The sequence below is a fragment of the Algibacillus agarilyticus genome, assembly GCF_003286125.1.
Taxonomy (GTDB): domain Bacteria; phylum Pseudomonadota; class Gammaproteobacteria; order Enterobacterales; family Alteromonadaceae; genus Algibacillus; species Algibacillus agarilyticus.
In genome coordinates, this window is the sequence record NZ_QMED01000010.1 from 115,343 (window position 1) to 163,778 (window position 48,436).

Annotated in this window: 39 protein-coding genes and 1 pseudogene (1 of these 40 only partly in view); 9 read left to right on the plus strand and 31 right to left on the minus strand. The window is 40.4% G+C overall.

From position 1 onward, the window contains the following. Positions 1–1,566: the final stretch of a beta strand repeat-containing protein gene (locus DPX34_RS10100; RefSeq protein ID WP_111978302.1), read on the plus strand. It extends 1,959 nt beyond the left edge of the window; the window shows 1,566 of its 3,525 coding nt (coding positions 1,960–3,525); its start codon lies off the left edge, out of view; its stop codon occupies positions 1,564–1,566. 110 nt (positions 1,567–1,676) lie between these two features. Here the strand turns inward: DPX34_RS10100 and tldD are convergent, their stop codons facing one another. From tldD to pilM, 25 genes are all read right to left on the minus strand, one after another. Further along, positions 1,677–3,116: a metalloprotease TldD gene (gene tldD / locus DPX34_RS10105; RefSeq protein WP_111978303.1), complete on the minus strand. Its 1,440-nt coding sequence runs from the start codon at positions 3,114–3,116 to the stop codon at positions 1,677–1,679. Next, positions 3,113–3,970 carry a carbon-nitrogen hydrolase family protein gene (locus tag DPX34_RS10110; protein ID WP_111978304.1) on the minus strand — a complete coding sequence of 286 codons (858 nt, stop codon included), beginning with the start codon at positions 3,968–3,970 and terminating at the stop codon, positions 3,113–3,115. The genes tldD and DPX34_RS10110 overlap by 4 nt, the downstream gene beginning before the upstream one ends. After that, positions 3,967–7,962 carry a YhdP family protein gene (locus DPX34_RS10115; protein ID WP_111978305.1) on the minus strand — a complete coding sequence of 1,332 codons (3,996 nt, stop codon included), beginning with the start codon at positions 7,960–7,962 and terminating at the stop codon, positions 3,967–3,969. Before DPX34_RS10115 ends, DPX34_RS10110 begins: the two co-directional genes overlap by 4 nt. A gap of 4 nt (positions 7,963–7,966) precedes the next feature. Then, a complete protein-coding gene (rng, locus tag DPX34_RS10120; protein WP_111978306.1) occupies positions 7,967–9,439 on the minus strand; it encodes a ribonuclease G in 1,473 nt (490 codons plus the stop codon). A gap of 7 nt (positions 9,440–9,446) precedes the next feature. Further along, a complete protein-coding gene (locus DPX34_RS10125; protein ID WP_111978307.1) occupies positions 9,447–10,034 on the minus strand; it encodes a Maf family protein in 588 nt (195 codons plus the stop codon). Continuing rightward, complete coding sequence (gene mreD, locus DPX34_RS10130) at positions 10,031–10,507, minus strand: rod shape-determining protein MreD (RefSeq protein WP_111978308.1); 477 nt, start codon at positions 10,505–10,507, stop codon at positions 10,031–10,033. The genes DPX34_RS10125 and mreD overlap by 4 nt, the downstream gene beginning before the upstream one ends. Continuing rightward, complete coding sequence (gene mreC / locus DPX34_RS10135; RefSeq protein ID WP_111978309.1) at positions 10,507–11,391, minus strand: rod shape-determining protein MreC; 885 nt, start codon at positions 11,389–11,391, stop codon at positions 10,507–10,509. The genes mreD and mreC overlap by 1 nt, the downstream gene beginning before the upstream one ends. Positions 11,392–11,509: 118 nt before the next feature. Beyond that, a complete protein-coding gene (locus tag DPX34_RS10140) occupies positions 11,510–12,553 on the minus strand; it encodes a rod shape-determining protein (RefSeq protein WP_111978310.1) in 1,044 nt (347 codons plus the stop codon). A gap of 184 nt (positions 12,554–12,737) precedes the next feature. Further along, complete coding sequence (locus tag DPX34_RS10145) at positions 12,738–16,214, minus strand: DUF8613 domain-containing protein (RefSeq protein WP_111978311.1); 3,477 nt, start codon at positions 16,212–16,214, stop codon at positions 12,738–12,740. Next, positions 16,207–16,722, minus strand: coding sequence for a hypothetical protein (locus tag DPX34_RS10150; protein WP_111978312.1), 516 nt, complete (start codon positions 16,720–16,722; stop codon positions 16,207–16,209). The genes DPX34_RS10145 and DPX34_RS10150 overlap by 8 nt, the downstream gene beginning before the upstream one ends. Further along, complete coding sequence (locus DPX34_RS10155; protein ID WP_111978313.1) at positions 16,712–17,560, minus strand: PilW family protein; 849 nt, start codon at positions 17,558–17,560, stop codon at positions 16,712–16,714. Before DPX34_RS10155 ends, DPX34_RS10150 begins: the two co-directional genes overlap by 11 nt. 13 nt (positions 17,561–17,573) lie before the next feature. Beyond that, the gene (locus DPX34_RS10160; RefSeq protein ID WP_111978314.1) at positions 17,574–18,170 is read right to left on the minus strand and encodes a type IV pilus modification PilV family protein; all 597 of its coding nucleotides are present in this window, start codon (positions 18,168–18,170) and stop codon (positions 17,574–17,576) included. Continuing rightward, the gene (locus tag DPX34_RS10165; RefSeq protein WP_157964686.1) at positions 18,167–18,736 is read right to left on the minus strand and encodes a prepilin-type N-terminal cleavage/methylation domain-containing protein; all 570 of its coding nucleotides are present in this window, start codon (positions 18,734–18,736) and stop codon (positions 18,167–18,169) included. The genes DPX34_RS10160 and DPX34_RS10165 overlap by 4 nt, the downstream gene beginning before the upstream one ends. 52 nt (positions 18,737–18,788) lie before the next feature. Beyond that, a complete protein-coding gene (locus DPX34_RS22290) occupies positions 18,789–19,337 on the minus strand; it encodes a type II secretion system protein (protein ID WP_111978316.1) in 549 nt (182 codons plus the stop codon). A 36-nt stretch (positions 19,338–19,373) separates the two neighbouring features. Then, positions 19,374–19,973 carry a prepilin-type N-terminal cleavage/methylation domain-containing protein gene (locus DPX34_RS10175; protein ID WP_111978317.1) on the minus strand — a complete coding sequence of 200 codons (600 nt, stop codon included), beginning with the start codon at positions 19,971–19,973 and terminating at the stop codon, positions 19,374–19,376. Between the two features lie 85 nt (positions 19,974–20,058). Then, positions 20,059–20,487, minus strand: a complete 429-nt coding sequence (locus tag DPX34_RS10180; protein ID WP_232824705.1) for a hypothetical protein — start codon at positions 20,485–20,487, stop codon at positions 20,059–20,061. A gap of 61 nt (positions 20,488–20,548) precedes the next feature. Next, positions 20,549–21,784 carry a type II secretion system F family protein gene (locus tag DPX34_RS10185; RefSeq protein WP_111978319.1) on the minus strand — a complete coding sequence of 412 codons (1,236 nt, stop codon included), beginning with the start codon at positions 21,782–21,784 and terminating at the stop codon, positions 20,549–20,551. Next, the gene (locus DPX34_RS10190; RefSeq protein WP_111978320.1) at positions 21,784–23,532 is read right to left on the minus strand and encodes a GspE/PulE family protein; all 1,749 of its coding nucleotides are present in this window, start codon (positions 23,530–23,532) and stop codon (positions 21,784–21,786) included. Before DPX34_RS10190 ends, DPX34_RS10185 begins: the two co-directional genes overlap by 1 nt. Before the next feature lie 4 nt (positions 23,533–23,536). Continuing rightward, complete coding sequence (locus tag DPX34_RS10195) at positions 23,537–24,769, minus strand: tetratricopeptide repeat protein (protein ID WP_111978321.1); 1,233 nt, start codon at positions 24,767–24,769, stop codon at positions 23,537–23,539. After that, positions 24,766–25,671 (minus strand): ExeA family protein, encoded by a 906-nt coding sequence (locus DPX34_RS10200; RefSeq protein WP_111978322.1) that lies wholly within the window; start codon positions 25,669–25,671, stop codon positions 24,766–24,768. The genes DPX34_RS10195 and DPX34_RS10200 overlap by 4 nt, the downstream gene beginning before the upstream one ends. A gap of 7 nt (positions 25,672–25,678) precedes the next feature. Further along, entirely contained in the window at positions 25,679–27,358 is a 1,680-nt protein-coding gene (gene mshL / locus DPX34_RS10205) for a pilus (MSHA type) biogenesis protein MshL (protein ID WP_111978323.1), read from the minus strand. Then, complete coding sequence (locus tag DPX34_RS10210; protein WP_111978324.1) at positions 27,348–27,695, minus strand: hypothetical protein; 348 nt, start codon at positions 27,693–27,695, stop codon at positions 27,348–27,350. The genes mshL and DPX34_RS10210 overlap by 11 nt, the downstream gene beginning before the upstream one ends. After that, positions 27,692–28,342 (minus strand): type 4a pilus biogenesis protein PilO, encoded by a 651-nt coding sequence (locus tag DPX34_RS10215; protein WP_111978325.1) that lies wholly within the window; start codon positions 28,340–28,342, stop codon positions 27,692–27,694. Before DPX34_RS10215 ends, DPX34_RS10210 begins: the two co-directional genes overlap by 4 nt. After that, on the minus strand, positions 28,339–28,962 hold the full coding sequence (locus tag DPX34_RS10220; RefSeq protein ID WP_111978326.1) for a PilN domain-containing protein: 624 nt from the start codon (positions 28,960–28,962) through the stop codon (positions 28,339–28,341). The genes DPX34_RS10215 and DPX34_RS10220 overlap by 4 nt, the downstream gene beginning before the upstream one ends. After that, complete coding sequence (gene pilM / locus DPX34_RS10225) at positions 28,946–29,896, minus strand: type IV pilus biogenesis protein PilM (protein WP_111978327.1); 951 nt, start codon at positions 29,894–29,896, stop codon at positions 28,946–28,948. The genes DPX34_RS10220 and pilM overlap by 17 nt, the downstream gene beginning before the upstream one ends. Positions 29,897–30,306: 410 nt before the next feature. On the opposite strand from pilM, the gene DPX34_RS10230 reads away from it, so the two are divergent. Then, entirely contained in the window at positions 30,307–31,290 is a 984-nt protein-coding gene (locus DPX34_RS10230) for a 1-aminocyclopropane-1-carboxylate deaminase/D-cysteine desulfhydrase (protein ID WP_157964687.1), read from the plus strand. Between the two features lie 9 nt (positions 31,291–31,299). Here DPX34_RS10230 and DPX34_RS10235 read toward each other — a convergent pair whose 3' ends face one another. Further along, positions 31,300–33,186 (minus strand): EAL domain-containing protein, encoded by a 1,887-nt coding sequence (locus DPX34_RS10235; RefSeq protein ID WP_111978329.1) that lies wholly within the window; start codon positions 33,184–33,186, stop codon positions 31,300–31,302. A 399-nt stretch (positions 33,187–33,585) separates the two neighbouring features. Between DPX34_RS10235 and DPX34_RS10240 the strand changes: the two genes are divergently transcribed. Beyond that, positions 33,586–34,485, plus strand: coding sequence for a substrate-binding periplasmic protein (locus DPX34_RS10240; protein ID WP_111978330.1), 900 nt, complete (start codon positions 33,586–33,588; stop codon positions 34,483–34,485). A 214-nt stretch (positions 34,486–34,699) separates the two neighbouring features. Here the strand turns inward: DPX34_RS10240 and DPX34_RS10245 are convergent, their stop codons facing one another. Further along, a complete protein-coding gene (locus DPX34_RS10245; protein ID WP_111978331.1) occupies positions 34,700–35,611 on the minus strand; it encodes a transporter substrate-binding domain-containing protein in 912 nt (303 codons plus the stop codon). A 236-nt stretch (positions 35,612–35,847) separates the two neighbouring features. Between DPX34_RS10245 and DPX34_RS10250 the strand changes: the two genes are divergently transcribed. Continuing rightward, complete coding sequence (locus DPX34_RS10250; protein WP_111978332.1) at positions 35,848–37,602, plus strand: tetratricopeptide repeat protein; 1,755 nt, start codon at positions 35,848–35,850, stop codon at positions 37,600–37,602. Positions 37,603–37,621: 19 nt separating this feature from the next. Here DPX34_RS10250 and DPX34_RS10255 read toward each other — a convergent pair whose 3' ends face one another. Then, on the minus strand, positions 37,622–38,497 hold the full coding sequence (locus DPX34_RS10255; RefSeq protein WP_111978333.1) for a LysR family transcriptional regulator: 876 nt from the start codon (positions 38,495–38,497) through the stop codon (positions 37,622–37,624). A gap of 124 nt (positions 38,498–38,621) precedes the next feature. Here DPX34_RS10255 and DPX34_RS10260 point away from each other — a divergent pair, with 124 nt between their 5' ends. Then, positions 38,622–39,602 (plus strand): aldo/keto reductase, encoded by a 981-nt coding sequence (locus DPX34_RS10260; RefSeq protein WP_111978334.1) that lies wholly within the window; start codon positions 38,622–38,624, stop codon positions 39,600–39,602. Here DPX34_RS10260 and DPX34_RS10265 read toward each other — a convergent pair. After that, positions 39,595–40,086 (minus strand): phosphatase domain-containing putative toxin, encoded by a 492-nt coding sequence (locus tag DPX34_RS10265; protein WP_111978335.1) that lies wholly within the window; start codon positions 40,084–40,086, stop codon positions 39,595–39,597. The two genes, DPX34_RS10260 and DPX34_RS10265, sit on opposite strands and share 8 nt — an antisense overlap. Positions 40,087–40,256: 170 nt before the next feature. Here DPX34_RS10265 and DPX34_RS10270 point away from each other — a divergent pair, with 170 nt between their 5' ends. After that, positions 40,257–41,174: a hypothetical protein gene (locus DPX34_RS10270; protein ID WP_111978336.1), complete on the plus strand. Its 918-nt coding sequence runs from the start codon at positions 40,257–40,259 to the stop codon at positions 41,172–41,174. Between the two features lie 78 nt (positions 41,175–41,252). On the opposite strand, the gene DPX34_RS10275 is transcribed toward DPX34_RS10270, so the two are convergent. After that, the gene (locus tag DPX34_RS10275; protein WP_111978337.1) at positions 41,253–43,190 is read right to left on the minus strand and encodes a di-heme-cytochrome C peroxidase; all 1,938 of its coding nucleotides are present in this window, start codon (positions 43,188–43,190) and stop codon (positions 41,253–41,255) included. 243 nt (positions 43,191–43,433) lie between these two features. On the opposite strand from DPX34_RS10275, the gene DPX34_RS10280 reads away from it, so the two are divergent. The 3 genes from DPX34_RS10280 to DPX34_RS10290 all read left to right on the plus strand — a co-directional run bounded on the left by DPX34_RS10280 (position 43,434) and on the right by DPX34_RS10290 (position 47,676). Continuing rightward, positions 43,434–43,844: a hypothetical protein gene (locus DPX34_RS10280; RefSeq protein WP_111978338.1), complete on the plus strand. Its 411-nt coding sequence runs from the start codon at positions 43,434–43,436 to the stop codon at positions 43,842–43,844. A gap of 131 nt (positions 43,845–43,975) precedes the next feature. After that, on the plus strand, positions 43,976–46,126 hold the full coding sequence (locus DPX34_RS10285) for a TonB-dependent receptor (RefSeq protein ID WP_232824706.1): 2,151 nt from the start codon (positions 43,976–43,978) through the stop codon (positions 46,124–46,126). Further along, positions 46,114–47,676, plus strand: a complete 1,563-nt coding sequence (locus DPX34_RS10290; protein WP_111978339.1) for a PepSY domain-containing protein — start codon at positions 46,114–46,116, stop codon at positions 47,674–47,676. Before DPX34_RS10285 ends, DPX34_RS10290 begins: the two co-directional genes overlap by 13 nt. Positions 47,677–47,822: 146 nt before the next feature. Here DPX34_RS10290 and DPX34_RS10295 read toward each other — a convergent pair. Beyond that, positions 47,823–48,436 (minus strand): annotated as a pseudogene (locus DPX34_RS10295) (hypothetical protein); the annotation flags it as partial.

Sequence of the window (48,436 nt, forward strand, 5' to 3'; positions counted from 1 at the left end):
GCAATTACAACAGTAGCAGGCCGAGCCACGTCTACGTTTGAAAATACATCGTGTTCAAGTACCGTAGCAAGCACAGATACAATAAGCGCTTCGGTAACGATTAATAACAACCTAGTTACCATAACACGAGATATCAACTTACTCTCTACAGAGCTCGGTTCGCTCAGCTTTATTTCCGCTAACCCCACCCAATTAGTCATGGCAGAATCCGGCGGAGCCGGTCAAAGTGAAACGGCGACATTAACGTTTCAAGCGTTAGATTCGCAAGGCAATCCCATCCCACAATTGGATGTGAATTTTTCACTCACCACTAGCTTAGGCGGTTTATCTATTTTTCCGGTTACATCCGTCACTAACTCACAAGGCCTAGTGACTACACAAGTGTCAGCGGGAGCCATTCCAACGTCAGTGGTTGTCGAGGCATCAGCAACTCTTAATAATGTTGAAGTAAAATCGCAATCGTCTGAATTAACCGTTTCTACAGGCCTGCCAGATCAAGATAGCTTTGTATTAGTATCAGATGTAACTAACAGCGAAACATTTAACTATATCGATGAATTAGTCACCTTAACCGCTTATTTAGCCGATACAAACGAAAGCGCAGCGATCGATGGCACAACCGTTGTATTTAAAGCAGAAGGCGGAGCGTTACTGCAAGATAGATGTTCAACAATCAATGGTAGCTGTTCGGTGACATGGCGTGGTGGCTCGCCAATACCTGAAAATCATCGAGTAACGATTTTAGCAACGGCTATCGGACATGAAAGCTTTGCCGATATTAATTCGAATGGCTTATATGATGAAACCGATGGTGAACCTTTTGACGATGGCGCGGGTGCGGGCTTTTTACGCCAAGGTAACGGCATACAAGATGATGCCGGTAAAGACTATAACGATGATGGCACCGTCGAACCCGCTTATACCGATCGAAATGCTAACGGTGTATTTGATGGCCCCGGCTTTATTGACCTACCCGAAGCGTGGTTGGATGCCAATGAAGATGGTATTAAAAATAGCAATGAAGAATATAATGACTTCAACGCAGATAATACGTTTAACTTACCTAACGGCTTATTTAATGGCCCGCAATGTACCGATAACACGATTTGCCAAGCCGCACCCAATAATCGTATAGAGCTTAGAGCCAGCACGGTTTTAATCTCGTCTAGCTCTTTTGCCCTGTACACGCTAACACGAACCGATACAGGTGAAGTGCTGGCAGATCAAGACGGGGTATACATTAATACGATTTCGCTAGCGGCAGGGCAAAGCGCCAGCTTTAGATTAAACTTCACCGATACAGGCCAACAAATTTTACCTGCAGGCACAACATTAACTTTCTCAAGCAACGTAGGCGAAATAAGTAATACAGGTCGAGTAATACAGAATAGTAGTGGCGCTGTTGATGCGAATCTAAATTGGGTTGGTGGTAATGATACATTTGTATTAACGAACAACTTAACAGCGGAAGACACGCCTTCAACCGGCAGCTTACAAATAAATATGACAACACCAAAAGGCAACGAGCCGATAGATTTAGGCATTGCGGTTAATTTATCCAATTAATTTGATTTATACCTGAACTGGTAAGCAATTCGAGAACAATAAAAAAGGCGATTTATCTCACAATAAATCGCCTTTTTTAATTCAGTCTATTTTGGTTGTGGGTGATTAACTTATCGTGTTCCACCAACAACGAGCTCATCGACTTTTAATGTTGGCTGCCCAACACCAACCGGTACACTTTGGCCATCTTTACCGCAAACCCCGACCCCTCGGTCAAGCGCTAAATCGTCACCCACCATCGATACTTTACTCATTGCATCAGGGCCGTTACCAATTAAAGTCGCACCTTTAACCGGAGTTGTGATTTTTCCGTTTTCAATCAAATAAGCTTCCGATGTTGAAAAAACAAATTTACCCGACGTAATATCAACTTGACCGCCACCAAAATTAGGTGCATAAATGCCTTTTTCTACCGACGCGATAATATCTTTTGGATCACTCTGCCCTGCAAGCATATATGTGTTGGTCATTCTTGGCATGGGTAAATGCGCATAGCTTTCTCTGCGACCGTTACCGGTAGGTTTAACACCCATCAAACGCGCGTTTTGCTTATCTTGCATGTAGCCTTTTAAGATCCCGTTTTCAATTAATACATTGTATTGGCCTGGTACACCTTCATCATCAATATTAATTGATCCTCGGCAGTTAGCTAACGTACCATCGTCAACAATAGTACATAAACTGGAAGCCACTTGTTGCCCCATTTTTTCAGAGTAAGCCGATGATCCTTTACGGTTGAAATCACCTTCTAAACCATGCCCTACCGCTTCATGTAATAAAACGCCAGGCCATCCAGCGCCTAATACAACAGGCATAGTGCCAGCAGGCGCTTCAATAGCATCAAGGTTAACTAATGCTTGGCGAACGGCTTCTTGCGCATAAATTTTATAACGCTCAACACCATTTTCTAATTCAAAGAAAAAGCTGTAATCGGTGCGCGCACCACCACCGGCACTTCCTCGTTCACGTTTACCATTATGCTCAACCAGCACTGAACAGTTTAAACGTACTAGTGGTCTTTCATCTACCGCATAAGTACCATCGCTGGCACAAATTATAATTTCTTCATATACGCCCGTAATACTCACAATCACTTGCTTAACACGCGAGTCTTGCGCTCGAGCAATGGCTTCTACTTCATTTAACAAATGAACTTTTTGCTCAGGAGAAAGTTGATTCAAAGGGTTTAATAATGCATGAGCTTTACCGGGTACAGTTGATGTGAAAGCTTTAACTTTAAAATCATCTTGATTACGGGTAATACTGCGAGCGGCCTCTGCAGCCGCTTTTAAAGCGCTTAAGTTGATATCATCTGAGTAAGCAAAACCTGATTTTTCACCATCGACCGCACGAACACCCACACCACGCTCGATATTAAAATTACCTTCTTTAACAATGCCATCTTCTAACACCCAGCTATCATGCTGGCTTGTTTGAAAATATAAATCGGCATAATCAAGCTTACGCTGATGCATGTAGGCTAATGTTTCTTCTAACGCACCTTTATCTAGCCCGCTATCATTTAAAATATTCTTCTCAACTGCACTCATATATTTGATGATACCTTTATTTTTCTATGTTGCTTATTAGGCATTTTAGCACGTATTGCGGTTAAACTCGTTAAATCCACTAAGGTTTGTACGATGCACGGCTCTTCTGTCGCTTGCGCAAGCCGTTTGCCCCAACCATCAACAATTAAACTGTGGCCCCACGTTTTACGGCCGTTACGATGTGTGCCGGTTTGTCCTGCCGCCACCATAAAACATTGATTTTCAATAGCTCGAGCTTGGATTAATGGTTGCCAATGGGCTTCACCGGTTAAAAAAGTAAACGCGCTGGGTAAACAAATAATATCAGCACCTTGATTTTGCATTACTCGAAACAATTCCGGAAACCGAACATCGTAACAAACAGCTAAGCCAATTTTGGCAAAAGGCGTTTCAAGCACAACGATATCTTGTCCGGCTTGTGTGTATTTACTTTCTAAATAATGTTGCGTGTTATCCGCGACTTCAACATCAAATAAATGAATTTTATTATACTGAGCGACACACCGACCTTGCGGATTAAAAACTAAACACGCAGCATAAAATTTATTATTGCTAGCTTTTATCGAGCCTGCTTTTATCGGGTCTGCTTTTATCGGGATAGTACCGCTGACTAACCAAAGACCAAACTCTTGCGCTAAATTAGCTAAAAAGGTTTGGATAGGCCCTTGCCCCAGAGTTTCAGCCTGCTCAAGCTGAGCAGCTTCAATACCACCAAAGATAGCCCAGCATTCTGGCAATACAACAAGTCGATGTTCAGCTTCTTTCAACTGTTGGCATAAAGCATAAACAGCTGAAAAATTAGCCTGCAGGTCTGGTGACGAATTTAATTGCAACGCCGCTAATAATACCGTCATGAACGGGTTCCTGTTCCTTTGCTTTCTACTGTTTGCTCTAACGGTTGTACCGGTGTATTTTGTTGTGGCTCAACCATGGGTATTACCGGACCCGTTCTAGGTTGAGTTGCTTTATCAGGTTGCTTGCCTTTTGATTGACCTTTTTTAGGTTTATTACTCAGTTGCACTTCTTTACTGCTACGGCCAACTTCTTGCACAATTGGCTTATCAAAGGTGCCGTTTACATCAAATTCAATTTTAGAAACCACTTGCGCACTCTCTAACACTTTGTCTAATGCCAGTGCAGCCACCCCCGTAACAGGGTTAACCATCCACGCGACTAATATTGGTAAACTCGACGTTAATTTAGGGCTAAAGGATATCCGATAATTTAGTGTTTGCTTTGCCAAATCTGAAGAACCGACAATATCCATATTGCCGGCGACACCATTCATGTGAGCATCATCCGTTTTGCTGATCCCGTTTTTAACCGATACCGTGCCTTTCATATCGTTAAAAAATAACCCTTTGCTGAAAACATCACGAAAGTCTAAACGTAATTTACGAACTAATGAGTCCATGCTAAGTAATGAAAAAAGACGAGCGCCTTGATCCGATACTTCTGTAAAATAACCTTCGCCAAGTGACCACTTAACATTACCATTTAATAAACCATGGCTATATAAATGCGGTGCATTTTGCCAAGCAAGATCAAAGTTCAATTGCAGGTTGCTATCTCTTACAGGGGATGCATATTCAAATTGTCGTAACCAACTGCCAACATCATTGCTTTTAACATCACCTTTTAACTGGGTTTTATGTTGTTGATTAACTAACTGCCAATAGCCAGTTGCACTTATTTGATTGCCACTTTGCTTTAAATCAAGCGAGTTAATCAAAATACGATCACTTGCTCGGGTTAAGCGAGCGCGTATTTCACCCAATGGTTTGTCATTCAACTCACAACGTAAGCAAGTAATTTGTAGCGGCGGTAAATTAGCAAAAATACGCTCTGCTTGATTTTTTTCTGTTTTTTCTAACCAACTAATGGCTTCGGCGGTGAGCTCTAAATCCTGTTTATTTTGTTTGGGTAACTTATAATTAAAATATTCTGCGTTAATTTCAACGCCTCGCCCAAACCAATCTTCATCTATTTTGATATCACCTCTAAACTCACGCGCATTAACTCGTGTTAACCATAATGAATCAGTCGCTTGTACATCAAAAAAGGTATCATGCCATTCCATATTCGCAATTTTAACTTGTGCAAGGTCACCGCGGATACGTTGAGGTTTGCCCAGTATAGGCACACTATCACTCGTCGATTTACCCAAGTCGCTGACCAACCCGTTAACAAAGGTAATATAGTCATCCAATACAATATCGGGTAAATGCACGGCAATATTAAAGCCTTGCCCCGGCACACCTAATTGCTGCTCACCAAGTACTAAATAAGCACGGCTAAATGATGCGGTTTCATGCGGTAAAACGCCATCAAAACTAATTAAATCACTCATGTGACCATGAATTAAGCTACTTTCGATATCACCATTAGCAGTGAGCGTTAAACGTTGAACTTCGCCCACTTGTTTGTGATAAGGACGAGGTAAGTCCAATGCTAAAGCAGCAAGGTCAACATCGGCAGAAAAATCATAGGTGAAGCCTTGAGCGGGGAAATTAAGTTGCAGCAAGCCTTGCCAGTTTATTTCGCCTTCCATCGTTGAGGCTAAATAAGGTAATGACCAAGAATCAAAGAGTACAGGAGCTTCCCACAGGCCTTGTAAATCAATCGCGACTTTATAAGCATCCTTTTCTTGCGAAGCGTTAACACTCGCTTGCATCGGCGCATTGGCAAATTCAAACGTCACATTTTCAGCAGATAATTTATCCATATCAAAATGTAACTCACCACTCACTTGATTAAGCTCAAAACCTGTCGGGTTAATGTTAACTTGATTGTTAGCTAATAAAATCGAGCCTTTTGCATGTGTTTCATCTGCGTTATTTAGAGGCACCGTTAAATTTAAATTAGCTAAAATGTCGCCTTTCACACTCAGTTCAGTTAAGGCTTTTCCGACTGTTTTGGCCAACATACTTTGCTGAATAACGTCAGTGGCGGCAAGGCCTGAACCTTTCACGTTAGCGTTTAAATATAAGGTCGCATCCTTATTATAAACATTATCTATTTTAGCTGAGAGCTGTTGTAACGAGAGGTCTAATAAATTAGCTTTTTGGCTGTTAAACAATAAGTTTTGATTTATAAAATCGAGGTTAAGCGCTAATTCCGTGGCAGTAGGCCAGTCTGCTTGAAACTGAAAAGCCGCTTCTTCTACGCTTATATGCGCATGAAAAAGGCCTTGTTTATTATCAAACGGAAAATCGTTAAATCGACCTTGCCATACAACCTGTGCAAAATCGGCATAACCTTGTTTAAAAGCCGACAAAACATAATCATAAACAAATTGCCCCATGGCTTTACGAGGTAAAAATTTTTCTAAGTTTAATGCTTCAACTTTATCCACCTCAGTGAATAATTGCATTTGAACTTCACCCTGTTCATCAGATGAAACAAATGCGCTAGCGTTAAACGTATTACCCGCTGTTTTAACTTGCGTATCGTAAATACTCACAGACCATGCATCTTGTAAGCTAACGTTTAAGTTTAAGTTAGCTTGCTCAATCTCAAAGGGCTTATCAAATAACTCAGGTAAACCTAATTCACCCTGTTGGGTATAAATATGTGCCGCGATCAATGATTGGTTAAACGCAATATCAGCTTGCCAATGGTTTAATTCCGGTAACGGAGAAACGGCTTGCCAGCCAACGTTATCTAATTGTAAAAAACCGCGCCAGCCTTGTTTATTTTTATGTAAGCTCAGTTGGTGTATTTCGGTATTAGGGTTTAATTGTTCAGCCAAGTTATGAACAAGCGGGTCAACTTTAAAAAGCTTAGTAAACGCTAACAGCGGCTTAATATTAAATGAATCAATCTTAACTAAAGACGATTTAAGGTTATGCTTAACATTCAAATTAACCGTCGTTTTAGGATTAGCGTTATGCTGGATGGTTAATTCTTTTAATTGCCACGTGTCAATTGTGTCTGAAAAGTTAGCGGTTAAAATAGCGTCCGATAGGTGTAAAACTTGCGGGTTAACTTGAGATTCACTTTTCCAGCTGACATGACTCGGTTGCAAACGAGCAAGCATTTGGGTAGGAATACCGGCCGAAATATCTAACCAAGCTTCAAATGGAACCTGACTACTCAGCTCCACGATATCGTCACGTAAATCAAAATCGTAAAAATTAGCTAAGTTTAAACCTTGCGAATTAACGTACATCTGTCCAGACAAACCCGCTTTCTGATCATGTAAATCCAGAATGAATTTAATACTTTGATTATCAAGCGCAGAGATCGAGAACTCACCAACCCCTTGATGATGTTCACCTCGGTTGTACCAAGAGAGCTGATCAATGTTAATTATTCTTTTTTCAGCTTTACCATTAGCTAAAATCAAACGACTCTCTTGCACATCAAAACGTTTAAAATGTTTTAAAAATAGAGGTTTAAGGGTTTCAAGTAAATTTTTATCGCTCTGTTGGTCTGGCGATTTTACCTTCAATTTTTTTAAATCTATTTCTGCATTTATTCCTTCAAGCACAAAATTATTGGCCACTAGCTCATGCGAAACGATACTGCGCCAAAAATCGACTTCAATTTTCAACGCTTCGATTTGTAATTGTAAAGGCGTATTATGATCATCATCTTCAAACGAAACCATTTTTAGCGTTAAGCTTGGCCCCATACCCTGCCAACCCGCATCAATAGCGCCAAACTTAATTGGGATATTAAACTCGTCTGAGATCACATGACTAATGTCATGCCTGAAGTCATTTAAATAAGGTAAGGCTAACCGTAATGCACTTAATAACACCGCGCACAGCACCATAACAATGGCAACAAACAACCACAGTTTACGTAATATACGACTCGCCCAATGCACAGATGTACTCATTAAATTACATCATCACCACGTCAAACTGCTCTTGCCCGTACATCCCTTCTGCTTGCACTTTAATTTGTTTCGCGATGAATAATTCTAGTTCACCTAATGCGTGTGATTCTTCTGACAATATATAATCAGCCACTTGTTGGTTAGCATAAACGACAAACTTATCGGCATCGTATGCACGGTTAACACGAACAATTTCACGCATGATTTCATAACATATGGTTTCAACGGTTTTTAACGTGCCACGGCCATCGCAACTTGGGCAATTTGAACACAGTATATGTTCTAAGCTTTCACGGGTTCTTTTACGTGTCATTTCGACTAACCCTAATGCCGAAAACCCATTGATATTATATTTTGCATGATCACGTGCTAATGCCATTTCAAGGCTATGTAATACACGGCGTCGATGATCAGCGTCCATCATATCGATAAAATCAATAATAATAATCCCGCCTAAATTACGCAGGCGCAATTGTCGTGCTAAAGCTTGGGTCGCTTCAATATTGGTATTAAATATGGTTTCTTCTAAATTACGGTGCCCAACAAACGCGCCAGTATTAATATCAATTGTTGTCATCGCTTCGGTTTGATCAATGATCAAGTAACCGCCCGATTTCAATTCAACTTTGCGCTCTAACGCTCGTTGTATATCATTCTCAACATTAAAAATATCAAAAATAGGCCGCTCACCCGGATAATATTCCATTTTATTACGCAACTCTGGAATAAATTCATCGATAAATTCCAGTAATTGCTCAAACGTTAATTTTGAATCAACCCGAATACGCTCTAATTCGGTATTAATTAAATCGCGTAATATTCGACAAGCAATCGTTAAATCTTGATATAAACAGCTGTGTTTTTTACCACGCTTTTTCCGCTCTTGTATTTTTTTCCACACTCGGCGTAAAAATTTCGCATCCTGCCGCAGCTCACCTTCATCCGCGCCTTCAGCTGCTGTTCTCACAATAAAACTGGCGTCTTCATCGCAGTATTCAGATGTAATATCTTTTAAGCGATCTCGTTCTTCAGGGCTATCAATACGCTGTGATACACCTACATGATTAGCGCCGGGCATAAAAACAAGGTAGCGAGAAGGGATCGTTATTTCAGTCGTTAAACGTGCGCCTTTAGTGCCAAGTGGATCTTTAACCACTTGCACCATGATACTTTGGCCATCTTTGACTAATTCGGTAATATCACGGACAGGTTGTGGAGACGTTATTGCATCTTCATCTTTTAACGTTTGATTAATTGTGATGTCTGATGCATGTAAAAAAGCGGCTTTTTCTAAACCAATATCAACAAAAGCCGCTTGCATACCCGGTAATACCCGACTAACCATGCCTAAATAGATATTGCCAACTAAGCCTTTTTTAGCCTGACGTTCAATATGCACTTCTTGCAAGCTGCCATTTTCAACTAAGGCGACACGAGTCTCGCTAGGGGTTACATTTATTAGTATTTCTGCACTCACGAGGATCTCACTTATTTTTCTCAAGCCGTTGTTGAGCTTGCATAATTAATTGTTGAGTATGATATAAAGGCAATCCCACAACCGCAGAATAGTTACCTTTAATTTGTGTCACATACTGCCCCGCTATACCTTGTATACCATAAGAGCCGGCTTTATCTTGAGGCTCTCCGGTTTGCCAGTATTTTTCAATATCATCAGCGGTTAACGGACAAAAAGAGACCTCAGTGATCACATTTTCGCACAAGGTAAACGATGAACTACAAATAGCAACGGCTGTCATAACTAAATGGGTCTGCCCAGACAATATTTCAAGCATACGCTTGGCATCAGGATAATCAATGGGCTTGCCAAAAATTTCACCATTAGGGCTTACTACAATAGTATCAGAGCCAACAACAAGCGCGTTTCCATGTGCAACCTTAGGCAAAATAGCCAGTGCTTTTTCAGTTGCTAACCGGGTCACTAAAGTTTCGGGTAATTCACCCGGCTGCACCGTTTCATCAATATCAGCACTTAAAACAGTAAATTCATGGCCTAACTGCTGTAATAACGCTTTGCGGCGCGGAGATTGCGATGCTAAATAAAGTGAAGTCATATAATTTTAAACGCTCGACGCATTTTGCGTAATAATAAAAAGGCCCACGGCCACATCACCATCGTTGTGATAGCGGGCCACATTAAGCTAGGTTCAAAAAAGCTATCGGTTAAAAAATGAATAAGCCAATACTCAGCTAAGTGATAAAATGCGCATAACATACCAACAATGATCGCTTGCTGCCAAACAGAAAAATTTCGAATTAATAAAAAATTAGCGGCGGCAATGTAAGCAATAATACTAAAGATTAAACCATTAATACCCAGAACCGAACCCAGCAATAGATCAAGTAACAAACCAACCAAGCAACCCGTTAATACACCGACACGATGTGGTAATGCGATACACCAATAAATAAGCGCCATTAAAGGCCAGTCAGGTCGAAAAGCAGAAAGAAAAGCCGGCATAGGGAAAATAGCCAACACCAAAGAAAAAAGTAAAGTCAGATAAATCAGAGCAATTCGCTTTGACATTATAATAAGGCCTCCGCTTTTTCGACCAAAGAATCAACAGCTTCATAAATTGGTTTTTGCTCAACATTATCTGGCCACAACAACAGTAAATAACGAATACGATCTAAATTCGCGATCGGCTTAGCCACCACTTTCGCAAAGGGTAAACTGGTATTCGAAACCACATGCTCGACTTTAGCAACCGGGTAACCTTCAGGAAAACGGCCACCGAGTCCAGACGACACCAATATATCGTTTTGCTTTATATCAGCACTATGCGGAACATGATTTAATTCTAATTGATGAAAGAAGCCGGTACCACTGGCAATAGAGCGTACAGAATTACGTGCGATACGCACTGGAATAGCATGGGTAATATCAGAAATAAGCAGCACACGACTGGTTGTAGTTGCTACGCTAACGACTTGCCCAACAATGCCTTTATCATCCAGAACCGGCTGCCCAGCATAAACACCGTTCAATGTGCCACGATTAATAACCACTTGCTGACTTGAGCGATTACTTTCTACCGCCATCACTTCGGCCACCATTTTGGCAGAAACTTCACGAGCGGGCGATTTGAGTAATCCTCGTAGCCGAACATTTTCTCGTTCAACAAAATGCATACGCTGCAATTTTTCACTTAAAATTAAATGTTGCTCAGTTAAACGCGCATTATCAGCAATGAGCTGCTGACGAAAAGCTAAAGAGGTCGTCATCCAATCTAATGTATTTTGTGGCACATTTGCCGCATACTGCAAAGGGCTAACCAATGAATTCAACATGCTTCTCACTTGCTTAAAACCATCAAGCTTATGATCAACAAACATTAAAACAACCGAAAAAAGAATAGCTAAAACAGCTCGAGTTTGAATGGATGGGCCTTGGCCAAATAAAGGGATCATATTAGCGATACATGCCCATAATTATCATTGTGATGCCTGCATTTTCAATTGGTATGAATTACAACAAAGCCGGGCGAGCCCGGCTTAAACAGATAAACTAATTTTGCTCTATTGATAATTAATCATAAGAGAAAAGATCACCACCGTGAACATCAATCATTTCGATGGCTTCTCCGCCCCCACGAGCAACACAGGTTAATGGATCTTCAGCAATCACCACAGGGATCCCTGTTTCTTCCATTAACAAACGGTCGAGGTCTTTTAATAAAGCACCACCGCCCGTTAATACCATACCGCGCTCACTGATATCCGATGCGAGTTCAGGTGGACATTTTTCAAGTGCAACCATAACCGCACTCACAATACCTTGTAATGGTTCTTGTAATGCTTCTAAAATTTCGTTGCTGTTTAAGGTAAAGCTACGCGGAACCCCCTCTGCAACATTTCGACCACGAACTTCGATTTCTCGCACTTCATCACCAGGGTAAGCCGAGCCAATTTCGTGCTTGATACGCTCAGCGGTTGCTTCACCAATTGAACTACCAAAGTTACGACGAATATACGAGATTATCGCTTCATCAAATTTGTCGCCACCGATTCTCACCGAAGACGCATAAACCACACCATTAAGTGAAATAACCGCAACTTCGGTTGTACCACCACCGATATCAATAACCATTGAGCCTGTTGCTTCTGATACCGGCATACCCGCACCAATTGCAGCAGCCATGGGCTCTTCAATTAGATAAACTTCGCGCGCACCGGCACCCATTGCAGATTCTCTGATCGCGCGTTTTTCAACTTGCGTTGCGCCACAAGGCACACATATCAAAACGCGAGGGCTCGGACGTAAAATATTATTGTTATGAACTTGCTTTATAAAATGCTGTAGCATTTTCTCCGTCACATAAAAGTCAGCAATAACGCCATCTTTCATCGGACGGATCGCCTTAATATTACCCGGTGTACGCCCTAACATAAGTTTAGCGGCGGAGCCCACAGCTGCAACCGATTTTTGCCCACCAGCTCGTTCTTGACGAATAGCTACCACAGAAGGTTCGTTTAATACGATCCCTTGGTCTTTTACATAAATGAGAGTATTCGCGGTACCTAAATCGATAGATAGGTCATTTGAAAACATGCCGCGTAATTTCTTGAACATGGAGGGCGATTCCCTAGTGCTAAATAAGAGGATTAAAAAATTTTGCGTAACTTTACCAACCTGCTAAAAAATCAGCAAGTCCAGACTTACATTTGTGTAAAATAATCGCAATCATGACGCATTAAACCGGTAAAATTAAGCGATAAGTTAAACTTGCTGGCTTAACTTCGCCTAAATCTAAAAATTAGTTACTCACTTCTCGCCAAGAAATAACCCGGTCATTTCCTCGACTATTACCAAAAGCCACTTCTGTCGGATTAGGCCCCGAAAGCACATTGCTATTCCAAGCCGATTGCATCCAAATAGGCAGCACCGCATCATCCCAATTAATGATGAGCTTGCCACCTGCTGTCGCGTCAGAAGCCTGGTTAAAAACTAAATTAAATAAACCATCATCCACAGGCTCTAACACGCCAAACAACCCCGTTAGCGTCACAACACTCGAAACGCCTTGGCTTGACGTTACGGTTATTGTTGCAGGATCTTCGTTACCACTTTTTGTCGGTGTGGTGGTAAAACTGTCTAAAGCGAGTGAGCTCGCTGTATCATCGGTAGCAACAACCCAAGCAATACCACTCCAATATTGCATGCTCGCTCTAATATTAGCTTCACCGCCAATTCTATCCGCTGCATTTTGCACATATAAACGACCATAGCGTTGCTCTAAACCTACTGCACTGAGTGTATAAAGTGCATTATTTGAACGGCTGTCACTATCAACAAAGCCATTGGCGGCAATCGTAATGTCGATAGATGAGTCTGTTGGTGCCATGAGCGTAGCCGATTTAGCATAGGTAAAGGTATCAGATGAATTGAGTGTATATAAATATTGGCCATTGACCGGGCTGCCGCTACTCACCTCTTGTGCAAAAGTGCCATTTGAATGGCTCGATGTTAAGCCGGAAATAACGGCATCCGAACTGGTTACGCTTACGCTACTAAATCCAGCAGGCGCATAATTATTCATGAGTTGATCATCACTATTATAGGCTTTTATTCTAATCGTGGGAGGCAACGCTGCTGCAAAGTTAGCACTTTCAGCATCTGCGCCGTCATAGCCAAATTGCTTGCCAATGTAGTTAAACGTTAAATCATGATATTCAAATTCAACGGCATCTAAACCAACCTGATCAAGGGTTAAATAATCGGCAACAAATGGGCCAATGCTCAGTTTATTAGCCCAGTTTAATGCCAAACTTTGGCCGAAATAATTGCTATCACTCACCGCTAAATCAAAATAGCCATATTCATTGTAACTGGCATTGGCATATGTCTTAGCCGCTTGATTAGTATCATGATCATCTTGATTAGCCGTCACCGTTACGATTTGACCCGATGCATAAGTAAACGTGCTATTAACATTGCCAGTAACACGTTGAGTGGTAAAATCAAGCGCCCCTGGTTGGTAGTTATCTGTAACCGTTACATTATCTGCACAATAACCATCAATATTAAACGTAAATGGGTCACTGGCAACAAAAATATTGTCACCATCATTGTCACTAAACGAAGCCACTTTAATGTAACTCGGTATCGCCGTATACAACCCTGAACCGCTCGAAATCACATTATTAGGATCGCTAGCCACAATGCTTAAACGACCGGCATTGTTATAAGTAAAGCTCACATTGTTGTCACTGCCCAAAGCCATTGACAGACTTGCTGTACCACTCGATGAGATCGTCGAATTAGCAGTGCCATTGCTTACAGAGAGTGAGGTCGGAGACGAAATGTTACTCGGTGTATGATAACTAAAAGAAAAGTTAACGTTGTTTGCACCGGTTATTTCTTTACAGCTATTACTGGCTGAATCGTATACAAATGCTTCTAACGTTGCGGTGGTTTGAGAACAAGAAGTCGCCGTTATATTGGCCAAACTAAACGCAGACGTGCCCGTAAATTCAATTTGGCAAGGGCTTAAAACATTGCCAGAAAGATCTTCACAAGTAAAAGAGCTACTCGGTGATAAATTACTTAATGCATATTCTGCCGTGACTAAATCTTGTTCATTTACCGTTACCGTTTTGCTGCCGGTAAACCCGTTAGTATCTAAAGTAGTTTGAGTGGCAGACACGGTTTTACTTAAGGTAGCCGACACGGCCTCTGCCGTATATAACGTGCTACAGTCAGTATTTTCACACGCTCTTACGGTAATCGTTTGATCGGCGCAAACCGAAGATGAGGTAACCGGCAATATAATCTCATAATGGTCTACAGCGGCAGTAACACCTGAATTAGACGAACCCGGCGTATCACCACAATCTTGATCCCAGTTATTGCTATCAGCACTGCCATCAGGTCGAGTACAAACCCCCGATTGACTGCCACCAGGCGGATCGGTAATCGTCACATCGTTTGGGTTTTCATCTTCACAGCTTTGCCATGTCGCCGAATAGCTCCCTTGTTCGTAACGTAGGTAATGCACCATTTCATCACTATCATCAAATAAAATGACTTCTTGTGTGTTGTTATGCAAGGCTAAATCAGAATCGATGAATAAATTTTGACCTTGCACCAGAAATGGAGAACTGCCTTGAGTCGCCGTTAAAACATCACCAGATAACGATTTAGCAATAACGATAAAGTCGCCAGTATTAAATGTTTGATTGGCACAACCACTCGCTGAACTACATACAAAATCTACATCCGTACTACTACCATTGCCGTCACCATCAAGTGTCCAATTCGCTAAACTTAAATTGCTGCCATTGGTCACATATAGCTCAATCCAATCATCATCTTTGTTGATCTCGTTAATAATAACATCACTCACAACATCACTTACCGGACAAGAGGGGGTAACCGATGCAGTACAAACATCCGAAGTTGTCGCTGAAGAACTGTTACCTGATACCGAGATCGAAGTCGAATCCGTCATTTCTAAAGTATCAGCAGATAGATTACCTGTTATGCTCGATGAGCCATTTAAGGTGACTCGTCCCTTGCCAAAAACAATACCGGTTAAGCTAGCGGTGTCAGTTAATTGAATATCATAATAACTAGAACTATCATCAGCATAAATCACAATATCTTCAGCACTTCCGCCTAAGTTTATGCTGCTACTACCATAAATAAAAAGCCCTCGATTAATATGCAACCGAACACTACCGGTCCCTTTACTTTTATCAACAACGATCTTTGAACCATTATTTAGCTGTAACCGCTCAATGAAATAATCGCCTGGATACATCGAAAGAGTCGCACCACTATTTAATGTTATTTGTTTAAAGCGGTATTCATCGTTAGCGGTTTTAAAATCAAAAGTCGGTGCATTCCAATTTGAAAAATAACCAAAATCATTGCTTTTATAACCTCTAGTCTGGCCAAATGTAATGCTGCTCCCTGTTTGGGGGTAATCATTTTCACTGCTTACATTATAGGTAGGAAAAGTGATAGAAGAGGACGACGAGCCCGTTACGTTACAAGCCTGCGTAACACAACTACTTGAATTAACTTGATTTAATGAAGAAAAATCAATGTTAGGGTTATTTCCATGATTAATAATTTGTGACGAACCGTACATAGTCAAACTACCAGAGGCTGAACCACTAGCTACCCCACCAGAAAAAACGTCATCACATGTAGGTAACGCCCGAGCAACAAATGAAGGCAAACTTAATAGGCACAGAAAAAAATAATACATAACTTTTATTCTATTCATAAGTTAACGCCTTTGCCTCTACTTCAATTTTACGTGACGTTTGCCATTCACCAACATCGCAAGTGCCAATGCTTTCAACGCGATAATAACGCACATTTTCAACGGTTGCGCTAGCGTTCACATCAACCACCAAATCAAAACAACTCGCGGTAAAAGAACAATTAGCCATGCCTAAGTTAGTGCTAGTGGGCAATGTAAAACTATATGGGCTCGTAATATCGGCGCAGGCCAGTGTATTAACCGATGCTGTATCGGTTGCACTCGCATCAATTGGAAACAGCTGAGCTAGCATATAATCCACTCCGGTAGTCGCAGCCAGTAACGCACGAGTACCGTACACCTCAACCGCAACCGACTCATTGGTTGCACTTAACATTTTAACTAAAGACGATGCCAACACCGACATTACCACAATAATAAATAACGCTAGCACCAACGCGCTACCACCTTGTTTAACATGGCTATTTACATTTAGTTCAGATTGAATAGGCTTGAGTTTAGCTTGCATTTTTCACCCTTACCTGATGGTATATTTCCATTGGCTCAGCGCCGCTTTCACGTGAAAAAAGCATTAACATTTGTACGGTCGTCAAATCATCATCGGCAAAACTAAATATAAGATCTGAACTTAAATTAGTGACCCTTTCAACCATCACTTCATTTGTAATGACATTTGCACTATCAAGTGCATTTAACTGACTTTGCGTTGGTTGAGTCGCAAAAAGTGTTGTGTATTCTATCCGCGATACATTATCGGCAGCCAAATTAGCGCAATAGCTAATTTGATTATTAACCATATAATAACGATTCGCTTTGCTAACATTAAAAGCCGCTGATGCAGCATAAGTCACCGTGTTAGTTAAGGTTATATCAACTTGGTCGATAGTTGACGACGTGGTTAAAACATAACTCGTTACATTTTCACGCACATCATTGTCTACATCATAAAGTAAGGCGGTAGATTGCGGCTGTATCACGACATCATGGTTGCTCGCAAAACCATAATCGTTATCCGTCACGCCATTTATAACGGTAGGCGAAAGGCCATCACCTAAATCGTAATAACTGCCTGACGCTAAAATAGGAATAAACTCTACACATAAACCATCAGCAGAAATACGCACACTATTAGGTAATGCATTGCGTAATTCACGGGTTATTCGCTCTACAATAAACCGAGTTTCTTCTAACATGCGCTGCCTATCTGCGCCATCTACATAAGCTAAAGTACCCCACGACATAAAACTGGTCGCGCCAATCAAAGTCACGCTCATTAATAAAATAACCGCAACCAACTCGATTAAGGTAAAAGCTTTAACTTTATGTATACACCGACTTTTATACATTAGCCATTCAACACTAGTAATTAAAACGATAGTTAGAAAACACAAATGCCTCAGCATTTGGCGTGGTTACAGTAACGGTGATCAACTTAGCTAATTCAACGGCCGTTGTTGTTGTGCCATCCATATTGCCGTCATAACCCACGATCACCTCAACGGTAAAACCTTGGTATATGGCTAAATTAGAGCCTTGACCATTTAAAATGGCTGAGCCGCTTTGTGATAGGCAATGGTAATCGTCGACATCGTCATAATCATTCCGTGAGGCTTCTTCGGTAGCCGATGTCAGTACCCCCGGCGTGACACAAGCCGGTATAGTTGTGCAATTATTGGCACCTAATCCGGTTTCACCACAACGTGCATTGCCAAATATCACCGTGCTTTGTTCATCAAATGACTTAGCCGATATTTCTTCTAACAAACCGTGTGCTAATTCAGCGGCTCTAACTTGTAATACCGGCTCAACACTACGAATGGTTAACGGCGATAGCACATTAACTACAATAGAAAGCGAAACCGATAATACAATAAAGCCAATCACCATTTCTAACAGCGTAAAGCCTTTTTGTTTAACATTAAGTCTTGAATTAGATTTGATTAAAAGGCTAATCATGTGCAAGCCCCTTTATGAATATAGCCTTGGCTTTCGATGCATACATAAAGGGTTTCGCTACCACTAATCGTCACAAGAACATCGGTTACACCACATTGAGCACCTTCACTGGTAACAGGGCAACCTAATAAATTAAAATAAATACGGTTATTAAAACTGCTGGTAATTGAAAAACTAACGGATGAACTAACAACTTCACTCGCCGATATACCATAATGCGAAACATCAAAATCAGCTGCTATGGCCGAATATTCAGTCGGTAAAGCCGTGCTCGTGCAATCTTCATTATTTGTATTATCAAATGTCACGCCAAAACGACTTGAAGTAAATAACACGCGGTGGCATGTTTCAGTGGTATTTTGCATCGCTTTGGTTTGTTGAAGGCGCAACAAACCTACCAGTTGCTGTAGAAAAAGATGTTCATCAACCCCCTGTTTATCAAAAAATCGAGGAATAATAGACACCGAAATAACACTTATTAATAATATAACAATAATAAGTTCAATTAGGGTGAAACCATTACGGTGTAAACGCAGGTGCATATTTTTGATAATTTGAATGTCCATAAACAAAAAAACCCTCATAAAAGAGGGTCTTCATTATAAAACAAGTAAGTTATTAACAACCTGTTGTAACAGCACCACTCACACTCGCAGTAGCAGCAGTTGAACCGGTCGCAGCAACAAAGTATGCATGGCAAGTCGAAGCAGTTGGTGTGGCATCGACGTCTTTCTTGCCTTTAGGGTAAATAATAACGCCTGTAGTGCCACCGGCTGTGTATACACCCGCGCTAGTAACGCCACCAACAATAACACAGAAGTCGGATGCACAAGCGGTTGTTGTAGTACCTGCAGTTACATTGCCATCTAATAACTTCAACCACTCAGCAGTTGTCGCCGCAGGGTAACCATAAACCGCATTATATGTTTCACCATCAGCTGTAACACTTGCCGTTGCTTCTTTATGTGTTCCAGCAATAATTAATTTTGCATGAATCATATCAGAAGAAGATTTGACAGAAGCTTCCACTGCTTCAACAGTTGCTCTTGTCGCATCACCTGACATATCTAAAAATTTAGGTGCAGCCGTCACCGCTAAAATACCTAAAATAACAATAACGATAACCAATTCGATTAACGTAAAACCTTTTTGTTGTGTGTTGTTCATATTACTAACCTCAAAAAATAAAATAAAAGCAAAAATCTAATTATTACTAAAAACAGAAACTTGACCTGAAAGTGGAATATATTCAAAACCATTGCCTACTGTTGTCGCAGTAGGAGCCGTATTCTGTGTTTTAACTGTTTGCACTAAATAATACAAGCATGTATTGGGTGTGCCGGTATCAACTGTGACGTAGTAGTCATTTTCTTCAAAATCGGTCGCCGCAAAATCGATTGTTGTTTGCGGCGAACTTTGCAACACGCGATTAAATACAGCTTCGCAGTCCGTCGCCGTCATATTGTTAGCGCCCGAATTAGTATCCGCGTTATCGCCATCGTCATCATCGCCCGCACCGGTTGGATAACCCGAGGTTTGGTCAACACCAATCGCAATGGTATCTAACTTAACCGTGACCAATGTGCCTTTAGGTCGGCCATCTAATTCCCACTGTGCACGCACTAAACCAACGCCAGTTGCAACACCACCGGCAACCCCTTCAACCGTGGCATCTTCAGCATCTGCGGTCACACTTAACATTCTAGGTAAGGCGGTAACCGCTAATAAACCTAAAATAATGATCACAATAACAAGTTCAATTAATGAAAAACCTGTTTGTTTTATAAAGCTTTTTTTATTCATAAAGACTCTTTTCATCCTTCATTAATTTAAGTATAGATGAGTCTATCAACTAATATCAATTTAATTCATACTACATCAATAAAATTCATATATCACGATATAAATGTGTTTGCCCTGTTTGTATAAAATACTGAAATTTCACCCTTGTTTCAGATCCTATTGAATACTCACACCTATCTTGTTTATTATTAATTTTATAAGCCACATCAATCGATTTTTTTAACGACATGAGCGGCAAACCCAATAACGCTTGCCACAACACCTGACAACCCGCTGCATCATGACTTTGCAATATTGGCCAGCCCAATGTATTTAATTGCAGCATTTTTCCTGAATCAAAGCCATTAATTTGACCTATCGATATCTGCTTAGGTTTACCAAGCAACAACCATTCCAAGTGCACTAACTGTATTGCCTCAATAAAATGATGCGTTTGTACAACAAAGTTAGTCTTCACAAAATCTTTTTCTGTTGTTTCATAGTATCGAAACCAAACCCCAATCAAAATAAGCATAATGATAAAGCTCAATTGTGCAACAAATACGCCACGCCCTTTCATAAACTACAAATCGTCATTATTTATAGGCATTCATCATATCCCACATCGGGGTAAATATACCTAACGCCAACACCAAAACCATAACGGCAACAATACTGATCAGTATAGGCTCAATCTTAGAGGTCAGCGATTTTAAATCGTAATCAACTTCGCGCTCATAATATTCAGCAACTTCGGTTAACATTACATCAATTTGGCCGGTCTCTTCACCTACGGCCACCATTTGCAATACTAAGGGCGTAAATAATTTACTCGCGTTTGATGTTCTTAATAAGCTATCTCCACGCTCAATACCTTTACGCATATCCGTAATTTTTTTGGACATATAAGCATTATCAACCGCTTCAGCAACCAAGCCTAAACCTTGCGTGATAGGTACACCTGATTTAAGCATTAAACCAAATGAACGTGCATAACGAGATAACGTTGAGCGCTCAATAATACTACCGACAGCCGGTATGCGCATTTTGATTCTGTCCCAATTATGACGTCCAATCGGTGTATTAACATAACTACGAACAGCAAAAACAGAGCCAACAGCCCCCGCTAACATAAGCCACCAATATTGCATAAAGAAGTTGGACGAATTAATTAATATTTTAGTCATCAAAGGTAAATCAGCACCCAACTTGGTAAACATTTGCGCAAAAGTAGGCACAACCACCATATTCATAATAACGAGCGCAACCAATATGGCGGCTAATACAAATATAGGGTAGCGCATCGCAGACGAAATACTCTTGCGTGTTGCTTGCTCGCGCTCAAAATAAAAAGCCAGCTGTAAAAAAGTGGTTTCTAGTTGCCCAGTGTTTTCACCCACATTGATCAAACTCACAAACAACTTAGAGAAAATGTGCGGATGCATGGCCAAACCAGAAGATAACGTACGGCCTTTTTCTAATTCACTTACAATTTCTAATAACGCCACACGCAAACGCAAAGCTGTCGTTGTTTCTGCCAGCCCCGTAATAGCCCTAATAATAGGGATACCCGCTTTGGTTAAAGCATACATCTGGCGCGAAAACATCACTAAATCATCAAGTGAAACTTTAGGGGTTAAAAAATTAACGTTAGTGGCAATTTGACCTGCGGCTTTTTCATCTTTACTGGTTTTATTTTTTGCTAATGCAATTTGAATCGGGGTGATTTGGCGGCGCATTAAGATATCGGCAGCTTGCGATTCAGATCCAGCTTCAACCTTACCCTGCACTAATCCGGCTTCACCTTTTCCTTTGTATTGATACAACGGCATTAAGCAGACTCAACCTGAGCTGCGGCTTTATCGAGATCAGCCATGTTTTCAACTAACTTTAAGACTTCTTCTACCGATGTCTGCCCTTGCCTTGCATAATCTAATGCGGCAGCGGCTAAAGGCTTGTAATAAGGGCTCGCTTTGGCGTGCATGGCAAAGGCTTCGGTATCATCCCGTTTTAACGCATTCATCATGGCTTCATCAAGCTCTAATAACTCAAACACCCCAATTCGACCTTTGTAGCCAATATAATTACAACTTTGGCAGCCCTTACCTTGTTTAAATTCGATATCAGCTAGCTTTTCTTTAGCTAACCCCGTTAGCCAAATTTTCTCGTGTGGTTCAGGTTGATAAGGTATTTGGCAGTTAACACATAATTTACGGATCAAGCGTTGAGCTATAATCGCTCTTAATGAGCTTGCCACTAAGTAACCAGGCGCATTCATATCAATTAATCGAATTGCACTGCTAATCGCATCGTTCGTATGTAACGTAGATAGTACTAAATGACCGGTTAATGCACCGCGTAAACCGATTTCAACCGTTTCTTGATCGCGCATTTCCCCCACCATGATGATATCAGGGTCTTGACGTAATGCCGTGCGTAGTACACTAGAAAAGGTTAAATCGATTTTTGCATTGATTTGCACTTGATTAATACGCGGTAAACGATATTCAACCGGATCTTCACAGGTAATAATTTTTTTGGACGATTGGTTCATTTCACTTAATGCACCATACAAAGAGGTCGTTTTACCCGACCCTGTCGGGCCTGTCACTAAAACCATACCATGCGGCCGACGAATCACATTTCTAAAGCGCTCGAGTATTTCAGTTGGCATACCCGTTTGGTCAAGCGTTAATACACCACCAGATTGATCTAACAATCGCATAACCACAGATTCACCATATTGAATAGGCATGGTTGAAAGCCTAACATCAATACTTTTATTGCGAACTTTAATATTGCAGCGACCATCTTGTGGTAGGCGCTTTTCAGAAATATCGAGCCCAGACATCAACTTTAAGCGTAAAACTAATGCAGAGGCAATGCGTGATTCATTTAGTATATTTTCTTGTAAAACACCGTCTACCCGCATGCGGATACGGAGCTTTCGTTCATCAGGCTCAATATGTATATCAGAGGCACGCGCTTGAACAGCATCTTCAAATATCGTATTCAGTAATTTGGCAACGGTGGCTTCTTCTTCATCTCCGTCATCAAATGTTAAAGCACCTAACTCGAAATCAGCAGAGGTGTCATATTCTTCTTCTAACTGAGAGGCAAACGATTCGATATCGGCAGTACGGCGATACATACCATCAAATGCTTCAAGTAGTTGACTTTCTCTGATCGCGGCCAGTTGAATTTCACGTGGCGCTAATAAAGGATATAACGCATCAAGAGCGCTTAAATCAGCCGGGTCACTCATACCAACCATAGCCGAAGCATCATCCGCTTCAACCACAATGGCCCGGTATCGACGAGCTTGCACTTCGGGTAATAACTTAACCACATTGGGATCTAAGCGTTTTTGGCTTAAATCAACAAACGGCACATTTAATTGCTGCGCTAAAAACGTTAATAATTGTTGCTCTGTGATCGCTCCACTTTCAATTAATGCCGCGCCGAGTTTACGACCCGTTTGCTTTTGCGCACTCAGCGCTGCCATTAATTGGGCTTCTGTTATGATCCGCTCGTCGACGAGCAAATCACCTAAACGCTTTTTAAGCTTTGGACGGATCATAAAATTACTCTTCTATAGTGAGCTTGAGCTTTATAAATTCAAGGCTCGACTGGCTCAAACCGCCAACCGTTAACGCTTGTTTATAATGCTTATCGGCTTCTTTAGCTTTGCCTAATTTCTCGAACGCAATAGCAGCACCGAGCAACCACTGACCTTGCGGCTGATTATTTAATAATAACGCTTGCCAATTTTGTAACGCTAAAGACCATTGCATGGTTTGCTGCGCGAGAGCGGCAGATAATTGATAATACTCAATCGCACGCTCTTGCGGCGTGTGGTTTAGTAACACATTAAGGGCTGAATGAGGCTGCTCAATTGAGAGCCAAACTCTGGCGGCCAATAAGCGATACCCTGTATGCTCAGGATAATTTTTTATACCTCGTTGTAATATATTTAATGCTTTTTGATGATTTTTTTCACCATAAAGCAACCCAACCCATTGCGCTCTGGCTTCGTGCAATGCTGGTTTAATGCTCAATGCTTTTTTATATTCAATTTCAGCTAAGCTGAAACGACCTCGGTTATAGGCCTCATTACCTTTATCTAAGGCTTTGCGTGCTAATTCATCCGCCGATTTTTCAGTCGGTCTCATGCTAAAAATTGGTTTAGCTATTACAGTGTCACTTGTTGAATCATCTGAATTAGTTGATTGATAACTCGACTCACCTTGCTTTGCTTCACTTGTTTCAGAGCGACTTGGTGAATTAACTTCAATAATTTTTTTTGGTGGCTTGGCAGCAGGCACAATACTCGCAGAAGTTGTGTGGACAACAGGCTTTTTTTGAGGAGGAGATGTATTCAATGATTGATTTTTAGCAACAGCTAAATCGTTAGAATTAGGAGAGGCTGCATCAACCTGATGCGTTGATTTATCGATATCGCCGATGGGTTCATGATCGAGGTTTTCATCATTTACCACATTAACAGCATTAAGGTCGGCAACGCTCTGATCTTTTTCACTCTCCTCTTTCACGCCTACATCAGCAACAGAAGTAACAAGCGGGTTTAATGTTTCTTCAATCGCATTAAAAGTCGTATTTTGATTGTCGTCATAAATACCCGCAACCCATAACGCAGCAAACAACGTTGCACCCGCTAATAGAATATAAATGATCCGCGTGTAGTTTTTTTTAGCTGGAATATCAATGCGCTGATAAGAAAGCTCATCATCAGTTGGCTCGACAGGTTGATTTTTTTTACTATCGATATTTTGTAGCATTTGATTGATCACACTCACGCTAACAAACTCCAAATAGAAACCATTAATATGAGCATAGCAGCCCCTCCCGCAATAATTGACCATTTAGGGATTTTTAACCACACGGGCAGCATGACATACTCAGTATCTTCAACGGCTTTTTTGGCATGGTCAGCTTTAACCGCTTGTAAGTTCTCGCCATAACACAACATTAAACATTTATGCGCCAACGTATTAATAATCCGAGGAATCCCCCCCGAGGCACGATAAATAATAGCACTCACTTTCTCATCAAAAATAGGCATTCCTTTAAAGCCCGCAATCGATAATCGATGATTAATATAAGCCTGAACTTCGGTTTGATGTAAAACGCGTAATTTATAAGAAAACGTAATACGCTGTTTAACTTGACGCAAACTCGGCTTAGCGAGTCGGCTATCTAACTCGGGTTGACCAAATAAAACCACTTGCAATAATTTTCGGCTTTCAGTTTCTAAATTAGTGAATAAACGCAACGCTTCAATACTTTCTTCGGGTAGGGCTTGCGCTTCGTCCAACAATAAAACAACCGCTTTGCCTTGTTGGCTATAATCCATCACTTTTTGCTGGATCAGTTGGGTGATCTGTTGCTGACTCGTGTTTTCATCTAAACTCACCCCAAGTTCTTGGGCAACCGCAATGCTTAGCTCTTCTGGTTGTAAGTAAGGGTTAGGTATGTAAGCAAGCACAAACCCATCGGGTAATTCATTCATCAATTTACGACAAAGCAGGGTTTTACCGGTACCCACTTCACCGGTCACTTTAATAAAGCCTTCACCGGTTTTTAAGGCCGTTAATAAAACCTGCAAAGCCTCATGATGCGAAGGTAAACCTAAAAAGAACTGCGTATTGGGTGTTAATGTAAAAGGTAACTCTTTTAAACCAAAATGGTACAAATACATAATCTTGTTATTCCTCGTACCATGACTGCAGCAAATCAGAAGAGCGTTTTAATTGCTCAGTCCAAGTACCCTCACCGACGACAATCGGCCGGATCATAATAACTAATTCTTTTTTACTTATTTTTTCAGATTTAGAGGTAAATAATTCACCTAACCAAGGCACATCACCCAATAAAGGCACCTTAGACTCAATATCTTTACTTTGTGATTGCATTAGGCCACCAATCACCACAATCTCACCTGACTTAGCTCGAATGATCGTATCAGATTCACGCACCGTGCTTTGCGCTAAAGGCAGCTCAAAGCCTTGTTCATTTAAGGTGATCACTTTAGTTTGCTCGGCGGTTTCAATAACAGAAGGGTGAACATGTAAAATAACACTGCCGTCTTCATCAATTTGCGGCGTAACATCGAGCGCTATACCCGAAAAAAACGGTTCCAATTGTATATTAGGCGAAGAGGTTGTAGCCGCGCCAGTAACGGTAGTCGTTGATACATCAGTCACAAAATACTCATCGGTACCCACTTTGATCACGGCTTTTTGATTATTAGATGCCGTTAAACGCGGGCTTGAGAGAACTTGCACATCACCTTGCGTTTCAAGCAAGTTGATCACACCGGCAAAGTCGCGGTTTAAAAACGTTAAATTAGCTTTACCGCCAATCGTACCGTTAATAACATTATTAACCGCACCACCTGCCGTCGAGAAAGTTAAATCCGTACTGCCTACATGCCCTAAAATAGATTGCCAATTAATACCTTGTTGATATTCATCTTCTAAACTGACTTCCACTAATTTAGCTTCTAAAATAACTTGTCTGTGAATATGCGTTTCAGTTTGGGCTAAAAAATCTCTAATAGTGCGTAAATCATCGGGGTAAGCACGTACAGTAACTAAACCCGAATGCGGGTTCACAATAATAGTGGCATTGCTACTGCCCCCCACTAAGTGCTCAAGAGACTCTTCTAATTCCTTCCAGAAATCATTTTTATTTTGCGTAACAATGGTTGTGCCTTTACCGCCACCAGAAAGACCGCTGTCACCACCCGAATTACCTTGTTGACCGCCGCCACTAGCGCCGCCTAAATTTTGGCTACTGCCACCGCCATTACTGCTTGATCCACTACCGCTAGAATTGCCACTCCCACCGCCGGATTCACTATCTTCACTGATCCCACCCGATGTGATCGATGTCATTGAAACACCCATACGTTGCATCGACAAATAATCGACAGAAAAGGTTTCTGTGCGCACACCCGCCGGATAAACTTGCAACAAGCGGCCTTTAAGCGCAATTTCATAGCCATACATGTTTTTGACCACATCGAGCACTTCAAGCAGCGTTACGCCTTTTAAATTTAAACTAATATTACCTGAAACATCGGGGTGAATAGCCGCACTCATAGGGGTATCGAGCACTAAACTTTGAAAGAAAGCGCGAGCGTCAACCTCTTGAGCGTCCATATCAAAACGCATTTCTTCAATGATCTGAGTATTACTTTGCATAGGCGCAAACTCAGGCATAAGCTCTTGTGTAATATGAGCAGGAATAGCCGCCGATGCATCTTGGCTTTTCGTTTTAGGTTCGCTTTCAAACGCATCAACAACATCAGAGTTTAAGCCGGTTATACGGCAGCCTGCTAGTAGCACAAAAAATGTCACGCAGATAAAAGGATTAATTGGCATTCGATTCTTTTTTAATGTCAGCATTATTTAAACTCAATACTCTGGTTTTACCTTGGCTATTTAATTTTACTAAGCCAAAATCAATTTTTTCTATTATCGTAGAAGCGCTTATCCTTTGCCCTTCACTATATACTTGACCATTTATGATGGCATTACGGCCAAACGCTGAAATATTAATCGCTTGCAACACCCATGATGTTGGAGCAACCGTTGATGTTGCACGCTCACTTAACGTGTAGCCTACTTTTGGCTGGGTTGGGTCGGTCTTTAATGGCTTGATCGCTGCTGATAGCGCAAGTGATAAAAAGGTTAATAAAGTCAGTAAGATAATTTTCATAAACCCATAAACTCTTTTTCTAAGCTTAACGCATAGATAGCAATCGTTAATTCTGCCTCTGGATGTTGATTGACTTTGAAATTAAAGTCTTTCCAGCGTAACTGCCAAGGCAATTGCTCAGTCTTCGCTAAAAACTGATATAAATCTGTATAATTGCCCATTAATTTAAGCGATATACCATGCCTAAAAACATTAGCCTGCACATCCGTTTCAACTATCGGTAATAGCGCTTCTGGCTCAAGTGAATCAAATTTAAGAACCGTAATGCCTTTCATTTGACTTAAAATATCATTCACAACTGTAGCCATCGTATTCGCCTGCACTAACTTGGCAGACCCCTTAGCTAATTGTTTTTGCGCCTTTTCAAGTTTAGCATTTAGCGTGACTATTTTTTGTTGCAACGATATATTAGGGTCAGTTGATAGATGTTTTCTATATTGAGAACTCACCGCCAGCAAGCTATTTTGCTCTATCGTTTTTTCACTAATCGATTTTTCAAGTTTGTCAGTCGCAAGCCACATGGGCTCTAAAATATTAAAAAGACCAACAAAAAACACCAATACAACACCTGAAGCTAATGTGAGTACTTTTTCACGCTGACTTAACGTTTGATACTTATCATTTAAGCTTAGCCATATTTTTTTCATCGCACACCTCGCTCAGCCGCAGGTTGCAAGCTCGACGATTGACTTGTAGCCACTTCAAATAACGTATACGTTTTATCACCATTTACTGACATTGTCAGTTTATTCAACGGCTTACCATTAAAGTAACTTGATTGGCTTATCGCATTAATCCATTTTGGTAAGGCTTCAGGCGTACGAGTGCCTCCTCTAATCAAAATATCATCGGGTGTGTATTTAACTGTCGTTAACCAAACATCTTGGTGTGCATAATGCGCTAAGTCATACATCAACGCGGCGTAACCTTTTGCATTCAGGGTATCACTTCCACTAATTGCCCTAACTAACATGCGTTTATTTTTTATTTCATTCTCAAGCATTTCCGCTTTTTTAACTAAAACCGGATCAAAACCATGTGATAAGGCTTGCTCTTTTAACTGTTCTGATTCTACTTTTTGCGCCTCAAGTGTACTTGATAAAGTCGCTTCTAATTCTGTTTTCAATTGTAAATCGTACCCAGTAAATAAATACAAAGCGCCCATCACAACTAACGAAGTCAGCCAAGCATAAACCACCACTTTTAAACTCAGCGGATCAGCTTTAGGCTTAAACTCATCTAAATATAAATTAATGCTCGCTTTCACTGATCACCTTTTTACGCTCGGTTAACGCAATCGCACTAGCCGCTAAGTAACCATATTCATCCATTTCAGCCGTTAATGATTGGGCTAACCACGTTTTTAACGGTAAAACAGGAATAGGGAAATTCATTCCCACTTTTTCAATCAACAAGGCTTCATTTTTATTTGGCACGGCAAAGTAAACACGTTTAACCGGAGCTTGTCGCAACTGACTTTCAAAATAATCTAAAGAGCGTTGAATCTCCAAGCTGATATTATCGGCAGCACCATTATTAATTTCGAGCTCAGCAAATTGATAAAGCTTGTTATAACCTCGCACACGGCGAAAAAAGAACACTTGCCCCTGCTTAATAATTTGCAGCAATAACTCTTCATCTTTTTGTTGTGTTAATAATAAAACCGCATCATCACTCTGCTCGAAGCTATTAATATAAGCGAGCTCTTCAACGGTGATTTGCTTTATATCGATATTTTTTTGCGTAAACGCGTGTATAAGTCGAGTTAAAATGACTTTTTTGGCAGCCACTAAATTGACTTTGTTTTGACCAAACGGCTGAGCAGGTACATCAAAAAATTCAATCGCCATGTCTTCTAGATTACCTTGGATGTAATCTTTAGCAGAGTACTTTAATGCTGTGGCTAAATCAGCATCATCAACATCCGGTTTATCAACCGCAACTAAATTATAATGATGGCTGGCAATAATAACGTTGGCATTTGCATCTTTAATTGCATGCTTTTGTAATAACTGGGTCAAATCAGAATCAAACTGTTGCGGATCAGACAACTCAATAAAATCAAAAATAGTTGGCAGATCTTCATTAACCGGATAATTAACAAGATAGATAGCTTGGTTGGTAAGCAATACGCCTACTTCATTTTTAGCGATTTTTTGCTTTTTAAATCGATTCACTAACTTATCAAGAATAGGATGCATTTATTAAAATCTTATTATTATCATCTAAAATTAAGGTCTAATATTTTGAGTTAATGGTTTGTGTGTTGCTGAATCATAGAATTAAAAACGATCGACGCTAACGTTAAATATAGTCTTCTCGCTCAGGTTTTATGGTTCATTGTCAGCGCTTACTCGCCCCAATCACATAATAGAGCATATGCTCATGGGGTCTCGAAGCCTGACGGCTTCCCCTAAAACCCGATCGCTTTGACTATAAAACGCCCACAAACCCCATCACTTCATACTTTATCAATTTTTACGCGCATATCGATATATCAATTCTAGTCGAATACTCGGATGTATGAACTTAGTTCAAATAAAACTAACAAAAGAAACCCTTTTATAGCATTATTGACCATATTCTATTAGTTTCCAAGCGTTTACCTCTATTGCTTTCGTTTAATTTACCCAGTCCCTTAAATCAGCTTGTTATCGCAGCGGCGGCCAAACAAAAAATAAAATTGTGGGTCAAGCGTGATGATTTAATTCACCCTGCGATTTCAGGCAACAAATGGCGAAAATTACAAGGTTATTTACAACACGAAAAACCTCAACGAATAGTGAGTTTTGGCGGGGCTTACAGTAACCATTTACATGCGCTTGCTACTTTATGTCATGCACATCAAATTAATTTACATTTAATTATTAGAGGCGAAGCTCAACATGCCAACAATACCACCTTAAGTCAGTTACAAAAATTAAATGCGCAATTACAATTTGTAGACCGAATGACTTACCGAAAACGACATGAGCAAGCTTATTTAAATGAGCTAGCCACTTTACACCCGAACAGTTTAATTATACCCGAAGGTGGTTTTGGCCCTAAAGGTGCTGCGGGCTTATCGACCTTAGTGCAAGAAATAACAGATAACACACACCCAGATATAATATGTTGCCCCGTAGGTTCAGGCACCACGTTAGCCGGTATTAGCAATGCACTTGGTCAACAAAACAGCTGTGAGCTATTGGGGTTTAGCGCGATCAAAAAAGGGGAATATTTAATTGAGCAAATCAAACAGCTGCAAACAGGTTCAGCTCAACACTTTACATTGAATTTAGAATATCACTTTGGTGGGTTCGCAAAAACAACACCGGCGTTAATTCATTTTTGCCTCGAATTTTATCAACAACATGGCATGTTGTTAGATCCCGTTTATACCGGCAAAGCGATGTGGGGCTTACTTAAGTTAATTGAAACCAAACAAATTGCACCCAACAGCCAAATAGTTTTCATACACACAGGTGGCTTACAAGGGTGGCTTGGCATGTTAGAACGCAACCTAGTACCAGCTGAACATATCAAAAAGCTCAACCAAGCCCTCATTGAAAACCGAGTTATCGCCAAGCCGTTTGAAACTAAAGAAACAAGCTAAATAAACGAGTTAATTGAAATTGCTCAATTCATTAATAGCGTGATTTAAATAGACTCCTTGGCCACCATCAATGTTTAATGATTTAAGTTGCTGCCATTCATCTGCATTTTCAATACCATAACCAAAAACCCGCACGTTGCCGCCACTGCAATTAGCTAATAAGCTACGAATAAATAATTGATTTTCAGGATGTTGCTCAATATTGCGAATTAAACTGGAATGCAACTTTATATAAGCAATCGGGTGCTGTTTTATGTAACTCGAATTAATAACGTACTGGCCCACGTGATCAACCAATAACCTCACGCCTAATCGACTCAACTTTAAAAAAATAGGCTGTAACCGTTCATTCTGCTGAAACAAATTATATTCATTAAACTCTAAAATAAGGCGATCACAATACTGTTCATTAGCACGCAAAAAATCAAGCAACCAAGTAAAAAAAGCGGGTTCAAGTAACGAATCAATACTGATGTTTAAACTGCTGCTTTCAGCACTGCTACTGTCTTGATGAAAAAGATTAAATAATTTTTTTAATGCCTGCTGTTCTATCTTACTTTGCAAACCACATTTAAAAGCCATGGGTAAAAACAGTCCGGCTTGTAGCAATTTTCCTTCTGCGTCACGCACTCTTAAAGTTGCCTCTTGATGATGTATGGCATTATCTTTAGCGGACAGAATGGGTTGAAAATATAACGTAAAGCTCTCTTGCGCTAAAGCATTTTCTAAAAATGTACGCCACTTAAGTGAGCCCATAATCAACTCTTGCGGTTTAGCATCATTTTCATACATAAACCAGCCTACATGACCTTGCAGCTGCGCAGTACGTAACGCCATATCCGCTTCCGACAAAACTTGATAAGCCTTATCGTTGCAATTAAAACGCGCGATACCAATATGAAAAAAGCTATCCGACTCGATGGATTGAGGTAAAGCAACACGTTGAATAGAACGAACTAAGGCATCGGCAAATTTAATGATTTCACGTTCATTAACCCCTTGTAACAAGACCGCTATTTCAGCATAAGCGCGTCGAGCTAATAAAGGCTCAGGCGAAATACGCAAGGTTTGATTCAACACACCAATGATCTGACTCAATAACTGATGCGCTTGCTCACTGCCGTATTCATTTTCGATACGATCAAGTTCTTGAATATGAACTAATAAAATGGCGCCACCCATACTATTTTCTTCATCAACTAAAGCCGCATCAAACCGGTGATCAAAGAACAAGCGATTACCAATGCCTAATTCAGGGTCTAAAAAGGTTTGGCTACGAATAAACTTATCAATTCTATTTTGCTCTTTACGATTCCAAGCAAGTTCGTCTAATAACGAATCGACTAACACGACAACCGAGCGATACTTAATATGTTCAGAACGGCGCTTCGCAATGCCTAATTTACGCGCTTTACGTTCAAGTTTTCTGAACTTACTTTCAATGGTATTTGAAACGATCGAAACAATAACAGCTAAAATAAACGAAAATAAAAACAAACAAGCCAAATTTTTTAAGATGAAATGAGCTGATACTTGGGCATAACTCAGTGTTATCGTCCCACCGGTTACATTGATTTGATAAGTGCTTTGCCAGTCAAGTTTGCTGATAGGCGAGAGTTCAAAATGATAGACAAGTTCAGTTGTCGTGTAAGATAACGAGTTAATCCCCTGAAAAAGCCCATTTTTTTGTGCGGCTTCATGCGTTAAGGTAGGCCAATTAAACTGAACTTTTTCTATTTGATTTATTTGCGCTTGAATAGCCGAATTACGTTCTCCGGCATGAATAAGCACAAACGATAACCACACAATAACTAAAAAGCCAACCAAGGCACTAATAATATAGTTACGCCATAACCTAATCGCCCTGACCGACGTTTTAAGTGGTAATTTTTTCATCCCTAAATACTCAAAAAAGTGATTAACAATAAGTTAAATCTAGTTGAACAAATAATAAACAGCAACTACCTTTTCAGCTTATAAACTAACATTTCACACTGCTGATTATCGTCATTTAATTTAACTAAATCATAGCACTTTAAATCATCGCGCTTATCACAAAACCGATCAAAGCTTATGCCTAGGGCGTGTTCTTAATCTTATTTCACAGACTTTTCATCTGACTTACGCATTTAGATCGTCACCTAATTTGGTAAAACATTAACCAGCAACTAAAATATATCCAAATGACTTCAAGATGTAAGACTCTGAACTCGCATCTTGAAGTCACTTGGGTATACATTTATCAATCTTTTTATCATGTGATTTCGTGTTTTATAACAACTTAGGCATCCATAAATGCAATTAGCTTACTGCTGGCGATTATGTTTACTTTTTCTTATGTTAAGCCTTTCAGCGCTATCAAGCGCCGCTGACATCATAAAAATAAGCATTGGACAGTCCGAAAAAGATGTACGTAATCAATATACCAACGAAATTTTAACGCAAGCTTTAAAATTAAGCGCCGAAAGATATGGGCCTTATACTATGCAAGCGATGCAATATGCTGTGCCTAATAATCGTAAATTAAGCTTGTTACAAACAGGCGAAATACTCAATATCGCGATGGCATTAACCACATTAGAGTGGGAAGAGAAAACCATCCCCATTCGCATTCCTTTGCGGTTAGGCATTCTAAATTACCGATTACTGGCGACGCATAAAAACAAACTGCCATTATTTAGCGATATTTCAACCGCTGAAGATTTGAAAAAGCTAACCGTTGGCCTACGTAAATCTTGGGCAACTTGGACAGTTATGCATCAATTAGGTTTTAAAATTGAAGATGCGTTTTCATACGATGGCATTTTTGGCATGCTCGACAAACAACGCTTTGATTACATCCCCCGTGGCAGTCATGAAATCGTTGATGAATTAACCTTACGTCAAAAACAATACCCTGAGCTCACGATAGAACCTAAACTTGCTCTCTATATTCCGGCGCCGCTCTATATGTTTATCTCGCATAAAACACCGCATATAGCCGAGCGTTTAGAATACGGACTAGAAGAAATGGTTAAGCAAGGTTTATTACGCAAAATATTTTATCGATATTATGCAAAGCATTTAGAAAAAGCAGATTTAGCTAATCGCACAATCATTAATATTGGTAATCCGGTTTTACCGCCAAAAACGCCTTTGCATCGCAAAGAACTGTGGCTAGATTTCAATAACCTTCAATTACCGCCTCAAAAGTAATTCAACCATGACTCGGCATGATCACCCTCAGCACTTGTATAGTGGGGATCCACGTTTTAGGTAAGGGATTAAAAACACCATAAATAGAGGAAACACCAACCTTTGTAAAATGTTCGCTTACGTTTGCAGTGACTTAGCTATCAACACTCACTCGGTAATGCCCTCAACTTTAAACCTCGCCCCACCCACGTTCAAATATTAGAGCTCAACAAAATTAGTTTAATTGATACCATAACTCTTTACGATGCAAGGGCGTTAGCGGAGGTAAAAAAGGATTACTAATTTTAAGTAATCGACGACTATCTAATTGCGCTTGCTGGATCACATCGTTATATTGATCTAAAAACAAACGTTGCATGTCTCCACTTTTTATCAGCATCTCAAAGCCAATTTCTAGACGATTGGCAATATCAGGATTGCGTTTAGAAACAAAAGCATACAATGGCGATGTTAAATGGATGGCGATATTAGGCAGCACAATCACATTTTCTATTTTTCCTTCACGTTGCTGTAATTCGTCAAAAACTTCGTTCACGCCGCGAATTAAAAAATCAACTCGTCCTTCATTTAACATCTTGTATAACGAATCTAAGGTTTCTACTTCGAGTAACTTAAAGTTATGCGCTTGCAAGATATCTTTCAAAACCCATTCACTTTTCAAACCAACCGTAAAAGGTTTTAAATCATCAACGGATTTAATCTGTGAAAAACGAGCCAAAGCGTTTTTATTAATAACCACCAAGCGGTAATTCAATAATCCCATACGAAAGGGAATGCGTACGGGTATGGTTAAATTTTCAAGTTCAATAGATGTCGCACTAAACATCACATTTAGCGGCCCGTTCTCTGTTAACAATTTAATTTCAACCGCATTAGGTAAATACCCAGGCTGAATTGATAAATTATAATCGCCAAATTGCGGGCGAGTGATCTCTAACGCTTCCATTAATAACTTTATTTTATAATTTTGACGCGAATCTGCAATGTATTCAGAAGGCGCTGCAACAACTTCATAGCTGGAATCACTTATATGCGGAAAATCATCATCTTGCGCTGCGGTATAACTGACCAAAAGACAAAAATTTAAAAAGAGTATGGTTTTTAGTCTGCCAAGCATCTTTTTCATATTTCACGAAACCTTATTTATAGCCAATCTACCTATATTGATTATTACAGATATTTCATGAACTGCATGAAAACACGCTAACATACTCGGATCTGCGAAAAGACAAGTGGCAAGCTGCGAGCTTATAAACTATCTTTAAAAAACTGTCTAACGACTAACCAATTAGGGTAAACGTGAGTCGCTCATTCGCTATTTTTTTTACTACTCTTCTCATTTTTGCGCTTGCGCGCCCCTGCTTGGCGCAAAAAAAAACCTATGACCCGCAAAAAATGTTAGCGGACGCAGAACGATTTCGTACCGTTGATATAGCAAAAGCAGATAAAATCGCCAACAACGTATTAAAAATAGCCAATAGGGATAATGATCTCGAGCTTGAAAAACAAACGTTATATGTTTTAGCCATGCTAGCTAAAACCCGAAAAGAATATTTTTTAGCCCAACAATATGCGGTTAAATCTGAACGTTTACTTAATGGTGAAGAAGACTACACGTTTACAGTTGATCTATTTCACGCATTAGCAGATATAAAACGTTATGTTAAAGATCATGAAGGCAGTTTAGATTACATAACCCGTTCATTAAAAATACTCCTAAACCAAACCATCCCAAATGATTACCCACGTATCGTTAACGCTTATATTTTAAAAGGCAGCGTCTATAAAAATAGTAAACAATATCCACAAGCACTCGATGCCTACTTAGAAGCTCAAAAGCATAGCGAAAAAGTGGGTGAAGACCACCTCAATCTTAGAGTATCGCGCAAATTAGTTGTTATTTATAAACACATGGATAACACCCCTAAAATGATTGAATACTATGAATTATTAATTCAATTAACTCAACGACTTCGCCGGTACAAAGATGCGGCTAAATACCAATTTAGCTTAGCTAAAGAGCAAAGACTGCAAGCCGATTATGGCGAGTCTATCAAAAACGCAAAACAAGCGTTGGCGTATCAATTAGCACAAGGAAACGAAGCAGAAACAGCTAAAATACAAATGCTGCTTTCAATTTCGTATCGCCGCCTAAGCAGTTACGAAAACGCATTAAACTATGCGCTCAATGCCCTAAAACTCCATGAAAAAATGCATGACTTAAATGGGGTTGCCGCAACAACAAAAGATATAGGGCTCATCTACACGCACTTAGATCAATTAGATTCAGCTCGCTCATTCTATAGTCGCTCATTAGACATACCACAAGATGTTGTATCACCTAAAAACCGTGCTGCTGCTTTGCGTGAAATGGGACTATTGCTCTCTCAAGTGGCAGAAGGGACGAAAGGCTTAGGATTAGCTCAACAAGCACATGCTATTTATGAACGTTTAGGTGACCAAAAAGGCGCAAATAGCGCACTCAGATACATAGGCCAAATTTACAATTCAATAGGCAAAGTCGAGCAAGCTTATCAAACTTATAAAACGGTCATTAGAGATGCAAAAGCCATAAATGATACATGGAACGAGGCGACAAGCTTAGTGATGGCGGCAAAATTAATAGCCGAAATACAACCTGAAGAAGCAAAAAAATTAGCCTTTGCGGGCATTATGATTGCACAAGAAACCGGTACATTATCCGTTTTAGAAGATGCCTATACCGCGTTAATTAATGCTGAAAAACACCTTAACAATTTTGAACAGGCACTCACTTATGCATTAACCAAAGAAAACGTGGTGAATAAAATAAAAGAAGATCTACTTCATCAGCGAATGGCCGAAATGCAAGTCATATTAGACACCGAACAGAAAGAGAAGGAGCTCGAAGTTTTGCATCGCAAGCAAGAAATAAACGCGTTAAAATTAGTAAAACAGTCAACTGAAGTTAAGTTACTTAATCAAGAAAATACAATAGCCAAGCTCAATTTAGAAAACGAACGTTTTTATACGATGTTTATTATGGCTATATTACTGCTACTTTGCTTAACTCTTGCTTTAATGCATTACCGAACTCGGGTTCACAAAATAAACCAAACAACAATGGATAGTGACTAGCCTCGTATTTTTATTGAATTTACCTAAACCAATCAACTAAAAAATCAACAAAGAGTTGAATGCGTTTAGTCTTATAACGCGCTTTGGGATACACCAAAGAGACAGGTTGTGAGCTAGATTGCCAATCATCAAATACCGTAACTAACTTGCCATGCTCAAGGTGAGCTTGTGTATATAACGCATTTAAGCGTGCAACCCCTAAACCTGCTAATGCCGCTTGGCAAATCACATGACCATTCGCGGCCGCCAACGACCCACTCACATTCACATCCACTTTTTCTTGCGTTTTAGTGTGCTCAAAATGCCATTTTTTAACACTACCACATAAACAGTTTGCATGAATTAATTGCTTAGGTGTAACAAGTTTTTTGATTTGCGTTAAATACAAAGGGCTGGCAACCACATGTGTAGACAGTTGCATCAGTTCACGACCAACCAAAGTTGAATCAACAAGCGCCCCCATACGGATCACTAAATCAAATTGCTCACTTAATAAATCGATTTGATGACTGGTTAAATCGAGCTCAAGCTTTATCTGTGGATATCGCAACAAAAAAGCCGTGATCGCCGGTGTTAATATGCGTTCAGCAAACAATCCACCTACCGAATTTAAACGAATAATCCCTGTTTCGTCATTTTGCTTTTCATGCAATTGCCGCTCTGCAAGTTGTAAAATATGAGCGGCTCGCTGACATTCATCAAAATACGTTTCGCCTACCTCTGTTAAGCGTATTTTACGTGTTGTGCGATGTAGCAATGTTGTGCCCAGTGCAGCTTCAAGCTTACTGACTTGCTGAGAAACACGTGCCTTTGACGTATTTAAAAAGATAGCAGCTTGCGTAAAACTACCCATTTCAACAACTTTAATAAAAGCCATTACATCGGCATTTAGCATAGTTTGACTCTTAAGCTTACTGTTAAGTATTAATTAACAGTTTATTAATTGTTTAGCTAAAGATACAGCGTTTATAAAAAATTACACTATGCCAACTTAACAAATACACAAAAAGGGCATACATATGGAAACTCGAATCTTAGGTAAAAGTGGACTAAAAGCGTCGGTGATCGGTTTAGGTTGCTGGCAATTAGGCGGAGACTTTGGTCCACAAGGTCAACAAAATGCGACGGCGATATTAGCCACGGCCGACAAAAATCAAATCTCATTTTGGGATACTGCCGATGTTTATGGTGCGGGTTTAAGTGAAAAAACTATTGGCGAATGGCAAGCAAGCACCCCTGCAGAGCGCACCATCGTAACAAAGCTGGGCCGAGATGATTCATTATTTCCGAACAAATATACGCGTGATACGATGCTTGCAAGCATTGAAGGTTCACTTGAACGTTTACAACTAAACTGCTTAGATTTAGTGCAATTACATTGCATTCCACCCAAAGCGCTACAAAACGATTCATTATGGCAAATATTAGAAGATTTTCGCAGCCAAGGATTGATCAAACATTATGGTGCCAGTGTAGAGACCATTGAAGAAGGTTTGAGTTGCTTAGACAAACCAGGCTTAACCTCTTTGCAAATTATTTTTAATTTATTCCGCCAAGATGCAATCACCACATTACTGCCACAAGCAGCTGCAGCCGATATCGGTATTATTGTACGCTTACCCCTCGCCAGTGGTTTACTTAGTGGCAAGTTTGCGCACGACACTCAATTTAGTGAAGGCGACCACCGCCATTACAACAAAGAGGGTGAATTTTTTAATGTTGGCGAAACGTTCTCTGGTTTACCTTTTGAGCAAGCCATAAAATTGGTTCAACAACTACAAACAATCGCACCCCCAAAATTACCCCTCGCCCAATTTGCATTACGTTGGCTACTAGACCAACCACAAGTCACCACTGTTATTGCCGGAGCCAGCACGCCAGAGCAAGTTGTACAAAATGCTAAGGCGGCCGCGTTAAAGCCATTATCCGTCGATTTACATACTCAACTGCAAACCTTTTATCATGAAAACGTTCGCAGCCAAGTTAGAGGCACTATTTAGCCAGCGCTTGCAAATAGTCGGTTTGCTTTGCAATGGTTAACGCGCCTGGTTTAACGGCTTTAATTTCGGCTTTAGCCTGTTCATAATCACGACCACGCTCTATTAAGAGTTGAGCGGCTAACGTACCGGTACGACCTTGGCCGCCTTGACAATGCAGGGCAACACTTTGACCTTTATCAAGTAATTGATGTACCGTTGATTTTTGACTCGGCCATTCTTGATTAAACGCATCACTTGGCGCTTGATGGTCATCAACCGGCGCATAAAACCAAGTAATACCATAACGTTCACAAACGGCAGGCATATCCGCTACATTTAGTTCAGTCATTTCGGTTTTAGGTGTCAACGACACTAAACCTTTAATGCCTTGCTGGGCAAACTGTGCAATGGTTTCATCTAAAGTGAGATTTTTTGTACCTGGGCAGGGTGTTAAATAAATCGCGGCATCATTTTCAATGAGTAATTTATCAGTTGGATGTGTCATGTGGATCTTATATTCAAAGTCATAATAGAGCGCACTAGTTTATACGCAATCGATTATTAATTACATCCCGTTCTGGCGCATATCGTTTCTATCTTTCATACTCAAAGCGCAGTCATATTTAAATCGCGGTAAAATAAGAATTCACAGAGACACCAACCTAGGGTATCGAATTGTTCAATCTCAAATACTACGGCACATTATTATTGATACTTCTTGGCTACATAAGCCAGGTAGCCGCGTTTGAAGTTGTGATCGCCGCGACGCCTTATCAACAAGAAAAATACCAAGCCTTTTTAAACGGACGCGATTGCCAAGAGATCGATAGCTACATTGGTGAAAATGCATTTCGGATCACACTTGAAATCGCCATACTGTGTAAAGCGCTGCATTATGGTGGCTTACCGGCAAAAATTAAATTTAAATCAGCGCCAAACTACTCCAGAGGATTACTCGAAGTCAAAAAAGGCAATGTCGTTATGTCCGCCGCAACCACTTGGGCAGACGAAATAGACGAAACTATTTTATATAAATCCGAGCCGTTATTTGCATCAAGAGAATTCGTTAAAGGTTTTTTTACCACGCCCGCATTAAAGCAAGAAATTGAAATCAAGATAGCGCACGCCGCTAACATGCAAAAAACGCCCTTATCCGTTTTACAAGCATACCCTTTTTTATCTAACAACTTATGGAAACAAGATTGGGCAATGCTAAAAGCACTTAACCTACCCGCAGCAACCACCATGAGCATAAACAAAAGTATTTGCAAAATAATAGAAGCCGAACGAGCCAGTTTATATTTAGGTGAATTAGTGATGATAGGCCAAAGCCAGCTTGGCTTTCCTTGCGATAATATTCAACTTGTTCCGATTGATGGTTTCAAGGTCGCGTTTCATCAATCTCGCCATTATGCCGTGTCTAAAAGACACCCCAACGGCAAGTTAGTTTATACGGCACTGCAAATCGGCATACAAGAAATGCGTAAATCCGGTGAAATAGCCAGTGCACAATATCCAGAGAAATCAAAAAAATTGACCCTTGAAAGCTGGGTTGATTTAAGTCCAAATCCCAAACGTAAAAAAAACCAATAACGCATAACATTATTGGCTTTTTATTTGAGTTTTTGCTGCTAAAGCTAAAATAATTAATTAAAAGCTCAGCGTTAAAATCTATAGCGTTTTAACGTACTCGACTAACGCTTTACGCTTTTCTGCCGTGATAGGCTTAAATTTATACGTTAAAATATTACCTTTTTCATCACGTTTAACACCGTTTTCATCCCAAGCTATCATAGGTGTTATGCCCGCTGCATACTCATGACCTGAATTTAAATTACCCGGTAAATGCGTATCAAATACGAACAAATCCGGATAATTCGCTTTTGATTTTTTAACAAACCCAACATTAACCGCATCAAATTCACGTGTACCGACTGTAAATGAATTAGAACGACAATTGACACCTTCTTTAGGTGTTTCTTGCTTTTGGTTATGACAAGTTGGCATAAATAACTCGGTTAAATTAACCACCGAGCCATTATGTAAAAATGGTGCGGTTGCCCATACCCCATTTAAAGGGCGGCCTTTATAAGCCATTAAGTTACTACGGTTACCCACCTCTAAATCAACATGCCGCTCAGTATCACTAATCGGGTTACTGGTGTTGGCCGAAAAAATTAATTTAATTGTATCCCACGTTCGATGTAAGAAGTTTTCATCCGGGTCGCCCGTCGTAATCACACTCGCAACCGTCGAGCTCAGTGCCCCTACAACTGGCACTTCTTTAGGTGAACTACCACACATGCCGACGCCATCATTTAATAAATAACCGGCATCACCACAATATTGAGCCGCGTTATTCATCATTTGCGGATCGGTGCCTAAATAGGGATAACTGGTAAATTGAGTAATTAATTTTCGGTCAACGCTTTTACGCTCTTCATGGCTAATCGGCTCATGACAAGCCGCACATTGGTATTCTTTATAAACCTGCTTACCTTTGGCTGCTAAATTTTGATCAATAGGCGGGAGTATTTTTTTATCCACGGCATCTTGCCAAGTAGGCGACCAAAGCGTTAGTAATCGACGTTCTAAATTCTCTAAGTTGATTTTATCGGCTGACGACACATACTGGTTTTTACCCGGTTCTAATGTAAATGTTGCAAATACCCCTAGCACTTCGCCCACATTGCGCCCCAACGGTCCCAAACGAACTAAACCCGCGGTTGCCGCTCCGTTATCACCAATGCCATTCCACTGCACAAAATCTTGATATGGTGCATCCCACAAAAATGGATAACTCACAGGCGCATTAGCCGAGTTACGGTTCTCTTTATCATCAGGCGTTAAGTGCGATAACACACGGTTAAATATACGCCCAAACGCATCTAAACGTGCATAACCATATTCAATCGGTTGATCCATATTTTCAGAATAGTTAGTGGTATTGTAATCTTTAATGGTGGTGTGGTCAGTCGCGACTTGCGCTTTAACTTCATCAACTGTTTTGTTGGCACGTTGCGCTAAACGTTCTAACTTAATCTCATCGTTAAGCGTGCTATTTAAAGAGCTTTGTAAGCTATTTAAAAATAAATCCATGTTGGCCATAGTTGGGCCGCCATCAATACGCATACCGGTACCATTGAAGTCGATTTGTCCTGTATGGCAGGCCGCACAAGTAAAGCCTACGTATTCTTTACCTTTGTATACATCTTTAACAAATCCAACGGGTAACCCATCAGGGTTATTTTCTGTCGGCTTTTGCGCTAAATACCTAAAACGTTTCACATTCGCATCACCACTAAATAATTTAATGTTATTAGCCGCGCTTTTTTCATCTTCTAAGTTCAAATAAAGCCAGTACGAGATCAAATCAGAACCTTGTGTGGTGGTATAAAACCATTCACTGTCTTCGGCACTCCAACCTTGGTCTAGGTAGGCAATTTTTTGCGTATTATCACCAAATAAATCATTAGTTGTGGTTTGAGCCCCACGATCGGCTGGTACACTAACCAATGCACTACAACCGCCTAACGCAGTTAAAGCTAATAAGGTAAATACACTCTTTTTTATAAACGGTTTAATAAAAGGGAGCTGGGCGTGTTTCATATCATTTCCGTGTCTATTTTTATAATCTTTAACAGAAACTCTGTTTAGATTTTTGTCATTCGAAGGGTTTATAACGTTTTATTTAAAGTAATAAAAACATAGCCCACTCTAACACCCCTCTCAATAGAAGTTAATTGTTTTGTAATGTGAAAATGATATGAATATGTAATCACGTAAACTTGCTTAATTAATTAAGCGCGTTAAAATTACCTTATAATTATATTCGCTAACTCGTTAATTTATATGTCTAAACCGCGCTTGGTTTTTGTTATGCTAGCTTGCTTTATTATAAGCAATTTAGTGCTGCCGTTTTCTGCAGCTATACAAACGCAGCAAGCACAGGCCTATCAAAATGACGACCTTGTGCTGATATGTACAGGCAACAAGATCAAGTGGCTTTCACTTTCGGCAACCCAAGCGCAAGGCCACTTTGTGTATGTTGATGCGCCAACCGATGCGCCCAGCAATTTACATCAAATAGACTGTAGCTGGGGTTTATTAGCCGAGCCTGCCTATCAAGACACACAGCAATTACAAACAACGCTGCAGTTAGTCGCTTATAAAGCCTTATTACTCAATCATTACCAACAACCCTATACCACGTTTGCTTATCAAACAGCTGAATCACGCGCCCCACCCACTTTTTCTGTTTAACTTCATTTAATCTTTGTTAAATACATCGCGATAACTCCCATAACACTTTTATAAGCCTTTGTTGGCTATAATAAGTGTATGACTTGCGCTTGTATTTAACGTTTTGACTCTTTTTAAACGGAATAATACGGATGTCTTTTTCATCTAAAGCAGGGTTCACGCCTGCCAATTTAATGTTACTAAGCGCTATTTGTGGTTTTAGCTCAGTCAGTTATGCACAAACACAAGAATCAACAATGCAAGATCCTATCGATAACATCGTGGTTACGGGCACACGCGAGGCTCAATCAAAACAAGATGTTGCAGAATCGATTGCACTATTAAACCAGCAGCAACTGGCCGAAATAGGAGCATCACATCCTTCTGAGGCGTTAAATCGCTTACCCGGAGTGTATATTAATAATCTAGGTGGCGAAGGGCATATGTCGTCAATTCGTCAGCCTATCACGACCTCAGCGGTGTATTTATTTTTAGAAGATGGCTTGCCTATTCGCCCAACGGGCTTTTTTAATCACAATGCATTGTATGAAATCAACATGCCACAAGCAGGCCGCTTAGAAGTCGTTAAAGGCCCTGGTTCAGCACTTTATGGCAGCGATGCTATTGGTGGTGTAATTAACGTTTTAACCGCTAAATCACCCACCGATAACTTGCTAAAAGCCAATGTAGAGCAAGGACAAAATCAATGGCAACGCGCTTTATTAACTGCCGGCTCATCGCTTAACAACGATCACGCCGCTCGCGTAGATATTAATTTAACGCGTAACGACGGGTACCGTGAAGAAGCGGATTATCAGCGTCATTCTCTTACCGCTAGATTAGATAGCGAGCTAAGTAACAAGGTTACCGCTAAAACATTATTAAGTCTGTCAGCGATCCAACAGAGTGGCGTATCTTCATTAACTGAAACACAATATCATGCTCGTTCAAGTATCAACACGTATCATAACGATGTGGCTTATCGCAACGTAAATGCCTTACGTTTGTCCAGTGAGTTTTCATGGTTTATCGATGATCAGCGTTTGCTCACCGCTGTCCCTTATTACCGTAATAACAGCATGGAAATGATGCCAAGTTGGATGATTAGCTACGATCCCAATCGTCGTGATTATCAATTTGAATCGTACGGTATGATGCTTAAATATCGCCAACACTTTGAAAATTCCAGCATCATTGTCGGGTTAGACAGCGATATAACACCATCCAATTACCTTGAAGACAAAATAACGCTCACACAACAAGATAGCATTTACACCGACTATCAAACAACAGGAACCAGCAACTACGATTTTTCAAGCACCCAAAAATCAATTTCTCCCTACCTACACACCGATTGGGCACTAGGCAGCCAATGGAGAATGACCGCAGGCGTTAGATACGATAAATTCTCGGTTGATTATACTAACAACCTCACGGTTCAAGCTGAAGACCCAAGTCATTTAAGGCCTGACTCACAAACCAAAAGCTATCAACATATCAGCCCTAAATGGAGTTTAATCCATCAATTTTCAGACCAACATATGGCTTATTTAAACTATCGTAATGCTTTTGTTGCACCGTCTATCGGCAGTTTATTTAGACCGGGTAGCTCGCAAGGCAGCATTGATTTACAACCGACCGAAGCTAACAGCTACGAAGTAGGCTTAAGAGGCCAACTCAATAACAATTGGCTTTACAAAGATGGGCTATACGAACTCGCTCTTTACGACCTGCAAAAATCAAACGACATTGTTAGCATTATTAACGGCAACGATCGCACCGTCACCAATGCAGGCCAAAGCCGTCATTTAGGTTTTGAAGCCGCACTGCAAGGTAAGTTTAATGAGCAATTAGCCTTCTCGACATCAATCGCGTTAACCAATCAATACTACGAAGATTTCGCCTATTTATTTCAATGTTTCTCAAGTGCTTGTGGCGGCTTCAAAAAAGAGAACCGTAATTATGCCGGTTTTAAAGTCGGTAAAGCCCCCGAAAAACTCGCTAACCTCACCTTAACCTACACACCAAGTTGGTTAGCGGGGAGTCGCACCGAGCTAGAATACCAACATGTTGGCGCTTACTACACCGACGAAACCAATACACAAAGCTACTCAGGCCATAACCTGCTCAACTTGCGATCACATTATGCAATCAATGAAAATTGGCAAGTGCATATAAGAATCATCAACCTAACCGATCGCCTTTACAGTGCTTATACAAGCAATCAAGTCGGCAGTTCAGATCTGACTTATCGCTCAGGCTTACCTAGAACCTTATACGTGGGACTAACATGGCAGCTATAAAAAATAAAATGAATCGCACGGCAAACTGGGCTCATCAATTTTTTGTATGGCCCGCCGCATTTGCTTGTTTATGCTGGCTTATATCAGGTTTTTTGCATCCGCTCATGACATGGATAGGGCCACAACCCATAAAATACAGAGCGCCCGCAGTGCAAATGGTCAACTACCAAGCCGAACAAACAGCTAAGCTCATCCAAAAACAGCAAGATGCCTTACTTATCAAGCTAGTCGCGAGTGAAAAAGGTGCCTTGTTGCAAGTCACTCAACAAGCCGATCAACCGCGGGCTTATTATCAATTAGATACCGGCAAGCCCGTTCTTAATCAAGATGAAAAACAAGCTCGATGGTTGGCCAGTTATTACACCGGCATTGCAGCGACCGAACAAATGCAGGTTGATTATTTAACCGAATACACCGCTGAATACCCTTGGGTGAACCGACTTTTACCGGTATACCGTGTCGCCTTTAACGACGACGAACAACATGTCGCTTTTATTTATACCGAAACCAACGCACTCGCCGGTTTAAACAACACGACGCGTACCTTATTGCAAAGCACGTTTAGAGCGTTGCACACCTGGAATTGGTTAGAGCCACTTGGTTTTATCAGAGTGCTTATTATTGGTTACTTAATGATCGCGCTATTCGCCATGAGTGCATCTGGGTTTATTTATTTAATAACCCGTGCATGGCGCAGAATGCCTAGCAATAATAAATGGCACCGAGCAACGGCCTATGCCGTTACGTTGCCATTATTTATGTGGTCGTTTAGTGGATTTTATCATTTGTTAAAAGCGGAATATGCGAATAGCCAAGTCGGGGTTAGCTTAACCACGCCATTGCAATTGCAACACGTTTCAGCAACCGCGTTGCAGCAAGTGCTAAGCCAAATACAGCAACAAATACACAAAGGTGCAGACAAAGATGCACACATAGATGTACATAAAGGTACAGACGAAAAAAAGCATAAAAAAGCTATCAATGGCTTAGCGATTTTAAATAGCCCAAGCGGCCCTATTTTACGCTTATCTTATCAAGCCGACCTACCTAAAAACGCCAACAAAAATCATAAATATAAGGGTTTAAACAGCGAAGCCACGGTAGCCTACTTTGATGCAACAACTGGCCACGCGCTCTCCACCTTCAATGATAAAGACTATGCGATTTGGTTAGCTAAAACATACCGCCCTGATGCATCAAAAGCGCAAACCAATAACAATGAGATAATTGCAGAACAGGTGAGACATTTTGGTATGGGTTACGACTTTAGGAATAAACGCTTGCCGGTTTGGCGAGTGACACTAAACGATGCTCAAAAAAGCCAACTGTTTATCGATACGCAAAGTGGCGTACTAGCCGATCACAACAACGCCAGCAGTCGACTTGAATCATTGTCTTTTTCAATGTTACATAAATGGGGATTTTTAGTTCCGCTAACCGGTCGCACCCAACGTGATTATATTATGGTATTTTTTCTCGGTTTAGCCTTTGTGCTCACCGTATTTGGTTTACGTTTAAAGCTCAATGGCCGCAAAAAAGTAAAACGCTAACGCTAAAAAATCATGCTAAATGCACACATTAAATAGCACACGCTAAATGAAATGGATAACCATTGGGCGTGTGCTATTTAATATTTTACGTCAATTCATACAAAACATGCCGTTAAATAAAATATAATCAGCCTAACTAAACGCGATTAATTACGCCACGCATAACTAAATTTAGAAAACACACGACGGTCATTAATTTCTAACGCATCCAGCATAGGCTCGTTTGCTCCCTGGTCTGAATAACCAAGATAAAACAAACTTTCGGCATTAAATTTATAAGAGAAAACCAATTGATTGCCAATTGTTTTTTTAGCCGCATAAATATCATTGTCCGGGTTATTATCATAATTAGCACGATACAACGCCGTGTTTCGATCAACCTGAGTATATTGACTAATCAGCTTAAGTTGCATTTTGGTATTAAATTGATAACTAATTCGCACATCATTTTGTGTGGCCTTAAATATATTACCGGCATCAAATGCGCGCCATTGGCCCTCAATTAAATGCTGAGTACGCTCGGCATTTATCGCTCGATATTCATGTGAAAATTTAATATTTAACTGAGAACCTAAATATAAATCAGCTTCGGCTTTAACCCGTTGTAGCTGGCCTCGTTGCTCATTATGGTAATCAATAGCATCACCTTTTGTTGCCAAAAAAGTCAGCTTAACATCCGATATCGGTTGAAATTTTGCATTAAGATTAACCTGATTTAACTTAAAATACGTTTGGGTATCACTAAAGCCATCGATTAACC

Bases quoted from the DNA above. Each gene is read 5' to 3' on its own strand.
- tldD (WP_111978303.1), bottom strand. From the start codon at position 3,116: ATGAGTGCAGTTGAGAAGAATATTTTAAATGATAGCGGGCTAGATAAA.
- DPX34_RS10110 (WP_111978304.1), bottom strand. From the start codon at position 3,970: ATGACGGTATTATTAGCGGCGTTGCAATTAAATTCGTCACCAGACCTG.
- DPX34_RS10115 (WP_111978305.1), bottom strand. From the start codon at position 7,962: ATGAGTACATCTGTGCATTGGGCGAGTCGTATATTACGTAAACTGTGG.
- DPX34_RS10125 (WP_111978307.1), bottom strand. From the start codon at position 10,034: ATGACTTCACTTTATTTAGCATCGCAATCTCCGCGCCGCAAAGCGTTA.
- mreD (WP_111978308.1), bottom strand. From the start codon at position 10,507: ATGTCAAAGCGAATTGCTCTGATTTATCTGACTTTACTTTTTTCTTTG.
- mreC (WP_111978309.1), bottom strand. From the start codon at position 11,391: ATGATCCCTTTATTTGGCCAAGGCCCATCCATTCAAACTCGAGCTGTT.
- DPX34_RS10140 (WP_111978310.1), bottom strand. From the start codon at position 12,553: ATGTTCAAGAAATTACGCGGCATGTTTTCAAATGACCTATCTATCGAT.
- DPX34_RS10145 (WP_111978311.1), bottom strand. From the start codon at position 16,214: ATGAATAGAATAAAAGTTATGTATTATTTTTTTCTGTGCCTATTAAGT.
- DPX34_RS10150 (WP_111978312.1), bottom strand. From the start codon at position 16,722: ATGCAAGCTAAACTCAAGCCTATTCAATCTGAACTAAATGTAAATAGC.
- DPX34_RS10155 (WP_111978313.1), bottom strand. From the start codon at position 17,560: ATGTATAAAAGTCGGTGTATACATAAAGTTAAAGCTTTTACCTTAATC.
- DPX34_RS10160 (WP_111978314.1), bottom strand. From the start codon at position 18,170: ATGATTAGCCTTTTAATCAAATCTAATTCAAGACTTAATGTTAAACAA.
- DPX34_RS10165 (WP_157964686.1), bottom strand. From the start codon at position 18,736: ATGGACATTCAAATTATCAAAAATATGCACCTGCGTTTACACCGTAAT.
- DPX34_RS22290 (WP_111978316.1), bottom strand. From the start codon at position 19,337: ATGAACAACACACAACAAAAAGGTTTTACGTTAATCGAATTGGTTATC.
- DPX34_RS10175 (WP_111978317.1), bottom strand. From the start codon at position 19,973: ATGAATAAAAAAAGCTTTATAAAACAAACAGGTTTTTCATTAATTGAA.
- DPX34_RS10180 (WP_232824705.1), bottom strand. From the start codon at position 20,487: ATGCTTATTTTGATTGGGGTTTGGTTTCGATACTATGAAACAACAGAA.
- DPX34_RS10185 (WP_111978319.1), bottom strand. From the start codon at position 21,784: ATGCCGTTGTATCAATACAAAGGAAAAGGTGAAGCCGGATTAGTGCAG.
- DPX34_RS10190 (WP_111978320.1), bottom strand. From the start codon at position 23,532: ATGATCCGTCCAAAGCTTAAAAAGCGTTTAGGTGATTTGCTCGTCGAC.
- DPX34_RS10200 (WP_111978322.1), bottom strand. From the start codon at position 25,671: ATGTATTTGTACCATTTTGGTTTAAAAGAGTTACCTTTTACATTAACA.
- mshL (WP_111978323.1), bottom strand. From the start codon at position 27,358: ATGCCAATTAATCCTTTTATCTGCGTGACATTTTTTGTGCTACTAGCA.
- DPX34_RS10210 (WP_111978324.1), bottom strand. From the start codon at position 27,695: ATGAAAATTATCTTACTGACTTTATTAACCTTTTTATCACTTGCGCTA.
- DPX34_RS10215 (WP_111978325.1), bottom strand. From the start codon at position 28,342: ATGAAAAAAATATGGCTAAGCTTAAATGATAAGTATCAAACGTTAAGT.
- pilM (WP_111978327.1), bottom strand. From the start codon at position 29,896: ATGCATCCTATTCTTGATAAGTTAGTGAATCGATTTAAAAAGCAAAAA.
- DPX34_RS10235 (WP_111978329.1), bottom strand. From the start codon at position 33,186: ATGAAAAAATTACCACTTAAAACGTCGGTCAGGGCGATTAGGTTATGG.
- DPX34_RS10240 (WP_111978330.1), top strand. From the start codon at position 33,586: ATGCAATTAGCTTACTGCTGGCGATTATGTTTACTTTTTCTTATGTTA.
- DPX34_RS10245 (WP_111978331.1), bottom strand. From the start codon at position 35,611: ATGAAAAAGATGCTTGGCAGACTAAAAACCATACTCTTTTTAAATTTT.
- DPX34_RS10255 (WP_111978333.1), bottom strand. From the start codon at position 38,497: ATGCTAAATGCCGATGTAATGGCTTTTATTAAAGTTGTTGAAATGGGT.
- DPX34_RS10260 (WP_111978334.1), top strand. From the start codon at position 38,622: ATGGAAACTCGAATCTTAGGTAAAAGTGGACTAAAAGCGTCGGTGATC.
- DPX34_RS10265 (WP_111978335.1), bottom strand. From the start codon at position 40,086: ATGACACATCCAACTGATAAATTACTCATTGAAAATGATGCCGCGATT.
- DPX34_RS10275 (WP_111978337.1), bottom strand. From the start codon at position 43,190: ATGAAACACGCCCAGCTCCCTTTTATTAAACCGTTTATAAAAAAGAGT.
- DPX34_RS10280 (WP_111978338.1), top strand. From the start codon at position 43,434: ATGTCTAAACCGCGCTTGGTTTTTGTTATGCTAGCTTGCTTTATTATA.
- DPX34_RS10285 (WP_232824706.1), top strand. From the start codon at position 43,976: ATGTCTTTTTCATCTAAAGCAGGGTTCACGCCTGCCAATTTAATGTTA.
- DPX34_RS10290 (WP_111978339.1), top strand. From the start codon at position 46,114: ATGGCAGCTATAAAAAATAAAATGAATCGCACGGCAAACTGGGCTCAT.